This window comes from Streptomyces sp. BRA346, assembly GCF_052851135.1.
Window position 1 is genome coordinate 1 of record NZ_JAIWIH010000005.1, and the last position, 54,801, is coordinate 54,801.

Consider the following 54,801-nt stretch of genomic DNA (forward strand, 5'->3'; position numbering starts at 1 on the left):
AGCAACACCTGGCACCTCACCCCGGCCACCGCATAGCGAAAAGGGCCGCCCGGCCCGCAGCCGGACAGCCCCTCGACAAGATTTTCAGCAGCCTTCTAGGTCTCGTCCGCATAGCGGGCGGCCGCCTCGGCCGCCCTGCGGGCCAGGGCGCGGCGCAGCTCGACGGGTGCGAGGACTTCGGCGTCGGCGCCGAAGGCGAGGAGCGCCTGGGCCGCGCCCAGGGAGCGGAAACGCAGCTCGACGGTCACCCGGTGGTCTTCGGGGAGCGCGTCGGCGGGGAGGTGCGGCTCGGCCAGGTCCGCCTGGTGGACGCGGAGGAACCGGCCCAGGATCTCCCGCCGGACGCCGACGGTGACCGGCACCGGGGCGGGGATGTCGTCGATGCGGCGGCGCAGCACGTCCCACACGTCGCCCAGCTCCAGCCCGTCCCGCCGCTGGACGGGCTGGTCGAGGACACCGGCGGACAGCGCCCGGTCGGCCCGGAAGAGCCGTGGTTCGCCGCGGTGATCGGCGACGAGGTACCAGACGCCCGCCTTGTGGACCAGCCCGTACGGGTCCACCGTGTACGAGCGCACCCGGCCGTCCTCGCCGTGCTGGTAGCGCAGCCGCAGGCGCCGGTCGGTGAAGACGGCCCGCTGGAGCACTCCGAGGCCGTCGGCGGCCGGTCGCGACGGCCCGCCGCGCCAACGGACCGGGTCGATCAGGATGCGGCGGCTGGCCAGGTCCGCGTCCGGCCGGTACGGGGCGGGCAGCGCGGCCATGACCTTGCGCAGCGCGGAGCCGATCGCCCGCCCCAGACCCAGATCGGCGTAGGCGCGGTCGGAGAGCAGCACGAACAGGGCGCGGGCCTCGTCGGAGGTCAGCCCCGTCACGTCCGTACGGAAGCCGGGCAGCAGGGCGATGCCGCCGTGCGGGCCGCGCACGGTGTAGACGGGTACACCCGCCGCGGACAGCGCCTCCACGTCACGCATGACCGTGCGGACCGACACTTCCAGGCGCTCGGCCAGCGTGGCGGCGGGAAGCTGCCCGTGGGTCTGGAGCAGCAGCATGATCGAGAGCAACCGGTCGGATCTCATGGCTCCAAAAGTCCCTGCGGTATAAGACACAACGTGTCATATACCGGCCCGAGTATCCAGTGACAGATCCCCGGTGCGGGGATCACCACGAAGGGATACCGCCATGGCTGAGACCAACGCTTCCGCCGCTTCCGCCCGCACGATCGCCGAGACCTTCGGCCGCGCGTGGATGAGCGGGGACACCGAGAAGGCACTGGGTCTCGTCGCCGACGACGTCGTCTGCGACGCGCCCTCCGGCCGGATCGAGGGCCTCCCCGGGTACCGCAAGTTCCTGGAGGGCTTCCTGCCGATGCTCACCAGCGCGACCATCACCAAGGTCCTCGGTGACGAGACCAGCGCGGCGATCGTCTACACCACCGACACCACGTTCGTATCGGACCTGCGGGCCGCGGACTACCTGACGATCGAGAACGGCAGGATCACATACGTGCAGACCGTCTTCGACCGCCTCCCGATCACCGAGGCCCGGCGCGCCCAGCAGGGCTGACCCCCTCGCGTTATGCCCGCGCGCCGCCGCCGGCCCTGAGGACCGTGCCCGTCACATAGGAGGCGCGGTCGCTGAGGAGCCAGGCGGCGGCCTCGGCGATCTCCTCGGGGTCGGCCATGCGGCGCAGCGGGGTGTGCGCCGTGATCCGCTCCAGCAGACCGGGCTCGTGCGTCTCCCACGTACGGATCATCTCGGTCACCGTGCCGCCGGGGGCGATGGCGTTGACCCGGATGCCCTCGGGGCCGTACGTGACGGCGGCCGACTCGGTGAGGCTGTTCACCGCCCGCTTCATCGCCCCGTAGGCGGGCAGTTCGGGGTTGCTCCCCAGGCTGCCGATGCTGGAGTTGTTGACGATGGCGCCCGTCCCGGCGGTGGCCCGGATGGCGGCGATCTCTGCGGCCATGGCCAGCCACGGGCCCTTGAGGTTCACGGCGTAGAGGTGGTCGAAGTCGGCCTCCGGCACCTGGTCCACGGGGCCGGGCGGAGTGATCGTCGCGCCGTTGTTGAAGGCGACGTCGAGGCGGCCGTACCGCTCCACGGCGCGGTCCACGGCGGCGCGTACGCTCGCCGCGTCGGCCAGATCGCACACCACGTGGTCGGCGGTGCCACCCGCGGCCCGGATCTCCTCGGCCACCGCCTTCAGCTGGTCCTCCGTCCGGGCCGCGAGCAGCACCCGGGCGCCCTCCCGGGCGAAGAGCCGCGCCGCGGCGGCGCCGATGCCGCGCCCGGCGCCGGTGATGAAGGCGACCTTGTCGGCCAGCAGGCCGGGTGTTTCGGTGTTCGGTGTGTTGTCCATGGCAGCGAGCCTGCGTCCGGCAGCGGCGCCCATCCAGGCACCGGCGGTACCTGGATACGCCCCGCGGCCCCGCCCACACTGGGGGCGTGGACAAACGAGAACTGGCCGACTTCCTGCGCAGCAGGCGCGAGCGGATCACCCCCGCCGACGTGGGGCTCCCCGCCGGGCCCCGGCGGCGCACCCCGGGGCTGCGCCGCGAGGAGGCGGCGCAGCTCGCGTTCATCTCGACCGAGTACTACACGCGGCTGGAGCAGGCCCGCGGCCCGCGCCCGTCGCGCGAGGTGCTGACCGGGCTGGCCCGGGCCCTGCGCCTGTCGGACGCCGAACGCGCCCACCTCCACCACCTCGCGGGCGCCCCGCCGGCCCCGCCGCCCGGGCCCTCGCGCGAGGTGCGGCAGAGCATCCTCGACCTGCTGGACCGGCTCCCGCAGGCCGCCGCGATCGTCACCTCCGCGATCTACGAGGTGATCGCCTGGAACGACCTCGCGTGCGCCCTCATGGAGGACTTCTCCGCCCTGCCCCGGCGCGACCGCAACCTGGCGCGCCGCGCCTTCCTCGGCCCGCACCCGCAGGGGCGGCGGCTGTACGGAGTCTCCGACGCGGACGCGTTCGCCCGCACCACGGCCCGGACCCTGCGCGCCACCGCCGCCCGCTACCCCGACGATCCCGAGGTGGCCGAACTGATCGCCGAACTCCTCGACGGGAGCGAGGAGTTCGCCCGGCTGTGGGCCTCCCACGACGTGTGCGCCGCGCCGACCCTGTGCAAGACCTTCCACCACCCGATGGTCGGCCCCGTCACCGTCAACTGCGACGCCCTCGACATCACCGACCGGGACCAGCGCGTGGTGTTCTACACCGCGCCCCCCGGCTCCTCGTCCGAGGAGGCGCTGCGGCTGCTGTCGGTCGTCGGCACCCAGCGCATGGACGTGCCCCGCTGACACCCTCCTAGGGTGGGACCCCGATGTCCGGCCGTGCCGAGGAGCGAGTTGATGGGAACGGGAGCCGCCACCGGGGAGCTGAAACGGCACCTCGGAGTGTTCGACGCGGTGGTGATCGGGCTCGGGGCGATGATCGGCGCGGGGATCTTCGCCGCGCTCGGCCCGGCCGCCGCCGCTGCCGGGTCCGGGCTGCTGCCGGGGCTCGCGCTGGCTGCCGTCGTCGCGTACTGCAACGCCACCTCCTCCGCCCGGCTGGCCGCCCGCTATCCGCAGTCCGGCGGCACCTATGTCTACGGCCGCGAGCGGCTGGGGGAGTTCTGGGGCTATCTGGCCGGGTGGGGCTTCGTCGTCGGCAAGACCGCCTCCTGCGCGGCGATGGCCCTCACCGTGGGCTCCTACGTATGGCCCGGGCAGGCGCACGCGATCGCCGTCGCGGCCGTCGTGGCGCTGACCGCGGTGAACTACGCGGGCGTCCAGAAGGCCGCCTGGCTGACCCGGCTGATCGTCGCCCTGGTGCTGGCCGTGCTCGCCGCCGTGGTCATCGCCTGCCTGACCGGCGGCACCGCCGAGCCCGCCCGCCTCGACCTCGGTGCCGACGCCACGCCCGGCGGCACGCTTCAGGCCGCCGGGCTGCTGTTCTTCGCCTTCGCCGGGTACGCGCGCATCGCGACCCTCGGCGAGGAGGTGCGCGACCCGGAGCGCACCATCCCGCGCGCGATCCCGCTCGCCCTCGGCATCACGCTGGTCACGTACGCGGCCGTCGCCCTCGCGGTCCTCGCCGTCCTCGGCCCGGACCGCCTCGCCCACGCCACCGCCCCGCTCGCCGAGGCGGTCCGCGCCGCGGGCGCCCCCGGGCTCGCGCCCGTCGTCCGCACCGGCGCGGCGGTCGCCGCGCTCGGCTCCCTCCTCGCCCTCATCCTCGGCGTCTCGCGGACCACCCTCGCGATGGCCCGCGACCGCCATCTGCCGCCCGCCCTCGCCGCCGTCCACCCCCGCTTCCACGTCCCGCACCGCGCCGAACTCGCCGTCGGCGCGGTCGTCGCCGTCCTCGCCGCGACCACGGACGTCCGCGGGGCGATCGGCTTCTCCTCGTTCGGCGTGCTCGTCTACTACGCCGTCGCCAACGCCTCGGCCCGGACCCTCACCCCCGCGGAGGGCCGCCCGGCCCGCGCCGTCCCGATCGTGGGCCTGCTCGGCTGCGCGGCCCTGGCGTTCGCACTCCCGCTCACATCCGTCGCGGCGGGAGCCGCGGTGATCGCGGCGGGCGCGGCGGCATACGGCGCCCGGCGGCGCCTGCGGCGCGGCTGAGCGTGCAGCACCCCCGGGCCCCGCGAGAGGGGCCCGGGGGTGCGCCGCCGACTATCCGAACTGGCCGACCCGGTACTCACCGGCGGGCTGCTGGACGATGACGTTCAGGCGGTTGTAGGCGTTGATCAGGGCGATGAGGGACACCAGGGAGGCGAGCTGGTCCTCGTCGTAGTGCTTGGCGGCGTTCGCCCACGTCTCGTCCGTGACGCCACCGGCCGCGTCGGCGATGCGGGTGCCCTGCTCCGTCAGCTCCAGCGCGGCCCGCTCGGCGTCGGTGAAGACGGTGGCCTCGCGCCAGGCCGCGACCAGGTTGAGGCGCACCGAGGTCTCCCCGGCGTGCGCGGCCTCTTTGGTGTGCATGTCGGTGCAGAAGCCGCAGCCGTTGATCTGGCTGGCGCGGAGCTTGACCAGCTCCTGCGTGGTGGTCGGGAGTGTGGAGTCCGAGACCACCTTGCCCGCCGTGTTGATGTGCTTCAGGAACGTGGCCGCGGCCCGGTTGCCGAAGAGGTTCAAGCGAGCGTCCATGATGAGCTCCCCATGTCGTTTCCTGTGGTGACACCTCTCTGACCGGACAGCCCGGCGAAGTGTGACATGAGGGGATGTGAGCTGCGTCACCGGGTCACCGGCTGGTCGGCTCCGGCAGGCCGATCGGGTTCGGGAAGCGGAGCGCGGCGGCGCAGGCGCGGGAGACGGGGGCGAGGACGGTGGTGAGGTCCTGGACCGCGTCCGGGGCGAGGGCGCGCCAGGGGCGTTCCGCGGCGCGGTCGGTGGCGGACTCGACGGCGCGCAGCAGCTCGCGCCCGTTGCGGCTCGCGGTGCCGTCGGGGAGGAGCAGGCCGCGTTCGGTGAGGTGGAGGCGGGCCGCCTCCCACTCCTGGTCGGTCCAGCCGCGGTAGGGCTGGAGTTCGGCACGGGGGATGTCGGTGCCCGCGCGGAGGGCGAGGGCCTGGCAGCCGTCGAGCCCGGCGGCGACGAGGGCGGCGACATGGCCGTCGCCGCGGTGCTCGCGCAGCAGGGTGGCGGCGTGCCACAGGCGGTCCAGCGGCTGGTCGGGGAAGTCCAGCGAGGCGTGGGCGGCGGCCAGGACGCGCCCGGCGGTGTCGAGCCCGGCGGCCCGCGGGACCAGGGCCTCCGCCGCTCGTTCCGCCTCGGGTTCGTGGCCGGTGAGCAGGCGTCGCAGGGCGGCCACGGCGCCCGCGCGCCGTATCTCCAGGGCGCGTTCGGGGGCGGTCAGCTGCCAGACGTCGGGCAGGGCGCGGGCGACCATGGCGGGCGCGAACGAGAAGAACGCGGCGGCGACGGGCTCCGGCCCGACCGGGCCCAGCGGCGCGGCACGGCACGCGAAGTAACCGCGCCAGAAGCCGCGCAGGCCCGCGTCCTCGTACGCCGCCAGGGCCTCCGGGGCGAAGTAGGTGACGGCGTGGATCGGTTCGAACAGGGTCCACATCGTGCGGGCGGTCGACGCCGCGCGGTCCTCCATCGGTGGGCTCCCCTTCCGGGTGGTTACGGCGCTGCCTGGCTCCGTCGGCTCAGGCCGGTTCGTCGGGCTCCCGGACGATCGCCAGGAGGGTCAGCGCGGCACCGGCCAGCCGCTCGTCCCCGTGGATCGTCGCCCGGGCGCGGGCCGCCTCCGGGGTGATGCCGCGGGTGGCCAGGCGCCACAGCGCGTCCGCGTCGATGCCGACCTCGGCGGCGGGCGGTGCGTCGGTCGTGCCCAGGCGCCAGTGGTGCTCCGTACGTACGGCCGTCCACTGCCCGCCCGCCGGGCCGGGCACCCGGACCCGCAACGAGGCGCCGTCCGGGGCCGGATGGTCGCGGAGGGTGTGGGGGAGGGCGCGCAGGAACGTGTCGAGCACCGGGTGCAGCAGCTCCGGCCCGATGGCGCCCGGCCGGCCCACCGCGTCGCGCAGCTGCTGCTGGTGGACCCAGAACTCGGTGTATTCGCGGGCGGTGTCCAGCCAGTTCGGGGCCTGGACGCCGGGCGCGGCCCAGGACACGTCGAAACCGGCGGGCGCGTCCGGGTCGCAGCGCGCCCAGTACGCGTCCAGCTGCGGCCCCAGCGTGGCCAGCAGGTCGGTCAGCAGCCGGGGGCTGAGCTGCCGGGTGGTGCCGCGGACGAACTCCTCGTTGGTGCGGGTGATGTACGCGGGCAGCGTCTCGCCGGGGCCGAAGGGCGGCCCGGGGTGGCCGTCGCGGCCGCCGGACAGCCGGCGGACCTGGTCGTGGAGGAGGTGCCCGGCCACATCGTGGACGTCCCACCCGGGGCATGCGGTCGGGCGCCGCCAGTCGTCGGGACCGAGCCCGGCCAGCAGGTCCAACAGGGCGCCGCGCTCGACGGGGAAGAGGGGGCGTACGTCCAGCGGGGGGCCGAGGTGTGACCAGTCCATGCCCGGGGATTGTGCCATTCCCGCGCCACGCGGGAGCCCGGATTACTTGGAGGCGCCCAGGTAGAACAGCAGATAGAGGAAACCGGCGAAGACGTGCACGCCGACGACGTAGATGAAGACCCGGACGGAGACCGGGATCGGCGCCCGGTCCTGCTCCCGCGTCACCCTCGGGGCGGCAGGGTCCGGGTGGGGGTTCGGGGTCGGGGTCGCGTCGTTCATGGCGTTCCGGGCCTTCCTCCGCGGCGGGCGGCGTCGCCGAGGCACAGCTCTGCGGCCCCGCTCTGCAACAGGGTGTGGACGAAGAGCAGATCCGTACCGCCGGGGGAGGCGGCGGCGATGCGGTGCGGAGTGAGCGAGTCGAAGTGGGCCGCGTCGCCGGGGGCCAGTACGTGGACGGCGTCCCCGAGGGTCAGCCGCAGCCGTCCGCCGATGACGTACAGCCACTCCTCGCCCGCGTGGACGCGCACCAGTGCGTCCTGGGCGCCCGAGCCCTCCGGCACGTGCAGCCGCAGCGCCTGCATCGCCCTGCCGGAGCCACCGGCCCGCCGGTACGTCCAGCCGCCCGCCTCCTGCGCCTCCATCCGGTCGGCGCGCACGATGGGGTCCTGGCTCGGCGGCACCTCGCCGAGGAGGTCGGATACCGTGGTTCCGTAAGTACGGGCCAGGGCCAGCAGCATGGGCAGCGACGGCTGGCGGCGGCCCGTCTCCAGCCGGGACAGATGCGCGGGGGAGAGCCCGACGCGGTGGGCCGCCGCCTCCAGGGTCAGCCCGCTGCCGCGCCGCAGCTCGCGCAGGCGGGGAGCGACGACGGGCAGCTCGGCGGAGGGTTCCGCGGGCGGCTCGGCGGGGTCCCCCTCGGGGAACGGGTTCATGTCTCCGGTATAGCGAGCTCTTCGCCTCCCAGGCAAAAAGCTTGCCCAAGAGGCAAAATCACGGTTGGGTCACGCCCCCTCGTGCTTCGCCCGCATCATGTGAACTCACCGAAAACTTCCGCCACTTGGCATTGACATGTCACTGTCTACGCGCGTCATGCTAGAGCCATGAAAATCCCCCCACGGATGATCCGCATCGGCGCCCTCGGCGCCCTCGCCGCGTCGCTCCTCATCGGCGGCACGGCCGTCACGGCCACCGCGACCCCGGCCGCACCCGCGGCCGCCGTATCGGTACGGGCCGTCGCGGACGTCGGCGACATCTGCTACTCGAAGCTGCCGTCCCAGGCCCATGACACCCTCGACCTGATCGAGAAGGGGGGCCCGTACCCGTTCCCGCAGGACGGCACGGTCTTCCAGAACCGCGAGGGCATCCTTCCGGCCCAGTCCTCCGGCTACTACCACGAGTACACCGTCGTCACCCCCGGCTCCGACGACCGCGGCGCCCGTCGCATCGTCACCGGGGACAAGAAGGACGAGGACTACTACACCGCGGACCACTACGAGTCGTTCGACCTGGTGGACCACGGCTGCTGAGCCCCGTCCCCCGCCGCACGGCGCGCACGCAAGAGCCGCCACCCCCCACGCGCAACGGCCGCCGCCCGCCCGGGCAGCGGCCGTTGCGCTGCCCGGGTGCGAATGATCTCGGTCTCTTTACGAACGATCTCGTCACCCCGCCCCGCCGTTTGTCGGTGGTTGCCGATACCGTTCCCGTAGAACTGGACGTGCGGGGAGGCAGCGGTGGCGAACGGTCCGGAAGTGGTCACGTGCGGCGAGGCGATGCTGCTGCTGCTCGCGGAGCCGGGAGTCCCGCTCGACCGCGCCGTGCACTTCCGCCGCTCCGTGGCGGGCGCCGAGTCCAATGTGGCGGCCGGGCTGTCCCGGCTCGGCCACGCGGTGCGCTGGCTCGGCCGGGTCGGCGCGGACCCGGCGGGCGAGGCCGTGCTGCGCGAGCTGCGCGCCGACGGGGTGGACGTCTCGCAGGCCGTCGTGGACGAGCAGGCGCCCACCGGGCTGCTGCTGCGCGACAGCCATCCGCACCGCTCGATCGACGTGCAGTACTACCGCATGGGATCGGCCGCGTCCCGTCTCACCCCCGACGAGATCGGCCCCGACGCGCTGGACGGCGCCCGGATGCTGCACATCTCCGGGATCACGCCGATGCTCTCGCCGACCGCAGCGGCCGCCAGCCGCCGGCTGGTGGAGCTGGCCCGGGAGGCCGGGGCGAAGGTGTCCTTCGACCCCAACGTCCGGCGCAAGCTGGGCGGTGCCGCCCAGTGGGCGCAGACGGCGGGGCCGTTGCTGCGCGAGGCGGACCTCGTCCTCGCGGGAGAGGACGAGCTGGAGCTGCTCACCGCCCAGCCCGCCGACGAGGCCGCGCAGGAGCTGCTCGACGGCGGCACCCAGGAGGTCGTGATCAAGCGGGCCGACCACTCCGCCACCGTCATCACCGCGGACGGCCGCTGGCAGCAATCGCCGCACTCGGTGCCGCTGGTCGACCCGATCGGCGCGGGTGACGGCTTCGCGGCGGGGTATCTGTCGGCCAGGCTGCGCGGGCTCTCCGAGCCCCGGGCGCTGGCCGAGGCCGCGTGCGTCGCCTCGCTCGTCGTCCAGGCCCCCTCCGATACGGACGGGCTGCCCTCCGCGGTCGCGCGGGACCGGGCGCTCGCCGAGCGCGTCACCGGCGGCGACGGGGTCCACCGCTAGCCCTCCGCCGAGGGCGGCGCCCGTCGTACGGTACGGAAGAAGCACGATCATCAAGCGCACCACAGCACCGCACATCGTCAACCGCATACCGCTCAGCGCCGCATATCCCGGAGGCACAGGGGTGCGGCACGATCAGGCAGCAGACCCTAGGAGAGGAAAGGCGGCGACTGCCGTGTACCGCTGGGAGACCACCCGGGCCGCGTTCGCGCAGCGTGTCCTCGCCATCGTCCGCAGCGACAGCTACGACCACGCCACGGCGACGGCGGACACCCTGCTCTCCGCGGGCATCACCAGCCTGGAGATCTCGCTGACCACCCCCTTCGCGCTGGAGGCGGTCACCACCCTGATCCGGGAGGTCGGCGACGACGCGGTGATCGGCGCGGGCACGGTGCTCGACGGCGCCTCCGCGCGGATGGCCGTCGACGCGGGCGCCCGCTTCCTCGTCTCCCCGAGCCTGGACCCCGACGTCATCCGCACCGGCCACCGCTACGGCCTGCCGGTCTTCCCCGGCGTCTCCACGCCCACCGAGGCGGTGCGCGCGATGGAGCTGGGCGCGGACGCGCTGAAGCTGTTCCCCGCCGCGGCGTACGGGCCGCGCTGGGTCAAGGACGTACGGGCCGCCCTGCCGCAGGCCGCCTTCGTGCCGACCGGCGGGGTGACCGTGGCCGACGCGCCGGACTGGATCGCCGCCGGGGCGGTCGCCTGCGGGATGGCCTCGGCGCTCTCCGAGGGCGACCGCGACACGGTGGCCAAGCGCGCCTCCGAGCTGCTGGCCCGCCTCGCGGAGGTCAGCCCGCCGCTCGACCCGGGCCCGGAGCGGTACTGACGGGCCGTATTCCAGCAGGGATTCCAGCAGGGATTCCAGCAGGTGGTCGACGGGTTCTCCCGGACGGCGTCTTCTGCCACGCTGAGCGCGCCGTGATCACGCCGCTGCCGAGGAGTCCCCATGAGACGCGCCGTCACGCTCGCCACCGTCGCCGCCGTGCTCGCCGCCACCGTCGCGAGCTCGGCCCTGGCCGACGGCACGGCGGCCAAGCGCACCGCCGACTCCGCGGCCAACTCGACGCCGGGGCAGGGCACTTTGCTGGACCGGGTGCCCCGGCGCGGGGTGCTGCGCGTCTGCACCACGGGCGACTACCGGCCGTTCAGCCACCGCGACGCCAGGACCGGCGCCTACACCGGCATCGACATCTCGATGGCGGGCAACCTGGCCAAGAGCCTCGACGCCAAGCCGGAATTCACCGCCACGACCTGGGCGAAGCTGGTCGACGACCTCGCCGCCGGGCGCTGCGACATCGGCATGGGCGGGGTGTCGGTGACCCTGGCCCGGGCGCGTAAGGCGGCCTTCAGCGAGCCGTATCTCACCGACGGCAAGACGCCGATCGTGCGCTGCGAGGACGAGAAGAAGTACCAGACGCTGGACGACATCGACCGGCCGGGCGTGCGCGTGGTGGTCAACCCGGGCGGCACCAACGAGGAGTTCGCCCGCGCCCACATCAAGCGCGCCACCCTCACCGTCCACCCCGACAACACCACGATCTTCGACGAGATCATCGACGGCCGGGCCGATGTGATGATGACGGACGCCAGCGAGACGCGTTACCAGTCGAAGATCCACCCCGAACTGTGCGCGGTCCACCCGGACAAGCCGTTCTCGTTCTCGGAGAAGGCGTACGCGCTGCCCCGCGCCGATGCGCAGTTCAAGGAGTACGTCGACCAGTGGGTGCACCTGGCGACGCACGATGGGACGTACCGGAAGTACGCGGACGAGTGGCTGAAGCGCCCAGTTGAGTGAAAACGTGGGCCCGTCCGACCGAAAAGAGGATTTTCCGGGTAAGCCTTTTTCGCCAGGTTACGAACCGCTTTCTCCATAGAGGAGCGAATCGAATGAGGCAGAAGCGAAAGCTTGCCATAGCCATGGCCGTCGCGGCGCTCGCGACGGCCGTCGGGACCAGCGCGGCGGCGACCGAGCCGCAGCCCGAGCAGGACAGCACGACGCAGTCCGCCCACACCGGGCGTGACGCGCAGCACGAAGGGCAGCACGAAGGGCGCGACGGGCGCTCCGGGCACGAGAAGTCGAATGCCTGTACCGACGTCGACTCCGCGGGTAATGAAGGTGTCATCACGGCCGGAGTGGGCGCGAAGTACATCTCGACGGTGTGCAACGGCCAGGTCTACGTCCTGTCGGTCGACGAGTCGACGAATCCGGGCACCCCTGTCGGCGGGTGGGTGGCCGTGGGCGGCCCCCGCGACGTTCTCGAAGCCACGCTGGCATCCAACACCGACGATGTCCAAGGCGGCCCCCTGTTCGTCACCGTGCTGACCCGGTCGCAGGAGGTGTGGGAGGGCCGTTGCCCCAACACCCGGCCCGTCGGGACGTGCGTCTTCACCCAGCTGCCCGATCCGCCTCACTGAACCGGGAGGCATGCGCGAGCCCTTCCGGAGGCCTCGCGGAGGCGTAGTCCGGTGCCCGTGGCACCGTGACCCTCCTCGTCGTCAAGAACCCCGGCGCGCTCGCCGCGTGCCGGGGTTCGACGATCCCAGGAGGGGGCGAACCCCATAACCCCGTCACATACCCGACGGCGCGATCTATTCTGGCCTGGCTCACCGTCAACCCGGCCACAAGGATCCCGATCGATGACAGCGCAGCCCCGACCGTCCGAGAACGCCGCGGCCACCCCCGCCACAACGCCGCCCGGCTGCCCCGCCCACCGGGGCGCGCGGCCGCTGAGCGGGCCCGGCTTCCAGACCAACCCCTTCGGGGTGTACGGGGAGATGCGGGGCGAGCACGGACCGGTGGCCCCGGTGCTGCTCGACGGTGACATACCCGGCTGGCTGGTGCTCGGCTACCGCGAACTGCACCAGGTGACCAGCGACGCCGAGCTGTTCACCCGGGACGCGAACCAGTGGAACCAGTGGGACAACGTGCCCGAGAACTGGCCGCTCGCCCCCATGATCAGCCGCGACCAGACGTCCGTGGTGTACGCGACCGGCGAGGACCACCAGCGGCGCGCCGAGGCCATCGGGGAGGCCCTGGAGGCCGTCGATCCGTACGAACTGCGCAGCCAGGCCGAGTTGATCGCCGACCGGCTGGTGGACGAGTTCTGCTACGAGGGCGAGGCCGAACTGATCGCCGACTACGCCCGGCTGCTGCCGGAACTGGTCCTCGCCCGCATCTACGGCATCCCCGACGCCGAGGGCCCGGCCCTCGTACAGGCGATGAACGACGCGATCGACGGCAAGGAGAACGCCCTCGAGGCGTACCGGCACGTCTACCTGGTGATGCGTCAACTCGCCTCGGCCAAGCGGGCCACCCCCGCGCCCGACGTGGCCTCCCGGCTGGTCGCCGCGTACCGGGGCTATTCCGACGAACTGCTCGTCCAGGACTTCATCGTCATCATGACGGCGGGTCACCAGCCCACGGCCGACTGGATCGGCAACACCCTGCGGCTGCTCCTCACCGACGAGCGCTTCGCGCTCTCCCTCTCCGGCGGCCGCCACAGCGTCGGCCAGGCCATGAACGAAGTCCTGTGGGAGGACACCCCCGTCGCCAACCTCGCCGCCCGCTGGGCCACCCGCGACACCACCCTGGCGGGCCAGCACATCCGCAAGGGCGACCTGCTGATCCTCGGCTTCCACGGCGCCAACACCGACCCCCTGGTCCGCCCGGACTCCGATGCCTTCACCGAGGGCAACAGCGCGTTCCTCTCCTTCGGCCACGGCGAACACCGCTGCCCCCACCCGGCCCAGGAGATCGCCGAGACGATTGCCAAGACCGCCGTGGAAGTCCTCCTGGACCGCCTGCCCGACGTACGCCTCGCCGTCCCGAGCGACACCCTCCTCTGGCGCCCCTCAGCCTGGGTCCGCGGCCTCTCCGCCCTCCCCGTCACCTTCACCCCGGCCCCCAAGGGCGCCCGGTAGGCCCCGGGGCGGCGCCCGTTCTACGACGTCGGGACCTCGCGCACCGCGCACGGGGGTCTTTCCGCCCGCCTTCGGAGCGCTGAAGGTCCCCCTGGGCCCACCCGCACGCGCGGGGACCATCGTTCCACGACGCCGCGCCGACCGGCCGAGACCCCCGTGCCTTCCCGCACGTGGACGTGATCACGACGCTGCGCCGCGCCCTCAACCAGCCCTCACATCGCCTGCCGCGCCGCCGGGAAGCCGTGCACCCGCGCCGCGGCCACTACAACGAGCACCGGGCCCAGCAGCGCCAGCACGCTCCAGGGGAAGGACGTGGGGCCGAGGAGGTCGAGGAGGAGGCCGCCCGCGAGGCCGCCGCCGGCCATGGCCGCGTTCCAGAGGGTGACGAGCATGGCCTGTGCCGCGTCCGCCGCCTCGCCTCCCGCGTCGGCCACGGCCGTCTGGAGCAGGGTGGGGGCGCCGCCCCAGCCGAGGCCCCACAGGGTGACCGCCGCGTAGACGAGCGGCGGGCTGGCGGCCACCGCCGCCAGGGCGGTGGCGGCCACGGCGAAGAGTACGGTCGCGGCGAGGGTGAGGGCGCGCAGGCGGCGGTCGATGTGGACGCCGACGATCCAGATGGACGCCAGGGACGCGGCGCCGAACACCAGCAGCACCAGGTCGGTCGAGCCGTCCATGCCCACCTCGCCGAGGAAGGTGGCGATGTACGTGTACAGGATGGTGTGGGCCAGGACGAAGACCAGCGTGACGAAGAGGACCGGGGCCACCCCCGGGACGGTGAGGGTCCGCCGGACCGACGTCCGGCCCTCCGGCCGCTGCCCCGGGTAGTCCGGCACCAGTGCCACGATCCAGGCGATGAGGGCGACGGCGAGCGCGGTCATCACCGAGAACGTCACCCGCCAGCCGAGCGCCTGGCCGAGGAACGTCCCCGCGGGCACGCCCAGCGACAGGGCGACCGGGATCCCCGTCATCACGATCGCGATCGCCTTGCCCTGCAACGGCACCGGCGCCATCCGCCGCGCGTATCCGGCCAGCAGCGCCCACGCCAGCCCGGCCGCCACCCCGGCGACGAACCGGGCCACCATGGTGAGGGTGTAGTCCGACGAGGCCGCCGTCACCGTGTTGCCCACGGCGAAGCCCGCCATCGCCGTCAGCAGCAGCCGCTTGCGCCGCCACCCCGCCGTGGCGGCGGACAGCGGGATCGCCGTGAGCGCGGTCCCGAGCGCGTAGATCGTCACCGACTGCCCCATGGCGGACTCGCCCACCCCCAGATCCCCGCTCATCGCGGGCAGCACCCCGGCGGGCAGCGTCTCGGTCAGGCTGGTCAGGAATACGGCGGTGGCCAGCGCGAGCAGCGCCGGCAGAGGAAGTTTCTGCGTCATGTGCTTATGCTCAAACCATCACACTGATGTGAAGGTCAACCGGAGACCAGAGAGGCCCCCATGCGCATCGGAGAGCTGTCGGAGCGCACCGGCACGTCCCGCCGACTCCTGCGGTACTACGAGGAGCAGGGCCTGATCCTCCCCATGCGCTGTGCCAACGGCTACCGCGCCTACGACGAACGCAACGTCGACCGCGTCCTCCAGATCCGCGGCCTCCTCGACGCGGGCCTTCCCACCCGCATCATCAAGCAGATCCTGCCCTGCCTCGACAAGCCCCGCGTCATCCACTTCTCCGACGCCACCCCGGAGATGCTCGCCACCCTGGAACACGAACGCGACCGCATGACCGAGCGCATCGCCTTCCTGGTCCGCAACCGCGACGCGATCGCCGAATACCTCGCCGTGGTCCGCGACAACCGCGCCAACAACTCCCCGGAAGGGCCGTGATGGGGTTCTGGATGACGCTGACCCGGCAGACCCTCACACCGCTTCGGTCCAGGTGAGCCGCTTGGCGCGGTGGACCGAGACCGTGAGGGACCACCAGGGCCGCGGTCCCCCCCCGCCGAGGGTCATGACCGTCGCGGGGGAGGCGTGGTCCACGACGACGCCACCGGCGCCTGTACGCGGCGGCCGCCCGAGACGGAGGTGGCCCCGGGCCATCGCTCGCTGTGCTGGTTACGGACGGACACGAACGACACCGTTGTCGGTTCCTCTGCGTAGTTTGTCCGGACAACCGAACTTCACGACTTCCCGTCATCTGTTCATCCGGCTACGCTCGCCCCGTGGCAAAGCAGGAAGAAGACTCCTCCGGCGGGGCGGATGCGCTCCAGTTCAGCGTGGACCGCAGCAGCCCGGTCCCGCTCTACTTCCAGCTGTCCCAACAGCTCGAGTCGGCGATCGAAAAAGGGCGGCTGGCACCCGGGAGTCTGCTCGGCAACGAGATCGAGCTGGCCGGGCGGCTCGGGCTGTCCCGCCCCACGGTCCGCCAGGCGATCCAGTCCCTGGTCGACAAGGGACTGCTGGTGCGGCGCCGCGGCGTCGGCACCCAGGTGGTGCACAGTCAGGTCAAGCGGCCCCTGGAGCTGAGCAGCCTCTACGACGACTTGGAGGCCGCGGGCCAGCGCCCCGCGACCCGGGTGTTGCTGAACACCACCGAGCCCGCCACCGCCGAGGTGGCCGCGGCGCTCGGCATCGCCGAGGGCACCGAGGTGGTGGTGATCGAGCGGCTGCGGCTGGCGCACGGCGAGCCCATGGCACACCTGTCCAACCGGCTCCCGGCCGGGCTGCTCAAGCTGGACAGCGCGGAACTGGAGGACACCGGCCTCTACCGGCTGATGCGCGCCGCGGGGATCACCCTGCACAGCGCCCGCCAGGCGGTCGGCGCCCGCTCGGCCACCGCCGACGAGGGGAAGCAGCTCGGCGAGCCCGAGGGCGCACCGCTGCTGACCATGGAGCGGACGACGTTCGACGACACGGGCCGCGCCGTCGAGTTCGGCTCGCACACCTATCGCGCCTCGCGCTACGCGTTCGAGTTCCAGCTGCTCGTACGCCCCTGATCCCCTGGCACCGCCAGCCCCCCACCGCCCCGGTCGCGCCGCGTAACGGATACTTGGCGGCGGCCGGGGCCGATCATGTCGCTCCGGCCACCGACATGAAACGGGACAAGAGGGACGAGGCTTCTTCGTGGCCAGAGTTGGGACAGGGGCACGCGCGCTGACCGCCGCCGTGCTGGCGACACTGCTGGGCGCGGCCCTGGCGGGATGCAGCAGCACCGGCGGGCTGCGGGCCGAGAAGCGGGCCGCACAGGCGGCCTCGGGGCACGCGGCGGTCAACACCCCGCGGATGACGTTCGCCATGGTCACCCACTCCGGCGACGGCGACACCTTCTGGGACATCGTCCAGAACGGCGCGAAGCAGGCCGCCGCCAAGGACAACGTCAAATTCCTCTACGCCCACAACGAGGAGGGCAAGGAACAGGCCCAGCTGGTCCAGTCGTACATCGACCAGAAGGTCGACGGCCTGATCGTCACCCTCGCCAAGCCCGACGCCATGAAGTCCGTCGTGCGGCGCGCCGAGAAGGCCGGGATACCGGTGATCACGGTCAACTCCGGGTCGGCGGAGTCCAAGAAGTTCGGCGCGCTCACCCACGTCGGCCAGGACGAGACCATCGCGGGCGAGGCCGTCGGCGAGGAGCTGAACAAGCGCGGCCGGAAGAAGGCCCTGTGCGTCCTGCACGAGCAGGGCAACGTGGGCCACGAGCAGCGCTGCGACGGCGCGGCCGACACCTTCGACGGCAAGCTGGAGAAGATCTACGTCGAGGGCACCAACATGCCCGACGTGCAGTCCTCCATCGAGGCCAAGCTCCAGTCCGACCAGGACATCGACACCGTCCTCACGCTGGGCGCGCCGTTCGCCGACACCGCTTCCCAGGCCGCCGAGCAGGCGGGCAGCGAGGCGGAGATCGACACCTTCGACCTCAACGCGAAGGTCGCGGCCGGGCTGGAGGACGGCACGCTGGGCTTCGCCGTCGACCAGCAGCCGTACCTCCAGGGATACGAGGCGGTCGACCTGCTCTGGCTCCAGCGCTACAACGCGGACGTGCTCGGCGGCGGCAAGCCGGTCCTCACCGGCCCGCAGATCGTCACCAAGGACGACGCCAAGAAGCTGGCGGCGTTCACGAAGCGGGGCACCCGATGAGCGCCGCGGACACCACCGACACGCCGGACGCTACGGATACGGAGAAGGCCGACGCGCGCCCGGTGGCGCGGACCCCGCTGCTGCGCCGCCTGGCGGGCCGCCCGGAGCTGGGCGCGGTCGTCGGCGCCGCCGCCGTCTTCGTCTTCTTCTCGATCGCCGCCGACGCCTTCCTCCAGTGGTCGAGCTTCAGCACCGTGCTGTACGCCTCCTCGACCATCGGGATCATGGCGGTGCCGGTCGCGCTGCTGATGATCGGTGGTGAGTTCGACCTGTCGACCGGCGTCCTGGTCACCTCGTCCGCGCTGATCTCGTCGATGTTCTCGTACCAGATGACGGCGAACGTCTGGGTCGGCGCCGGGGTCTCCCTGCTGGTCACCCTCGCCATCGGCTTCTTCAACGGCTATCTGCTGGTGCGCACCAACCTGCCGAGCTTCATCATCACGCTCGGCACGTTCCTGATCCTCCAGGGCTGCAACCTCGGCTTCACCAAGCTGATCAGCGAGACCGTCTCCACCAAGACCATCGCCGACATGGAGGGCTTCCCCTCCGCCCGGCAGGTCTTCGCCTCCCACCTGACCATCGGGGACGTGGAGCTCCAGATCACCGTGGTGTGGTGGTTCGCCCTGATCGCGCTCGCCACCTGGATCCTGCTGCGCACCCGCGCCGGGAACTGGATCTTCGCGGTGGGCGGCGCCAAGGAGGCGGCCCGCGCGGTCGGCGTGCCCGTGAACGGCACCAAGATCGGGCTGTACATGGGGGTCGCCCTGGCGGCCTGGATCTCCGGGCAGCACCTGCTGTTCAAGTACGACACCGTCCAGTCCGGCGAGGGCGTCGGCAACGAACTGCTGTACATCATCGCGGCCGTCATCGGCGGCTGCCTGCTGACCGGCGGCTACGGTTCGGCGGTCGGCGCCGCCGTCGGCGCGTTCATCTTCGGCATGACCAACAAGGGCATCGTGTACGCGCAGTGGGGCGCGGACTGGTTCAAGTTCTTCCTCGGGGCGATGCTGCTGCTCGCCACGCTGCTCAACTGGTGGGTCCGCAAGCGGGCGGAGGCAAGCGCATGACCACATCCGGGACCATGACCACATCCGGGACCCCGTTGATCGCGCTGCGCGACATCGGCAAGCGCTACGGCAACGTCACGGCCCTGGAGGGCGTCACGCTCGACGTCCACGCCGGGCAGATCACCTGCGTCCTCGGTGACAACGGCGCGGGCAAGTCCACCCTCATCAAGATCGTCGCGGGGCTGCACCAGCACGACGGGGGCGCCTTCGCGATCGAGGGGGAGGAGACCCGGCTCGGCTCGCCGCGTGAGGCCCTGGACCGCGGCATCGCCACGGTCTACCAGGACCTCGCCGTCGTCCCGCTGATGCCGGTGTGGCGGAACTTCTTCCTCGGCTCCGAGATCCGCAAGGGCCGCGGCCCCTTCGCCCGCCTCGACGTGTCCGCCATGCGCGAGACCACCCACCGCGAGCTGCTGCGCATGGGCATCGACCTGCGCGACGTCGACCAGCCCATCGGCACCCTCTCCGGCGGGCAGCGCCAGTGCGTGGCGATCGCCCGCGCCGTCCACTTCGGCGCCAAGGTCCTCGTCCTGGACGAGCCGACGGCGGCGCTGGGCGTCAAGCAGTCCGGGGTGGTGCTGAAGTACGTCGCCGCCGCGCGCGACGCCGGGCTCGGAGTGGTCCTCATCACGCACAACCCCCACCACGCCTACCTGGTCGGCGACCGGTTCGTCCTCCTCAAGAGGGGCACGATGGCGGGTAGCCACGCCAAGGACGAGATCGCCCTGGACGACCTGACGCGGCAGATGGCGGGCGGCAGTGAGCTGGAACAACTCACCCACGAGCTGGCGCGCTGAGGCGGCCGGGACCGGTCGGGTGTCCGGCGGCTCACCATGCACCGTGAGGCGCGGTTGAGGCACAATCGCACGGCGGGCCCCACCCGCGTCATGACCACCGCACGCCGAGGCCCCGGCCTCCCGAGACACCCGCAGGGACGACGAACTCTTGCGAGCACGCACCCGCAGCGACCGCATCCCCCGCACCGGTGAAGGGGCCGGCCGATGAGCATCTACCGCGAAAGAGTGCACCGGGGCTCGGCCCGGGCCACCGTGCTGCGGACCGTCGGCACGCGTGAGCGCCGCTCGCACCTGAGCGCGCCCCGGGTCCCCACGGTCGGCATCGACATCGGCGGAACGAAGGTGATGGCCGGGGTCGTCGACGCCGACGGCAACATCCTGGAGAAGGTGCGCACCGAGACGCCCGACAAGTCCAAGAGCCCGAAGGTGGTCGAGGACACGATCACCGAACTCGTCCTGGACCTGTCCGACCGGCACGATGTGCACGCGGTCGGCATCGGGGCGGCGGGCTGGGTGGACGCGGACCGCAACCGGGTCCTGTTCGCACCGCATCTGTCCTGGCGCAACGAGCCGCTGCGCGACCGGCTCGCCGAGCGTCTCGCCGTCCCCGTCATGGTCGACAACGACGCGAACGCGGCCGCGTGGGCCGAGTGGCGGTTCGGCGCCGGGCGCGGCGAGGACCATCTCGTCATGATCACGCTCGGCACCGGCATCGGCGGCGCGATCCTGGAGGACGGCCAGGTCAAGCGCGGCAAGTACGGGGTCGCGGGGGAGTTCGGCCATATGCAGGTCGTGCCCGCCGGACACCGCTGCCCGTGCGGCAACCGGGGCTGCTGGGAGCAGTACAGCTCCGGCAACGCGCTGGTCCGGGAGGCCCGTGAGCTGGCGGCCGCCGAGTCGCCGGTGGCGTACGGGATCAACGACCGGGTCGGCGGCAACATCCAGGAGATCACCGGCCCGTTGATCACCGAGCTGGCCCGGGACGGCGATGCCATGTGCATCGAGCTCCTCCAGGACATCGGCCAGTGGCTCGGGGTCGGCATCGCCAACCTCGCCGCCGCCCTCGATCCCTCCTGCTTCGTGATCGGCGGTGGCGTCAGCGCCGCCGACGATCTGCTGATCGTCCCGGCCCGGGAGGCCTTCCGGCGCACCCTCACCGGGCGCGGCTACCGGCCGGAGGCCCGTATCGTCAAGGCCCAGCTGGGGCCCGAGGCGGGAATGGTCGGCGCCGCCGACCTCGCCCGGCTCGTCGCCCGCCGCTTCCGCCGCGCCACCCGCCGCCGGGTCGAGCGCTACGAACGCGCCGGATCCTCCCCGCTGCGGCTGGCGCCGCGGGGCCAGGCAGGAGGCCGCGAGTGACCACCGCAGAGCAGCATCCCGGAGCGCCCGTTTCCGGTACCAACGGAAGCCCCGCACCCGACCGGCCGGGCGGGTCCGGCGTGCCGGGTGCGCCCGGTTCGTCCGGCGGGTCCGGTGGCGACGGCGGTCGTCCGCCGCGCCGCTGGCTCAAGGCCGTGATCGTCTTCCTGCTGATCGTGATCCCGGCGGGCTATCTGGCGATCTCCGCCATGCAGAGCCGCGACGGCGGCTCGGAGAAGGTCCAGGCGGCCAAGGCCAAGGGTCTGTCCGCGGGCTATCCGTCCCGGGTGCAGCGGCGCATCTACGACATTCCGGTTCCGCCGAACTCGCTCAAGGTCGCCTCCTACGAGACCAACTCGTGGAAGGTCAGCTCGCTGTACGTGCAGTTCGTCACCTCCCGCGACGGGCTGGACCGCTTCCTGGCCAAGCTCGGCACCGGTCCCTCCGCGCTGAAGAAGGACGCGGTGACCATCACGGACGACCAGGCGAAGAAGGTCGGCTGGCAGGTCGGAGCCGCCGGACACGACTGGTCGGGCATGGTCATCAAACAGAAGGAACCGCAGCCCAAGCTGAGGATCACGGTCAGAAACGACAACCCGGCCCATCCGAAGGTCTACGTGGTCTCCACCATCAGGCCGTAGGGTCCCCCGCGACGTTCGGGATACCGTTTCCGGGTGAGCGAGACCAAGACACTTCAGTACCGGACCGACGGCCCCGAGGACGGGCCCGTACTCGTCCTCGGCCCGTCGCTGGGCACCACCTGGCATATGTGGGACCGCCAGATACCCGAGCTGTCCCGCCACTGGCGCGTCCTCCGCTTCGACCTGCCGGGCCACGGCGGCGCACCCGCCCACCCCGCCCCCTCCGTCGCGGAACTCGCCGCCCGGCTGCTGGCCACCCTCGACATGCTGGGCATCGACCGCTTCGGCTACGCGGGTTGCTCGATCGGCGGGGCCATCGGCGCCGAACTCGCGCTACGACATCCCCTGAGAGTGGGCTCACTCGCCCTCGTCTCCGCCTCCCCGCGCTTCGGCACCGCCGACTCCTTCCGGCAGCGCGGCGTCGTGGTCCGCACCAACGGCCTCGACCCGATCGCCCGCGCCACCCCCGAGCGCTGGTTCACCCCCACCTTCGCCGCCGCCCAGCCCGCCATCGTCGACTGGGCCGTCCAGATGGTCCGCACCACCGACCCCGGCTGCTACATCGCCGCGTGCGAGGCGCTGGCCGCCTTCGACATCCGCCCCGAGCTGGGCCGGATCGGCATCCCCACGCTCGTCCTCGCCGGGGCCGAGGACCAGGTCACCCCGGCCGCCGACGCCCGCGTCCTGGTCGCGGGCATACCCGACGCCCGGCTCGCGCTCGTCCCCGGCACCTCGCACCTGGCGCCCGTCGAGCAGCCCGCCGCCGTCACCGACCTGCTGGTACGCCACTTCTCCAGCTCGTGGCAGTCCTCGGACCACCCGACCGGGATGACCGCGGTCTCCGCCCCGTCCGCCAAGCCCGTGCTGACGCCGGTGCCGCCGCCGGTCACCGCCCCGGCCCCGCCGCGTACCGCCCCCGCCTCCGCGCCCAGCGGCCCGCCCGTCGAGATCGGCTACACCCAGCCGCCCGAGCCCGTGCCGGACGGCCGCGCCGACACCTACGACCAGGGCATGAAGGTCCGGCGCGAGGTGCTGGGCGACGCCCATGTGGACCGCGCGGAGTCGCAGGTCGACGAGTTCACCGGCGACTTCCAGGACTTCATCACCCGCTACGTGTGGGGCGAGGTGTGGAACCGGCCCGGCATCGACCGCCGCACCCGCAGCGTGATCACCCTCACCGCCATGGCCGCCCGCGGCCACCTCGACGAACTCGCCTTCCACACCCGGGCCGCGCTGCGCAACGGGCTGACGCCGACCGAGATCAAGGAAGTGCTGCTGCACACCGGCGTCTACTGCGGGGTGCCCGCCGCGAACTCCGCCTTCGCGGTCGCCCAGCGGGTCATCCGCGAGGAGACCAGTCCCGAAGAGTGAAGTGGGCGGTGGGGGCGGACAATGATCCCCATGAAGCTCACCAAGAAGGGCCACGCCTGCGTACGGCTGGAAAAGGACGGGCAGCGGCTCGTCATCGACCCCGGAGCCTTCACGGAACAGGACGCGGCGGTCGGCGCGGACGCGATCCTCGTCACCCACGAGCACCCCGACCACTTCAGCGAGGAGCAGCTGCGGGCGGCGCTCGACGCCAACCCCGCCGCCCGGATCTGGACCCTCGCCAGCGTCGCCGGACAGATCTCCGCGGCGTTCCCCGGGCGAGTGCACACGGTCGGCGAGGGCGACACGTTCACCGCGGCCGGGTTCGAGGTCGAGGTGCACGGCCAGATGCACGCCGTCATCCACCCCGACATCCCCCGGATCACCAACGTCGGCTACGTCGTCGACGGCGCGGTCTTCCACCCGGGCGACGCGCTCACCGTGCCGGACCGCCCCGTGGAGACGCTGCTGCTGCCGCTGCACGCCCCCTGGAACAAGTTCTCCGAGATCCTCGACTATGTGCGTGAGGCCGCGCCGCGGCGCGCGATCGACATCCACGACGCGCTGCTGTCCGACCTGGCGCCGATGGTGTACGGGCGGATGCTGGGCCCGGACGGGCCGGGCACGGGTGGTGCGGAGCACATCCGCCTGACCCCGGGCGAGGGCCTGACGCTCTGAGTCCTGTCAGACCCGGGATGTAGGTTGTCCCCCATGCGCATTGCGACCTGGAACGTCAATTCGATCACTGCCCGGCTGCCCCGGCTGCTCGCCTGGCTGGAGAGCAGCGGCACGGACGTGCTGTGCGTCCAGGAGACCAAGTGCGCCGAGGCCGCGTTCCCCTTCGAGCCGCTGCGGGAGCTGGGCTACGAGGCCGCGGTCAACGCCACCGGCCGGTGGAACGGGGTGGCAGTCCTCTCCCGGGTCGGCCTCGACGACGTGGTCTCCGGCCTCCCCGGCGGCCCCGACTACGACGGCGGCCAGGAGCCCCGCGCCATAGCCGCCACGTGCGGTCCGGTGCGGGTCTGGTCGGTCTACGTGCCCAATGGGCGCGAGATCGGGCACCCGCACTACGACTACAAGCTGCGCTGGCTGGACACCCTGCGGGAGGCCGTGGGCGAGGACGCGAAGGGCCCGCGGCCCTTCGCCGTCCTCGGCGACTTCAACGTGGCTCCCACCGATGACGACGTCTGGGACCGCACCCGCTTCGACGGCCTCACCCACGTCACCGACAAGGAGCGCGAGGCCCTGGCCGCCCTGCGGGGTGCCGGTCTGTCGGACGTCGTCCCCCGCCCCCTGAAGTACGACCACCCCTTCACGTACTGGGACTACCGGGAGCTGTGCTTCCCGAAGAACCGCGGTATGCGGATCGACTTGGTGTACGGCAACGAGCCGTTTGCCGGGGCGGTCGGGGACGCGTACGTGGACCGCGAGGAGCGCAAGGGCAAGGGCGCCTCGGATCACGCCCCGGTGGTGGTGGACGTCCAGGTCTGACCTGCCGCCCGGCCCGGGGCGCCCGTCGGGGTTTCGCGCCCGGGTGCCGGTGCGCCTGGCGGCGGTGCTCCCGGGGGTTTCGTGCGCGGGTGTGGCCCGGTGGCCGGTGCGCCCGGGTGCGGCCCGGTGGCCGGTGTGCCTGATGGCGGTGCTCCCGGGGGGTTTCGTGCGCGGGTGCGGCCCGGTGGCCGGTGCGCCCGGGTGCGGCCCGGGTGCCGGTGTGCCTGGCGGCGGTGCTCCCGGGGGGTTTCGTGCGCGGGTGTGGCCCGGTGGCCGGTGCGCCCGGGTGCGGCCCGGTGGCCGGTGCGCCTGGCGGCGGTGCTCCCGGGGGTTTCGTGCGCGGGTGCGGCCCGGTGGCCGGGCACAACCGGGTGCGGCCCGGTGGCCGGTGTGCCTGGCGGCGGTGCTTCCGGGGGTTTCGTGCGCGGGTGCGGCCCGGTGGCCGGGTTGTGCCCACCCGTTCCTCCCCCAGCTACCGCTGGGAGGTGCCCCCTCCGCGGAACGATTGCCCACAACCAGGTGTGTTCCCGGCCGGGCCCAGGGGGGCGAGCCCGAGCTGGCGCCCAGGGGCGAAGCCCCGGTGGGGGTTTGGGGGCGCAAGCCTCTGCGGGGTCCGGGCGCGCCTCCCGGAGGTGGGCGCGACCCCGCGCCGTGCCCAGGGGCGGAGCCCCGGGCCGGGACTCGGGGCCGAGTCCTGAGCTGGGGTCCAGGGGCGGAGCCCCGGTGGGGGCGGGAGGGTTTCCCGGGCCGGTCCCGGGCGCGATCCCGCGTTGGGGTCCTGGGGCGGAGCCCCGGTGGGGGTTTGGGGGCGGAGCCCCCGCGGGGTCCAGGGGCGGAGCCCCGTGGGGGCCGGGGGCTTGCCCCCGGTTTCGGGAAGGGGCGGGGTGGGGGACTCAGCCTGCTGCCAGCGAGCGGAGCGGGATCGCGTCCGCCATCGCCTGCAACCCCGCGTCCCCCGGGTGCAGATGGTCGCCGCTGTCGTACGCCGGGAGGATGCGCGACGGGTGGGCGGGGTCGCGTACGACCGCGTCGAAGTCCAGGACCGCGTCGAACACCCCGCCGCCTGCGCGGATGAAGGCGTTCACCACGGAACGCCGCGCATCCGCGTCGGCGGTGCACAGCGCCTCGCCCTCGCAGGGCGTGATCGTCCCGCCCACCACCCGCAGCCCCCGCGCGTGCGCCCGGGCGGCCAGGCCCTTCAGCCCCGCGATGACGGACTCGGCAGACGTGCCCCAGCGCAGGTCGTTGATGCCCTGGAAGACGACGACGGTACGGGCGGAGGTCTGGGCGAGGACGTCCCGCTCCAGGCGGCTGCCCGCGCTCACCCCGCTGGTGACCGTGCTGACCCCGTCGCCGGAGTAGACGTCCGTGACGACCCGGTTGGCGGAGATGCCGCTGTTGACGACGCCGTACGCGGGCACGCCCGCCCCCGGCGCGCGCAGCCGCCGGGCGAGGACGTCGGGCCAGCGCCGGTTGGCGTCCATCGTGGACTTGGTGCCGTCGGTGATGGAGTCGCCGAGGGCCACCACCGAGCCCGGGCCGCCCCGGACGTCGACGCCGGTGAGGAACGGCCAGGTGGTGAGGGTGCCGGTGTACGCGTCGGCGCCCGCCTCACCCGTACGGTCACCACTCCCCGGCGCGCTCAGGAACGAGCGCTGCGTGGCCTGCGTGTGCACCGGCACCGCCGCGACCGGCCCGGGAAGGTGAATGCTGACCAAAAGGTTCGCGTCGGCCGGTACGGGGAAGTTCACGGGATCGCTGAAGACCTGGGCGCCCGCCGGGATCGACGTACCGGCCCGGCCCCGGAAGGTGAGCGGCACCGGGGTGTCGCTCGCCGCCGCGCCGCCCGCCTGGAGGGCGACCGTGGCGTGGCCGATGTCGACGGGGGCGGCGGCGAAGGTGTTCTCCAGCCGGATCCGGGCGCCCGGCCCGCCCGCGCTGGTGTGCACGACGAGCCGTAGCGTCTGGTCGGTCCACGGCCCGACCTTGGTGTATCCGGCGGTGCTCGCGGCCCAGCTGCCGGTCCAGCCCCGCGCGGGCTGCCGCAGCGAGACGGCGAAGACGTGCAGATCGGCGCCCGGCCCCGGATCCCTCGGCAGGGTCACCGACGCGACCTGCCGGTCGCCGCGCAGGGGTACCGTCACCGCGTACAGCCGGGCCGCCTCCGGCCGCTGCCCGTCGGCGGTGTTGACGTGCGGGAGGCCGACCGCCTTGGTGGCGGCGGGGCCCGCGCGCCAGTCGGGGGCGCTCAGGGTGTACGTACCGGACGAACCGTCCCGGTAGCGGACCCGGCCGGTGCCGCTCGCCCCGGCGCCGGGGCCGCCGGGGGTGCTGCTCGCGACCAGGAAGGTGAGCGCGTCGCCGCGCCCCCGCACCTGCACCGACTGGCCGTCGGCGATCACGTTGTCGGGCCGGGCGGACCCCGCGCTCCGCGGCCAGGTGAGCCGCGCCGCGTCGAGGGCGATGGTGCGCCCGGGGGCCCAGCCCGCGGCGCGCAGGTCCTGTGCGGAGAGGGAGTTGCCCGCCCCGTCGAAGTCCGCGGTGCCCGGCGCGGTGTCGTCACCGACCGCCCGGTTGTCGAAAAGCCGCTCCAGAGGGAGCGGCTTGGTGGTGGTGGGGCCTTGCGCCACCGAGGGTGCGGCCGGTGCGAGGAGTACGAGGACGGCACCTCCCGCGACGATCCCGGCCGCTGACCATGGTCTGCCGACGCGCATATGTGTCCCCTCTCGTAACCGACCCGACCGGCGATTCGACAGGTGCATGGCGAACGTAGAAAGACGGACGGGTGTCGTCAAGACGAGCAACGGGTCACGGAGCCCACCGCGCGCCCTGTGGTGCGCCCGTGCGCTTGGTGCGACGCTGAGCAGTATGAACATCCCCTTCCTGGACAACTGGCGCAAGCGGCACGGTGCGGCCTCCGGTACGGCTCTGATGAGCGCCCAGGAGGCGGACCCCCAAGGCGTGGCACAACTCCTCTCCGAATGCGAACTGCTGCGCGCCCGGGCGGCGCAGGCGGGCATCGGACTCGACGACTCGGCCGAGTCCCTGGAGGCGCTGGATCAACTGGTGCCGCGCTGGCGCGACGACCCGGAGGAGTTGCCCTGGCTCGGTAACGACGCCGGGCTGTATCTGGGCACGGTCATCGTCCGCACCGTGCCGGGCGCCGTCTGGCAGGTGTGGCCCAACGGCCGCCCCGTGGTCCGGCTCGCATCCGGCCGGGAGGTCGACGTGGTCGAGGCGGGCCACCAGTGGGCCGCCGACGGCGCCCCCGAGCTGTCCCGGCTGTACGCGGAGGTCTCGGAGACCTGAGGTCGACCACTATCGGGCGTTATCCACCCCTCGGTGCGTGTCCTGACCGAAGTGCCGCTTTCATGTGGATAGTTTGCGCGGTATGGCCGTGGGTGAACCGCTGATCGAGCTGCGCAACGTCAACAAGTACTTCGGCGCGCTCCACGTCCTCCAGGACATCGACCTCACCGTCGGCCGCGGGGAAGTGGTGGTGGTCATCGGGCCCTCCGGGTCCGGGAAGTCGACGCTGTGCCGGACGATCAACCGACTGGAGACCATCCAGTCCGGTTCCATCGTGGTGGACGGGCGGCCGCTGCCGGAGGAGGGCCGGGAGTTGGCGCGGCTGCGGGCCGAAGTGGGGATGGTCTTCCAGTCGTTCAATCTGTTCGCCCATCGGACCGTGCTGGACAACCTGATGCTCGCCCAGGTGAAGGTCCGCAGGCGCGGCAAGGCGGAGGCCCAGCGGCGGGCCCGGGAGCTGCTGGACCGGGTGGGGCTCGCGGACCAGGCGGACAAGTACCCCGCGCAGCTCTCCGGCGGTCAGCAGCAGCGGGTGGCGATCGCCCGGGCGCTGGCCATGGACCCGAAGGTGATGCTCTTCGACGAGCCGACCTCGGCCCTCGACCCGGAGATGATCAACGAGGTGCTGGAGGTCATGCGGCAGCTCGCCCGGGACGGGATGACGATGGCCGTCGTCACCCACGAGATGGGCTTCGCCCGGTACGCCGCGAACCGCGTGGTCTTCATGGACGACGGCCGCATCGTGGAGGACCGCAGCCCGGAGGAGTTCTTCAAGGCGCCGGAGTCCGCCCGGGCCCGGGACTTCCTGTCCAAGATCCTCAAGCACTGAGCCGGGCGATGACGCACATGACGCACATGAGGCGCGCCCTGACCGTGATCCTCGCGCTGCTCCTGGCCCTCACCGGCACCGGGTGCGGCAAGGAGGGCAGCCCGCCCGCCAAGGGCCCCGCGCCCGAGCAGCTGCCGCGCTACCGGGTGGCCACCGACTTCCGACTGCCCTCCTCGCCCACCTGGCGGAAGGCGAAGCAGCGCGGCTACCTGGTCGTCGGGGTCAAGGAGGACCAGCCCTATCTGGGCGAGAAGGACCCGGCCACCGGCCGCTACTCCGGCTTCGACATCGAGATCGCGAAGATGATGTCGGCCTCCCTCGGCTTCCCTCCCCGGACCATCCGCTTCCGGAGCATCGCCTCCGCCAACCGGGAAACCGCCCTCCAGAACGGCCAGATCGACTACTACGTCGGCACCTACACCATCAATCCGCTGCGCAAGCGGCTGGTCGGCTTCGCCGGTCCGTACTACCTGGCCGGGCAGTCGCTGCTGGTGCGCACCGATACGGACGACATCCACGGCCCCGCCGACCTGGCGGGCAAGACGGTCTGCTCGGCGGCCGGTTCCACCCCGCTCCAGCGCATCCAGCACGACTACCCCAAGGCGCACGCGGTCGCGTACGACAACTACTCGGTGTGCGTGGACAACCTGCTCAGCTACCAGGTCGACGCGGTCACCACGGACAACGTCATCCTGCTCGGCTACGCGGCCAAGGCCCCGAAGGAGCTGAAGCTCGTCGGCAAGCCCTTCTCCAAGGAGCCGTACGGCATCGGCGTGCCCAAGCGGGACGACGCGCTGCGCTTCGCGCTGGACGACGCCATCGAGGCCCATGAGCGCAACGGCGACTGGAAGAAGGCGTACGCCGTGACCCTCGGCCTGTCCGGTGTGCCCGCCCCGAAACCGCCCGCCGTCGACCGCTACCACTGAGAGCCCGAACCATGGACGTGCTCACCCAGAACTTCTCGCTCTACGGCCGCGGTCTGCTCGGCACCGTCCAGCTGACCGTCTACGCCTCGCTGCTCGCCCTCGCGCTCGGTGTCCTGATGGCCGCCTTCCGGGTCGCGCCGGTCGCGAGCCTGCGCGCCTTCGGCACCGCCTGGGTGACGGTGCTCCGCAACACCCCGCTGACGCTGCTGTTCTTCGCGGTGATGCTGGGCCTGCCGCGCTTCGGGCTGATCCTGCCGTTCACGGCCTTCGCGGTGCTCACCCTCGGCTGCTACACCTCGGCGTTCATCTGCGAGGCGGTGCGCTCGGGCATCAACACGGTGCCGGTCGGGCAGGGCGAGGCCGCCCGCAGCCTGGGCATGACCTTCGAGCAGACGCTGGGGGCGGTGGTGCTGCCGCAGGCGTTCCGCGCGGTCATCCCGCCGGTCGGCTCGACGCTGATCGCGCTCGCCAAGAACTCGGCCATCGCCGGGTCGTTCAGCGTCACCGAACTGCTCGGCACCTACAAGCCGCTCAACGAGATGGGCTACAGCATCATCTGGTCCTTCGTCTGGATCGCCGTCGGCTATCTGCTCGTGACCCTGACCATCAGCGCGCTCTTCACCGTGCTGGAGAAGCGCTGGGGAGTGCCGCGTTGACCACCACCGCCGTTCTCTACGACGTCCCCGGGCCGCGCACCGTCCGCCGCCACCGCCTCTACGGGGTGCTCGCCACGCTGGTGCTGCTGGCCCTCATCGCCTGGGTGATCTATCTCCTTGTCGACACGGGTCAGTTCGCGTACCGGAAGTGGATGCCCTTCGAGTACGCGGGCATCCAGGAGCTGCTGCTGCGCGGGCTCGCCAACACGCTCAAGGCGTTCGGGCTCGCCGCCGTCCTCTCGCTGGCGCTGGGCGCGGTGCTGGCCGCCGGGCGGCTGTCCGACCACCGCCCGGTGCGCTGGCTGGCCACGCTGGTCGTGGAGTTCTTCCGGGCGATGCCCGTCCTGGTGATGATCTTCTTCGTCTTCGTGGCGCTGAAGGCGCAGCCGCTGACCGCCCTGGTCACCGGGCTGACCCTGTACAATGGCTCGGTCCTCGCCGAGGTGTTCCGCGCGGGCGTGGCGGCGGTGGACCGGGGGCAGCGGGAGGCGGCGTACTCCCTCGGCATGCGCAAGACGCAGGTCATGACGTACGTCCTGGTGCCCCAGGGGGTACGGGCGATGCTGCCCGCGATCATCAGTCAGCTGGTGGTGGCCCTGAAGGACACCTCGCTCGGCTTCCTCATCACCTACGAGGAGTTCCTGCACGCGGGCAAGCTCATCGCGTCCAACCTGGACTACGACCTGCCCTTCATCCCCGTCGTGATGGTCATCTCGCCGGTCTACATCGGGATGTGCATGCTGCTGTCGTGGTGCGCGAACTGGGTGGCGAAGCGGCAGCGGCGCAGCGTGAAGACGGCAGAGGTGCGGGTGGCGCCGCCCGGCCCCGGTGCCCCGTTGCCGGGCGACACCCGCTAGTCGGCCGCTCGGCTAGTCGCGGACCGGGACCGACAGATACGAGGGGTCGGCGTCCGGCGAGGAGAACGTGAGGTGGGCGCCGTCCGGGTTGTGCTCGATGTAGAGCGGGTCGACGGTGTCGACCACCAGCGCGAGCCGGTGCCCGGCCGGGACGTCGTACGCCGTCGAGAACAGGTCCAGGTCGACCGGGAAGGGCGTGCCGGGCGTGCGGTCGTGGAAGGTGACGGGCGCGTTGGAGATGAGCTTGCCGACGCCGAGCGGGCCCACGTCGTAGAGGTAGGCGACCGCCGTGCCGTCGGCCTTGTCGCTGGTGACGGTGGTGTGCAGGGACACCGTGCCGCGGATGCGCTGCCCGGCCGCGTACGCCCCGGTCTGCCAGACGGCGGCGTACGAGCGCGGCAGCAGCGGGATCGAGGCGAGCGGTGGGAGCTTGAGGAACTGGTCGAGCGCACCGGTCAGCATGACGGTCCCGGCGTTGGCGCCCGAGTCGCGGTTCGCGGTGACCGTCTCGGCCCGGTCGAGCGCGATCCGGCGCCGCTCCGACGGCACGGCGGACCAGCTGCCGTAGCCCTCGTAGCCGCCGCCGGTACGGGACATGAGCTGCACCGGCTGCTCGCGGTCGATGCCGTTGCGCTCGCCCTTGAGGTAGCGGTCGAGCCAGCGCCTGCTGTGCTCCCAGGTGTCGTTGGGCAGCCCGAAGAGCCCGCCGAACTCGGCGGTCGCGTGGTCGCCGGGCCGGAACTCCAGCCGCTTGGGGCCGGTCAGCTTCTCGTAGAAGTCGGCGTAGCTGTTGGGCGGGAAGATGGAGTCGCCCCAGGCGTTGCCCAGCAAGATGGCCGCGCCATTGGCGTTGATCTTGTCGAGGTAGGTGGCCGCCGAGCGCTTGCGGCCCCACTCGATCATGTCCTGTTCCTTGGCCAGGTTGGAGCCGAGGAAGTCCGCGAGGATCTGGTTGAGTTCGTCGCTGGGGCGGCCGGTGAGCGCGCCCGCGCCGCCGAGCAGCCCGACGGCCTGGGCGTGCTGGGTGCGGCCGCTGTAGATGGACCCGATGAGATCCGACCAGCCGCTCATCGAGACGACCGCCTTGATGCGCTTGTCGAACCCGGCGGCGAGCAGGCTGATCCCGGCGCCGTACGACACGCCCGCCATGCCGATGTGGTCGGGGTCGGCGGCGGTGTTGGCCAGCGCCCAGTCGATGACCTTGGAGGCGTCGGCGACATCGGGTGGCCCGGCCGTCTCGATCCGGCCGCCGGACTGCCAGAAGCCGCGGGTGTTGTAACTGACCACGACGTAGCCGGAGTCGGCGAGCTTCTTGGCCTGCGCGAGGTATTCGATCTGCGGCATGGACCAGCTGGTGGGCAGCACGACGAGGGGGTGGCGGCGCGAGGTGTCCGCCGGGGCGACGACGTTGGCGGCGAGCCGGGTGCCGCCGTCGCCGGGGATGTCGACGAACCGTACGGAGGTGTCGGCGGCGGTGGCGGACGTAGTTGTGGCGTGGGCGGCGTGGGCGGCGTGGGCGGCGGGGGCGAGGACGGAGGTCGCACCGGCCAGGACGGTCGCCGAAAGGGCGGCGGCGGTGGTGGTACGCAGCGCTCGGCGGGCAGGGGTCACTGTCGGCTCCAGACGTGGGGATGCCGTGGGGGCGGGGGAGCACCGGTGCAGGCCCGTGGGGAGGGCCTAAGTAACCTGACGGTAACCTCGCCGACTTACCGCTGGTAATAGCGCGGTAAGTTACGCCTGGGTAACGATGCGGCCGTAGCGATCCCGTGGACCGTCCGCGATGCGATATCCCCCCGGCTCAGCCCTCCTTGAGGAGCGTCTTGGCCGACGCCCGGCCGCCCGACGTGGTCGCGGCCTTGGTGACGTCCGCGACCAGTTCGACCACATCCGGGCCGTACGCCTGCGAGTTGACCACCTTCAGCAGCAGACAGAACGAGCCCTGCGCCCCGTACTTGCGGGCCAGCTTGGCGCGGTTGCGCACCAGGTGGCGTACGGCGGCGCGGTGCGTGACCGGGCGCTGCCCGGCGGCCAGGAAGACGGGACGGCCGCCGTCGCCCGCCGTCAGCCGCGCCACCAGCACGTGTTCCAGCGTGCCGGGATCCGGCCGGTACTCGGTGCCGCCGATGGTGAAGGTGCCGCGCTCGCCGCCGGACTCGTCGGCCTGGGTGACGGTCACGCCCGGCAACAGGTTCGTCATGTGCGCGGACAGCCGGCGGTGCGCGGTCGGGTCGCCGACGCAGAACTCGGTGCGCGCCCCGAAGCCCTGGAGCCCCGTGTCGTGCGGGGCCACCTCGGCGTGCGCCCCGCAGTTCTCCACGACGGAAGCGAGGCCGAGCAGCGCGAGGGCGTCATGGCGCGGGATGGACCAGTGTGCCGAGGTGCTGTCCCGGTGGGTGACCAGGACGCATTCCGAGCCGTCCGGCAGGCCGAAGAAGCGCTGCTCGCGGGTGCGTCCCCGGCGTCCGGCCGCCGAGTGCACGGCCCAGCCGAGCGCCAGTCCCACGATCAGGGCCGCTCCGGAAGCGATCAGGTCCTGCACGGTGTCAGTCATGGCCGCGCATCGTAGCCGCCATCCGAGTGGTGTTCGAGCGAATCTCTATGGGGCACTCAAGGGTCACTCGCCCCCTGTCGTGAGCATGAGCGTCGCCGGTAGGCTCCGCTCTCTCTGTCGTCCGCTTGGAGGTCCGGATGGGGCACGCCGCACGACCAGCCGCAGCAACCAGACCCACGGCGCGAGCCGCACGGCGCGCGCTGCCCGCGCTCGCCGCCGCGGCCGGGATGGTCGCCGTGCTCGGCGTCGCCCCGGCCGGTGCGGACACCGCCACGCAGGGTTCCGCCGCCGGTACGCCCGCCAAGACACCGGTCGCCACCGGCTACGGCGGCGCGGTCTCCAGCGTGGACCCGGACGCCTCGGCGGCCGGGATCGACGTGCTGCGGCGCGGTGGCAACGCGGTGGACGCGGCGGTGGCGACGGCGGCCGCGCTCGGGGTCACCGAGCCGTACTCGGCGGGCGTCGGCGGCGGCGGATACTTCGTCTACTACAACGCCAAGCGGCACTCCGTCTCCACCCTCGACGGCCGCGAGACCGCCCCGCTGAGCGCGAACAAGGACCTCTTCCTGGATGACAACGGCAAGCCGCTGCCGTTCGGCGACGCCGTCACCAGCGGGCTCAGCGTCGGCACCCCCGGCACCGCGGCCACTTGGAGCGACGCGCTCCACAGCTGGGGCACCCGGTCGCTCGCCCAGGTGCTGAAGCCCGCCGAGCGGCTGGCCCGGGACGGCTTCACCGTCGACAAGACCTTCCGAGAGCAGACAGCCGACAACGAGGACCGCTTCAAGGACTTCCCGGCCTCCGCCGAGCTGTTCCTGCCCGGCGGGAAGCTCCCGGCCGTCGGCTCGACCCTCCGCAACCCGGACCTCGCCCGCACCTACGCCCTGCTCGCCAAGAAGGGCGTCGGCGCGATCTACAAGGGCGAGCTGGGCCGCGACATCGTCTCCACGGTGCGCAAGCCCCCCGTCGACCCCAAGGCGCAGCGCACCGTGCACCCCGGCGATCTGCGGGCCGAGGACCTGCGGGCGTACGCGACGAAGCGGCAGGCCCCGACCCGCACCTCCTACCGCGGGCTGGACGTGTACGGCATGGCGCCCTCGTCCTCCGGCGGCACCAGCGTCGCCGAAGCGCTCAACATCCTGGAGCGCACCGACCTCACCAAGCTCAGCGAGCGCGACTACCTGCACCGCTACATCGAGGCCAGCCGGATAGCGTTCGCCGACCGCGGCCGCTGGGTCGGCGACCCGGCCGCCGAGGACGTGCCGACCAAGGCGCTCACCTCCCAGCGGTACGCCGACTCCCGGGCCTGCCTCATCAAGCCCGACAAGGTGCTGAAGAGCCCGCTCGCCCCCGGCGATCCCACGAACCCGGGCGCCCCCGGCTCCTGCGACACCCGCGGACACGCCGCCCCCACCCCGTACGAGGGCCAGAGCACCACGCACCTGACGACCGCCGACAAGTGGGGCAACGTCGTCGCGTACACCCTCACCATCGAGCAGACCGGCGGCAGCGGCATCACCGTCCCCGGCCGGGGCTTCCTGCTCAACAACGAGCTGACCGACTTCTCCTTCGCCCCCGCCGACCCCGCCGTCCACGACCCGAACCTGCCCGGTCCGGGCAAGCGGCCGCGCTCGTCCATGTCGCCGACGATCGTGCTCGACGGCCACAAGCCGGTGCTGGCGCTCGGCTCACCCGGCGGCGCCACGATCATCACCACCGTGCTCCAGACCCTGCTGAACCACCTCGACCGGGGCATGCCGCTGGTCGACGCGATCGCCGCACCGCGCGCCAGCCAGCGCAACGCCGCCCAGACGGAGCTGGAGCCCGGGCTGTGGAACAGCCCGGAGCGGGCCCGGCTGGAGACGCTGGGCCACGCCTTCAAACAGAACCCCGAGATCGGGGCCGCGACCGGCGTCCAGCGGCTCGCCGACGGCCGGTGGCTGGCCGCGGCCGAGACCAAGCGGCGCGGCGGCGGCGCGGCGATGGTGGTCCGGCCCGCGGACTGACCCGCGGCGCCGCGTCATGTGGCGGCCGGGCACTGTCCCGGCCGCCACCGTAAAATCCCCGCAGGAACCCGCTGCAACCGTGCCGGTCGTGTGCGAATCCGGAAATGTGCCCGTAGCGCGCCGGTAACCGGGTCCGTAACATGCGGGGTGTCGAATGCGGGGGTGGCGATGGCGGGCAGACAACTCCCGGCGGCGATCGAGGAGTTCGCGAGCTATCTGCGTGCGCTGACACGGCGGATCGACTCGGACAAGGGCTGGTACGCCGTTTTCGCGCAACGCGACCCCGACGGGCTTCGCGCCTGTCTCGACGGCCAGGAGATCCCGCCCTGGGACGTCGTCCAGGCCCTCCTCCAGGACCTCTCCGCCCAGCGCGGCCCCCAGACCGCCAACGTGGCCGCGACCCGCGCCGCCGCGCTGTACCGCGCCTCGATCACCGCCCACGACGCGGCCCCCGGCACCCGCGAGGCGCTCCGCGCCCGCCTGGCCGCGATGCAGCGCCAACGGCTCGCCGCGGCCGACCGCGAACGCGACCTCCACGCGGCGCGACGGGCCGGTGCCGAAACCACCCCCGACGGCGACCCCGTCGACGCCGCCCTGGCCTGGGCCCAGGACGACCACCACCGCGCCACGGCCCGCTGCGAAGAACTCACCGCCCGCCTGGCCGCCCTCCCCGCGGACCCGGCGGGGTCCGCGCCGCCTGGCGCCCCACCGGGGCCCGGCGGCCCGCCGGGTGGGCGGCCCCAGCCAGGTGGTGCACGGCCCGCCCCGGCGGGCGGGGGCGGGCAGGCCGCCGAGCCGGGCGCGGGGCCCGCGGGTGCTCCGGCCGCGGCGGCGCAATGGCCGGTGGCGGGCCCGGGCGGCCCGGATCGTTCGCCGGGCGTCGCGGGGTGGGCGGAGGCCGGACCGCAGGGTGCGCAGCTTGGTGCTCCGGGGGCGCAGGCGCCCGGGGCCCCTCAGGCGCGCGGCGGCGGGCCTTCGCCGTGGGGCGAGGGCGGTTCGCAGGCCGAGTCGGGCGGCGGGCAGGCCGCCGGCTCCGGCGCGGGGGCCGCGGGTGGTCCGCCCGGGCCTGCGCGCGGTTCGTCGTGGGGGGCGGGTGGGTTGCAGGATCCGGCGATCGCGGGCCCGGCCGGGCGTCCCCCGTCGGACGACGCGCCCTCCGCCCCGCCCCGGCCGCGGGGGGCGCGGTTCGCCGCTGCGTACGACGACGCGCCGGACCCCGCCCCCGTACCGCCCGCGGAGCCGACGGCCCGGCCGCGGGGGGCCCGGTTCGCGGGGGCGGGGCAGCAGGCGCCCGCGCCGCGCGGGGCCCGGTTCCCCGGGGTGCGGGGCGGGGCGCGCAAGCGGGAGCGGGAGGCCGAGCAGCGGGCCCGGGCCAGTGAGCAGCAGGAGCTGGCCGAGGCCCGGCGGGCGGCCGGTGGCGCCGTCGCGCGGCTGGGGCGGCTGCGGGCGGAGGGGCGCAGCGGGGAGGCGCACGCCGTGCTGTGCGAGACGGCCGTGTGGCCCGCCGGGCGGCTGCCGGTGCTGGCGGCCGAGCTGGAGCGCGCGGGGCTCGGCGCGGACGTGGCGACGCTGCTGTGGGAGATGGCCTGTCTGCCGCCCGAGCCGCTCGCCGCCGCCGCGGAGGCGCTGATCGCGGCGGGCCGCGAGTCCGACGGGGAGCGGCTGCTGCGGCAGAGCGTCGCGCGGCCCGTCGCCGAGGTGGCGCACACCGCGCTCGCGCTGCTGGAGAGCGCCGCGCACCCGGAGGTGGCGCTGCTGCTGACGGCGTTCATACGGGCCCGTACGCCCGCCGAGGTGGCCGAGGCGGCGGCCGAGGACCCCGGGGCGCTGGTACCGCCGCTGCTGGACGCGGCGAGCGCGGTGTCGCCGGGCAGCCAGCACGATCTCGCCCACGCCCTCCGCGTGGCGGGCATACAGGGCGCCACCTGATCCTTGTCAGGCCCGACATCACACGAAACGTGATGGTCTTCGTTGAGTAACGGCGGCGGTATTGCCAGAGTGGTGAGTGCGCTTCTACGTTCTTCACCACAGCCAAAATCTACGTGCGTAGACACAGGTTGACGACGGGGGCAAGCCCCCGGAGCCCTGCTGTGAAGGAGCTGATCATGGCCAACGTCGTACGTGCCGCGCTCGTCCAGTGCACCTGGACCGGCGACACCGAATCAATGATCGCGAAGCATGAGGAGTACGCCCGGCAGGCCGCCGCCCAGGGGGCCAAGGTGATCGGCTTCCAGGAGGTGTTCAACGCCCCGTACTTCTGCCAGGTGCAGGAGGCGGAGCACTACCGGTGGGCGGAGCCGGTCCCGGACGGGCCGACGGTGCGGCGGATGCGGGAGCTGGCCCGGGAGACCGGGATGGTCATGGTGGTCCCGGTGTACGAGGTCGAGCAGTCCGGCTTCTACTACAACACCGCGGCCGTGATCGACGCCGACGGCAGCTACCTCGGCAAGTACCGCAAGCACCACATCCCCCAGCTCAAGGGGTTCTGGGAGAAGTACTACTTCAAGCCGGGCAACCTGGGCTGGCCGGTGTTCGACACCGCCGTCGGCAAGGTCGGCGTCTACATCTGCTACGACCGCCACTTCCCGGAGGGCTGGCGCGCCCTGGGGCTGGCCGGCGCGCAGCTCGTCTACAACCCGTCGGCCACCTCCCGCGGGCTGTCGTCGCACCTGTGGCAGCTGGAGCAGCCCGCGTCGGCGGTCGCGAACGCGTACTACATCGCGGCGATCAACCGCGTCGGCACCGAGGAGTACGGCGACAACGACTTCTACGGCACCAGCTACTTCGTGGACCCGCGCGGCCAGTTCGTCGGGGACGTGGCCAGCGACAGGAAGGAGGAGCTGGTCGTCCGCGACCTCGACTTCGGCCTCATCGACGAGGTGCGGCAGCAATGGGCCTTCTACCGGGACCGCCGCCCCGACGCCTACGGCGAGCTGGTGAAGCCATGACCGGCGAGCCCAGCGCCGGCGACCAGCTGTACGCACGCCACCGGGCCGTCCTCCCGGACTGGCTGGCGCTGTACTACCAGCGCCCCATCGAGATCACCCACGGCGAGGGACGCCACGTCTGGGACGCGGACGGCAACCGCTACCTCGACTTCTTCGGCGGCATCCTCACCACCATGACCGCCCACGCGCTGCCCGAGGTCACCAAGGCCATCACCGAGCAGGCGGGCCGGATCCTGCACAGCTCGACGCTGTACCTCGACCGCCCGATGGTCGACCTTGCCGAGCGCGTCGCGCATCTGTCCGGCATCCCCGACGCCCGGGTCTTCTTCACCACCTCCGGCACCGAGGCCAACGACACGGCCCTGCTGCTCGCCACCACGTACCGCCGCTCCAACCAGGTGCTGGCGATGCGCAACAGCTACCACGGCAGGTCGTTCTCGACGGTCGGCATCACGGGCAACACCTCGTGGTCGCCGACCAGCATCTCCCCGCTCCAGACGCTGTACGTGCACGGCGGGGTGCGCGGCCGGGGCCCGTTCGCCGGGCTGTCGGACGCCGAGTTCATCGACGCGTGCGTGGCCGACCTCGAGGACATCCTCGGCCAGGCGCACGGCAACGTCGCCGCGCTGATCGCCGAACCCGTCCAGGGCGTGGGCGGCTTCACCTCCCCGCCCGACGGGCTGTTCGCCGCCTTCCGGGAGGTGCTGGACCGGCACGGGATCCTGTGGATCACCGACGAGGTGCAGACCGGCTGGGGCCGTACCGGCGACCACTTCTGGGGCTGGCAGGCCCATGATGCCGCGGGCCCGCCGGACGTCCTCACCTTCGCCAAGGGCATCGGCAACGGCATGTCGATCGGCGGGGTCGTGGCGCGCGCGGAGGTCATGAACTGCCTGGGCGCCAACTCCATCTCCACCTTCGGCGGCAGCCCGGTCACCATGGCCGCCGGTCTCGCCAACCTCAACCACCTCGTCGAGCACGACCTCCAGGGCAACGCCCGCCGCGTCGGCGGACTGCTCATCGAGCGGCTGCGCGCGGCCTGCGCCGGGCTCGACGGCGTACGCGAAGTCCGCGGCCGGGGGCTGATGATCGGCGTCGAGCTGGTCGAGCCGGGCACCGGCGACCCGGCGCCCGAGGCCGCCTCGGCCGTCCTGGAGGCCGCCCGCGAGGGCGGGCTGCTCATCGGCAAGGGCGGCGGCCACAACAGCAGCGTCCTGCGCATCGCCCCGCCGCTGAGCCTCACCGTGGCGGAGGCGGAGGAGGGCGCGGACATCCTCGAAGCCGCCCTGAAAACTACCCAGTCCGGTCAGTCGGGAAGGAGCGCGGGCTGATGCCTCGTACCGTGATCCGCGGCGGGCTCGTCATCACCGCCGCCGAGGAGACCCACGCCGACGTCCTGGTCGAGGACGAGCGGGTGGTGGCGCTGGCCGCGTCCGACAGCGACGTCGCGCGCGGCTGGACCGCCGACCGTACGATCGACGCGACCGGCAAGTACGTCATCCCGGGCGGTGTCGATCCCCACACCCACATGGAGATGCCGTTCGGCGGCACGTTCGCCGCCGACACCTTCGAGACCGGCACCCGGGCCGCGGCCTGGGGCGGCACCACCACCATCGTGGACTTCGCCATCCAGACCAAGGGGCACGCCCTGCGGGAGGGTCTGGACGCCTGGCATCTGAAGTCGGGCGGCAACTGCGCGATCGACTATGCCTTCCACATGATCCTGTCCGATGTCGACGAGGGCTCCCTGAAGGAGATGGACCTCCTCGTGGACGAGGGCGTGACCTCGTTCAAATTGTTCATGGCCTACCCGGGCGTGTTCTACAGCGACGACGGGCAGATCCTGCGCGCCATGCAGCGCGGCGCCGCCAACGGCGGGCTCATCATGATGCACGCCGAGAACGGCATCGCCATCGACGTCCTGGTCGAACAGGCCCTCGCCGAGGGCAGGACCGACCCCCGCTACCACGGCGAGGTCCGCAAGGCGCTGCTGGAGTCCGAGGCCACCCACCGCGCCATCCAGCTGGCGCGGGTGGCCGGGGCGCCGCTGTACGTCGTCCACGTGTCGGCCGAGGAGGCCGTCGCGGAGCTGACGCAGGCGCGCGACAAGGGGCTTCCGGTCTTCGGCGAGACCTGTCCGCAGTATCTGTTCCTGTCCACCGACAACCTCGCCGAACCGGACTTCGAGGGCGCCAAGTACGTCTGCTCGACACCGCTGCGCCCCCGGGAACACCAGGCGGCGCTGTGGCGGGGGCTGCGGACCAACGACCTCCAGGTCGTCTCCACCGACCACTGCCCGTTCTGCTTCACCGGCCAGAAGGAGATGGGCCGCGGCGACTTCTCCAAGATCCCCAACGGGATGCCGGGCGTGGAGAACCGCATGGACCTGCTCCACCAGGGCGTCGTGGACGGCCACATCACCCGCCGCCGCTGGATCGAGATCGCCTGCGCCACCCCGGCCCGGATGTTCGGCCTCTACCCCAAGAAGGGCACCATCGCCCCGGGTTCGGACGCCGACATCGTCATCTACGACCCGGCCGCCCAGCAGACCATCTCCGCCGAGACCCACCACATGAACGTCGACTACTCGGCCTACGAGGGCAAGCAGATCACCGGGCAGGTCGAGACCGTGCTCTCGCGCGGCCTCCCGGTCATCGACGGGCGCGCCTACACCGGGCGCGCCGGGCACGGCCGCTACGTCCGCCGCTCGACCTGTCAGTACCTCTAGGAGGCCAGGCCATGGACTTCGGACTCGTACTCCAGACCGATCCGCCCGCGTCGGACGTCGTCGACCTCATGCGCCGCGCCGAACGCAACGGCTTCGGCTACGGCTGGACCTTCGACTCCGCCGTGCTCTGGCAGGAGCCGTTCGTCATCTACAGCCGCATCCTGGAACACACCGAGCGGCTCACGGTCGGCCCCATGGTCACCAACCCCGGCACCCGCACCTGGGAGGTGACGGCCTCCACCTTCGCCACCCTCAACGACATGTACGGCAACCGCACCGTGTGCGGCATCGGCCGCGGCGACTCCGCCATGCGGGTCGCGGGCCGCACGCCGAACACCCTCGCCCGGCTCGGCGACGCCATCGACGCCATCCGCGACCTGGCGGAGGGGCGGGAGGCCGTGGTGGACGGCAGCCGGATGCGCATCCCCTGGATCAAGGACGGCGGTCGGCTGCCGGTCTGGATGGCGGCGTACGGGCCGAAGGCGCTCGCCCTCGCCGGGCAGAAGGCGGACGGCTTCATCCTCCAGCTCGCCGACCCGTTCCTGACGGAGTGGATGGTCCACGCGGTCCGCACCGCCGCCACCGAGGCGGGCCGCGATCCGGACGCGATCACCATCTGCGTCGCCGCGCCCGCGTACATCGGGGACGACCTCGCCCACGCCCGGGAGCAGTGCCGCTGGTTCGGCGGCATGGTCGGCAACCACGTCGCGGACCTGGTCTCCCGCTACGGCGATCACTCCGGTGCCATCCCCGAATCTCTGACCGCGTACATCGCCCAGCGCCAGGGCTACGACTACAGCCACCACGGCCGCGCCGGAAACCCGGACACGGCCTTCGTCCCGGACGGCATCGTCGACCGCTTCTGCCTGCTGGGACCGGCGGAGGCCCATGTGGAAAAGCTGCGCGCGCTGCGGGGGCTGGGCGTGGACCAGTTCGCGGTGTACGCGATGCACGACGCGAAGGAGAGAACGATCGACGCGTACGGCACCGAGGTCATCCCGGCCCTGAACGGATAGTCATCGGGGTAGTCATCGGATCTATCCATGCACGCTTCTTGATTGTTGCGGCGGCCACTCCCATCATTCGGCCATGAAGAGACGTCAGATACTCACAGTGCTCGGAGGTCTCGGCTTAGCCGGGCCTCTCGCCGCGATCACTCCCTCCGGCCGGGCGGCCGCCGCCGACCTGCCGGAGGGCGTGTTCTTCCAGAACCGGGGCAGCGTGGCGGGCTGGGACAAGGGCTACGCCCAGAAGCAGGGCACCATCACCACCATCGACAACCCCACCTACAAGGGCGCCAACGCCGTCGCGGCGACCCAGACCTATATCAACGAAACCGGCGGCTACCACAGCGAAGTCATCCGGCGGGGAGCGCAGAGTGTCGGCCAGGACCGCTACTACGGCCAGGCCATTTACCTGGGCTCCGACTGGCGGTTCCACGACCAGAACGTCACCTTCCAGCAGTTCTCCCCCGAGGACCCGGAGGGCCCCTGGCTGCTGATGTTCGTCATGGGCAACAAGATCCAGTACGGCGGCCGCGCGGTTTCCGGCACCGTCGGCTCCATCGCCGACCTGCGCGGAACCTGGATCCGGCTCGTCGTACGCCTCAAGCTCGCCGACAACGGCCGGGGCGCCTTCGAGGTCTGGCTGAACGGCAAGAAGACGGTCAGCTCGACGGACATCACCCTGCTCCCGTCCACCTCGCGGACCATCCGCTGGTCAAGCGGCATCTACTGCACGGCCTGGCGGGGCGGCACCCCCGCGGGCCCCTCGACGCTGACGATCCTTCACGACCAGCACCGCATCGCCTCGTCGTACGCCCTCGCCGAACCGGCGAACTGGACGTGACCATCGGAGAGCGGGGCGGCGCGGTGCGCCGTCCCGCTCAGCTCTCCCAGTCGTCGGTGCGCAGCGTGAAACCGAAGGGGGCCGGAATGCGAATCTCCTCACCGAACTTGATCTGCGAACGCTGCCGGTAGCCGAGATCCGGCGTCGGGTCGTGGAACACCGTGACGGTGCCCTCCTGCATGTCGAGGAGGACGTAGACCGGCACCTCCGCCTTGCCGTACACCTCCACCTTCTCGCCCCAGTCCACTTCCCGGGTGGAGACGGACGTCTGCTCCGCGGCCAGGGTGAGCGCCGACCCGGGCAGGTGAATGCTGCGGACCCGGGTGGCTGCGCGGTCCGCGACGTGCAGATCCGGGCCGTACGCGCGGGCGGACTCGGGGAAGAGGTACAGATTCGGTGTGGTGCGCGCCCGGTGGCCCGCCGGGACGTGCGGCGTCAGCTGGTCGAGCAGGGAGTCCAGCACATCGTTGTACACGCCCTGGGACCACGGCGACATGACGATCTTTCCCCCGATGATCTCCGCGCGATAGCCGTCCGGGAGGGCGGCGCTGGCCCGCTCCAGGTCGCGGCACAGTCGCTCGAACGCCTCCGGACCCTCGTCGGTGGTCACGGTCGCCGGATGCTCGATCATCGCTGTCATGATGCGCCTCCTGTCCCGATCACGCGACTCATGACGGAGTGTAGCGAAGTCGATACGGTTCCGTCCGCCGCAAGTCTGAGTCCGAGGCCGGCCCGGGCCGGGCGCAGGAATCCTCGCCGCCCCCCCTCTGACGGCCGCTACGGCCGCACGCTCGCCACTCCCACAGAATCCGGTCGTCTACGACGCCGTACACCGGCGGCATGCACGCGCATCCGGCGCACGCGATGCCTGCCTCGGCGTCGGGAACGCATTGTGTGGTGGCCGCCTGTCTTCCGGAGGTCCTGATTCACAGGATGGCGCCGTGCAGCAGAGGCGGTCAGCCTTCGGGGAGGCGCGGTGCCAGGAACGGGAGGCATCCGGTGGCGCGTTCGACGCCAGCAAATGGGGCTGTGGGTGTCGGCGGTTATGGAGGTCGTGTTGCTGGAGAGTCGCATCAGTCACACGTACCTTGAGCAGCCCAAGGATGTCGATTTTTACGCGGATGTCTTCAACTATCTGCGCGCCGCGGCGCTTGGGGAGTTGGAGAGTCAGGCTCTTATCCGGGATATTGCACGAGAAGTTGCCGCATAGAGAGAAGCGATGAAAAATGCAGGTAAATCGGCCTGGATGGTCGAAGAGTAGCTATAGCGCCCAGAACGGCGACTGTGTCGAGGTGCAGAGGCGTGCTGCCGACAGGGTGGGCCTTCGGGATTCCAAAACCCCGTCTGGTCCTGTGCTCGAATTCGCCGGGGTGGAGTGGGTCAATTTCATACGAGGCATACGGAATAAGAAGTTCGAGTTCGGCGAATAGTGTCCTGTGGTCCGAAGATCTCCGGTCTTGTGCAGGGAGGTTGGGGGCTCTCTGGGGCAACCTGCGCCCGCCTGTGCGGGCGCGGTAAAAAGAACTTGCCTTCAGGTGGCGGGGGTTGACTCGGCGCTGACCTTCCCCGAACGCGGATGTGAACCGCGCGGTGTCGGACGCGCGTGGGAACGGCGGGGCGGGACCGTTTTCGTTCCCGCCCCGACGGGCATCAGCTCGCGCTCGGCGGAGTCTGGGCCGCCGCCTTCTTCGCGGGGCGGCCGCGCTTCTTGGGGGTGGACTCCTCCGCGGGCCTGGACACCACCGCGAAGGGCTGGAGTGCCTCCTGAAGGGCCTTCAGCGAATCCGGCCCCAGGTCCACGACCCGGCGCTCCGTCTTCAGGGCCTGCCGCACGGCGATGGTGTTGCTGCCGTCCTCGTTCTGCTCCCCGGTTTCGTATTCCTCGTCGGCCCAGACGGGAACCACGATCTCCACCGAATGCACATCCGCGGTGACATCGGGCTCGATATCGCAGTGAATTACGGTGCGTCCGTAGATTCGCGTCTCGACCGTCTGTCCGTTCACGACGACCGGCGTGACGGTTTCCTGAACTCCTTCCTCGTCCTTCTGGGTTTCCGGAACCTGAACAAAGCGAACTGCCACTGCTTCCCCTTTTCTTGGTGCTGACTCAAATTCTAGCGGGGCAGCCGCTGTTGGCGCCAATCCGGAAATGCGGAAAGCCCCTTCTGGTCGGAAGGGGCTTTTCGGCTCGGGTGGCGGGAAATGCGTGCTCAGTGCGGTGGTTTGTGCCAGACGATGCTGTAGCGGAACAGGACGTGACGGCGGTACCGGGCGCCGGGCAGCACCTCGGCGGCCAGCGCCCGCATCTGCCGGTACGTCACCGGCGGCGGCCACACGATGGGGGACGGGTGCTGCCACTGGCCCTTCACCGCGCGGTGGGCGGTGCCGACGACGACCCCGGCGACGACGTGCGGCAGGTCGCGCGGGGTGTCGCGGGCGAGGCCGACGACGGCGAGGACGCCGCCCGGGCGCAGCAGGTCGCGCATGCGGGCCAGCCCGGTGGCGGCGTCCATGTGGTGCAGGGTGGCCACCGACGTGATGACGTCGAACGAGGCCGGTGCGAAGGGATGGGTGAGGAAGTCCCCGAGCACATAGTCGATGTCGCCCGGGTGGGCACGGGCCTGGTCGATGCTCGGCCCGTGGAGGTCGATGCCGGTGACGTGCGGCACGGTCCGCCTCAGCTCACGGGCGAGCATGCCCTCGCCGCAGCCGACGTCGAGGGCGTGCCGGGCGCCGTCGGGGACCGCGCGGAGGATATGGGAGTGGTAGTGGATGTTGTGGTTCCATCGCCTGCCGTTCTTCGCTGTCATGCGGTCATTCTGCGGGGACGTGGCCGCGGGTCACCGTGCGCCGCGGATCAGCCGGATGGCGAACGCGCCCGCGACGCAGAAGACCGCCGCGGCGATGTAGAGGGCGCTGTAGTTGGCGTCGCCTCCGATGGCGAGGAAGAGCGGGGCGAGGACGGGGGAGATGGTCTGGGGGATCGTGGTGGACAGGTTGAACACGCCCATGCCCTTGGCGGCCTCGGTGTCCTTGTTGGGCAGGACCGAGGCCACGAGGGCGTAGTCGACGCCCATGTACATGCCCTGGCCGAGGCCGGAGATCCCCACGCCGACCAGGAACATCTCGGTCGACTGGGCCGTCGCCACCACCACCATCGCGCAGGCGAAGACGACGGACGCCGCGGCGACGAAGACCTTGCGGCGCCGTATGCGGTCGGAGAGCCATCCGGCGGTGAAGCTGCTGACGGTGGTGGCGGTGGCCAGGATCAGCATCGACCAGAACAGCACGGGGCTGGCCTCCTCGGCGGTGTAGCCGAGCCGGTCCATCAGGAAGTACGCCTTGTAGGTGGTCAGGAAGCTCAGGCCGGTCCAGGTCAGGAACCGTCCGCACCAGGCCCAGGCGAAGTCGGGGTGGCGCACCGGGTTGATCCACATGCTCCGGGGGATGTCGGCCCAGCGGAGCCGGGGGAGTTCGGCCCGGGAGCGGGGGACTTCCCTGAGGTAGCGGACGAAGATCCCGACCATGACCAGGCCGAGCAGCCCCGGCGCGACGAACATCCACAGGTTGTCCGTCCCGGTGAACTGGACGAGGAACGTGCCGCTGACGATGCCGATCTGGGTGGTCATGCCCATCAGGCCGGAGACGCGTCCCCGGTACCGGTCCGTCACCCGCTCGGGGAGGAGCGCGGTCGCGGCGGCGAGGGCCGCGTTGAACAGCATCTGGGCCAGACACCAACCCAGCCCCAGCACGAACAGGTTGGGCGCTGTGCCCATCACCAGCAGCGCCCCGAAGCCCAGGACCATGCCGCCGAGGATGTACGGCCTGCGCTGGCCCCAGCGGGACGTGGACAGGTCGCTGAGCCTGCCGAAGACGGGGTTGGCGACCAGCGCGCAGAAGGCGCCGGCGCCCGCGATGGTCGACAGGCTCCCGGCCTTGCCCTCCGGGTCGAGGTCGGCGACCCGGAGGGACAGGGTGACCGAGGCGGGGGTGCACAGGGCGATCCACAGGCCGATGTAGGCGAGGATGAACAGGGTGATGAACACCCCGTTCACCTCCTGGCCGGTGGCCTTCGCGATCCGTTCAGGGCCGTGCGGCGGCACCGGGGTTTCGGAGCTTTCGGGACTTGAGGGGGTGTGGGGGGTGGCGGCGCCGGGCTTCCGGGCAGACAGCATCGTCCGCTCCTTTGCGGATGAGGTCCCGTGGGGGAGAGGGGGGAGAGGGGGAGGGAGCGGACTAGCGGGTCAGGGGGCCGGCGTCGATGCCGAGGAGGGGCGCGGGACGCTTCACCGTGCTGGTGATCTCGACGGCGCCGTCCTCCGGTGCGATGCGCTCCAGCCGCTCCAGGACCTCCAGCACGTGGAACGCGAAGTCGGCGGAGGCCCGGTGGAGGTCTCCGCCGAGGTGGCGTACGAGGTCCAGCACCCCGGGACCGCGGATGGCGCGGGCGCCCGCGGGGGTGAGCGGGTCCATCACGGCGGGGAGTTCGGTCCACTCCGCGTCACCGCGCCGCTTCACCAGGACGGGGTCGTCGAAGCGGTTGGGGTTGGGCACCTGAAGGGTGCCCTCGGTGCCGTAGACCTCCAGGTGGGGGAGGGTGGTGTCCCAGACGTCGAAGCTGTACATGGCCGTGGCCAGGGCGCCGGAGGCGAACTGGAGGATCGCGGTCGCGTGGGTGTCGACGGTGACGCCGACGCGTTCGACGCGGCGCTCGGGGGCCGTCACGGTCAGCTCGTCGGCGGCACGGGTGGTCGCCCCGACCACCCGGCTGACCGGTCCGAGCAGATTGACCAGCGCGGCGATGTGGTACGGACCCCAGTCCAGCACCGGGCCGCCGCCCTCGGTGAACAGGAACGTGGGGTCCGGGTGCCAGGTCTCGGCGCGCGAGGAGCGGACGAAGGAGGACGCGGCGAACGGACGCCCGATCAGCCCGGCGTCGACGGCGGCGCGGGCCGTCTGCCCGGAGGGGCCGAGGAAGGTGTCGGGCGCGCCGCCGAGCAGCTTGCCGGTCTCCCGGGCGGTCTCGATGTTCCGCCGGGCCTCCTCGGCGGTGGCGGCGAGCGGCTTCTCGACGTACACGTGCTTTCCGGCGCGCAGGGCCGCGTCGGTCAGCGCCGCATGGGCCCTGGGCGGGGTGATGTTGACGACGACCTGCACCTCGGGGTCGGCGAGGAGCTCCTCGGTCGTGCCCCACGCCGGGATGTTCCACTCCTCGGCGGCGGCGCGGGCGCGCTCTCCGTCGAGGTCGGCGACGCGCACGATGGGCAGTTCGGGGATGGTCGAGAGGCCGAGCGCGTAGGCGTTGAAGATCGAGCCGGTACCGATGATGCCGACGGGTACGCGCCGCGTGGTTTCGTCCATGGTTCTCTCCCGGTCTTACACAGGGTGCTGTCCGCTGCGGCGGCGGTGGACCGCGCGCGGCAGAACGGCACTTGGAGGCAACGGAGTTGGACGAAACCGCTGTCGGTGAGACGGGCACATGCAAGCACCGGCTTCCCGGCGGGTCAAGGGTTCGGGCAGGCCGAATGCGTTCAGCCGGGCCGATTGCGCTCGGTCAGGCCGAATGCGCCAGCAGGTCGCCGATGCCCTCGGGGGAGAGGACGTGTTCCACGCCGACGACCGTCCCGCCGACGACACCGGCGGACATCCCCAGCACGCTCCCGGTCAGCGACAGCCGGCGGGTGGCCAGGGGCAGTGCCCGCCGGTAGACGACGCCGCGGATCCGGGCCAGCAGGTCGTCGCTGGCGGCGGCGATCGCCCCGCCGATGACGATCCGCGCCGGGTTGTAGACGTGCACGAGCAGCGCCACCACCTCGCCGATCGTCACCGCGGCCTCGCGGACGACGCGCACGGCCCCGGGGTGGCCGTCGCGGACGAGCCGGGCCAGGTCGGCGGCGCCGCGCGGGCCGTCCTGCCCGGCGAGGCCCGGGTCCTCCCGGCCGAGCCGGGCCGCCATCGCGGCGGCCGATGCCACGGCCTCGACGCAGCCGATGTTCCCGCAGCTGCACACGGTGTCGTCGGCGCCGGGCACCCGCAGATGCCCGATGTCGCCCGCGGCGCCCTCCGCCCCGCGGTGCAGTTCCCCGGAGGCCGAGATGAGGCCGCCGCCGATACCGGTGCCGATCTTGATGAAGAGCAGCGGAGCCTCGCCCTCCGGCAGGGCGCGGGCCTCGCCGAGGGCCATGAGGTTCACGTCGTTGTCGACGAACGTCCGGCAGCCGAACCGCTCGGTCAGGGTCCGGCCGACCGGGAAGCCGTCCCAGCCGGGCATGATGGGCGGCCGCACCGGCGTACCGGCGCGCGCGTCGACGGGCCCGGGGAGCCCGACGACGAGGGCGGAGGGCCGGTCGGCCCCTCCTGACGCCGCGGATTCGGCCAGCATGCCGCGCAGCCGCTCGGTCAGCACGTCGAGGGTCGCTTCGGGGCCCTGCGCCACGTCCAGCGCGACCTCCTCCTGCGCCACGAGGTTCTGCGACAGGTCGGCGAGGGCCAGGCGGGCGCTGTGGGCGCCGACGTCGGCCACCGCGACCACCCCGGCCCGGGGGTTGAGCGCCAGCCGGAGCGGCGGGCGGCCGCGGCCGGGCCGGGCGACGGTTCCGCCCTCGGTGACCACCCCGGCGTCGATCATGGTGTCGAGGTGCCGGGCCACCGTGGACCGTGCCAGGCCGGTGGCCTTGACCAGGTCGGCGCGGCTGTCGGCGAGGCCCGACGCGATGAGCCGGGCCAGCGAGCTGTGGACCGGGCCGCCGGTGTTCTGCGGCCGCAGCCCGGCGACCGACAGCCGGGGTATCGGGCGGGGGTCCGTCGTCTGCGCTCCCATGGCCGGTCACGGTACCGCAATTCTGGCGGCTTTTATGACTCACAAGATGCATAATTCAATGTCTTGTGAGCCTCTAATGGCTGTCTTAGGCTCACCGCCGGACGAAACCGCCCCGCAGACGTTCCTCCTGGGAGGGCTGTCATCACACCCCCACCGCACGGCACAGCAATCGGCACCGCCATCGTCGGCGCCGGGATGATCGGCGCGATCCACCGCAGGGCCGCGGCGCTGGCGGGCGCCCGCATCACCGGCGTCCTGGCCTCCTCGCCCCCACGGTCCGCCCAGGTGGCCGCGGAGTGGCAGGTCCCCGCCTATCCGTCCCTGGACGCGCTCCTGGACGACACTTCCGTGGACGTGGTCCACATCTGCTCGCCCAACGCCACCCACGCGCCCTTCGCGCTGCGCGCCCTCGCCGCCGGGAAGCACGTGGTGTGCGAGAAACCCCTCGCGGTCTCCGTCGCCGACGCGGAGCGCATGGCGGAGACGGCCCGCAGCAGCGGGCTGGTGGCCGCCGTCCCGTTCGTCTACCGCTACCACCCCCTGGTCCGGGAGATCCGGGCGCGCCGGATCGACGGCGAGTTCGGCGGCTGGCACCTGATCCACGGCAGCTACCTCCAGGACTGGATGCTCTCGCCGCAGGCCTCCGGCTGGCGCGTGGACCCGGTGGCCGGGGGCCCGTCCCGCGCCTTCGCGGACATCGGCTCCCACTGGTGCGACCTGGTCGAGTGGGTGTCGGGCGAACGGTTCGCCGAGGTCACCGCCTCGACGTCGATCGCCGTGAACAAGCGGCCCGCCGCCGGGGCCGGTACCTTCGAGGCCGCCTCGGAGCCTTCCGCGTCCGACGCGTACATGGACGTCCGTACCGAGGACTGCGCCGCGCTGCTGCTGCGCACCGCCTCCGGAGTCCTGGCGTCCACCACCGTCTCCCAGGTCTCCGCCGGGCGGAAGAACCGGCTGTGGTTCGAGCTGGACGGCGCGCGGGCCAGCGCGGTCTTCGACCAGGAGAACCCGGAGACCATCTGGCTGGGCGGCGAGGACGGCGCCCGGGTCATCAGCCGCGACCCCGGCCACGGCTCGGCGGAACAGCGGCGGTTGTCGGTCCTGCCCCCGGGCCACGCCCAGGGGTACGCGGAATGCTTCGAGGCGTTCGTCGCCGACACGTACGCCGCGATCGGCGGCGACCGGCCCGAGGGCCTGCCGACCTTCGACGACGGACTGCGCGCCGCCCGCATCACCGAGGCGGTTCTCCGATCCTCCCGTAACGGCTCGTGGACAGAGGTGTGAAGAGTTGAAACTCGGCTTCCTGACGGCATGTCTCCCCGGCTGGTCCCTCCCGCGCATCGCGGAGTGGGCGAGCGGCAACGGCTACGAGGCGCTCGAAGTCGCCGTCTGGCCGCGGACCGGAGGACGCGACTTCGAGGCGAGCCATCTGCCCGTCGCCGACTTCCCCGCGGCGCGCGCGGAGGAGACGCTCGCGCTGTTCGCCAAGCACGACCTCGAACTGTCCGCGCTCGCCTACTACGAGAACCACCTGCACCCCGACCCGAAGCGCCGGGCGGAGATCCGTACCCACTTCGAGCACGCGGTGGACGCGGCCGCGGCGCTCGGCGTCCCGTACGTCGGCACTTTCATCGGCCGGGACTGGACCAAGCCCGTCGCGGACAACCTCAAGGAAGCCGAGCGCGTCTTCCCCGAACTCGTCGACTACGCGGGCGAGCGCGGTGTGAAGGTCATCATCGAGAACTGCGTCATGGAGGGCTGGCACCCCGACGGCTATCCGGGCAACCTGGCCTACTCCCCGGAGCTGTGGGAGTGGATGTTCTCCCTCGACCTCTACCTCAACTGGGACCCCTCGCACCTCACCTGGATCGGCATCGATCCGGTGAAGACCATCGCGCCCTACATCGACCGCATCGTGCACGCCCAGGCCAAGGACGTCGAGCTGGGCAGCGGGGACATCGACCGGTACGGCTTCTTCGGCAAGGCCGTCGACCGCCCGGACCCCTGGGACAACGGCTGGTGGCGCTACCGGGTGCCGGGGCTCGGCCAGGTCGACTGGGCGCGCGTCGTCGACCGCCTCTACGAGCACGGTTTCACCGGAACGCTCTCCGTCGAGCACGAGGACCCGGTCTGGGGCGGCACGGAGGAGAAGGTCGTCCAGGGGCTGCGGATCGCCCACCGCACCCTGCGTCCCCTGGTCATCGGCTGACGACACCACACCACACCGCCCTACGCGCCACATGCCATACGAGAGGGGAATCACCATGGAGCGGCAAGGTCTGCTGTCCGTGCAGCTGTACAGCGTCCGTGACGCGCTGGCCGAGAACCAGGACCGTACGCTGGCCCGCCTGGCGGAGCTCGGCTTCCGCTACGTCGAGCCCTTCGGCCTGGGGTCCGCGGACAAGAGCGCCGCGGAGCGGCTGGTGGCCGCCAAGGCCCTGCGGCGCGGGCTGGACGCCGCGGGCCTGCGCGTCTCGGCCACCCACGCCGGGCTGCCCGACGACGTGGGCTCGCTGGCCGAGGAGTGCGCCGAGATCGGCGCGGACACGGTGTTCGTGCCCCATCCCCGCATGGTCAGTGGCTTCGACGCGGACGTCTTCGGCGACCCCGGGCGGCTGGCGGCGTTCGCGGACGCCGTGAACGCCGCCGGGCAGGCCCTGGCCGGTGCCGGGCTGCGGCTGGGCTACCACAACCACGACTTCGAATGGGCGACGCTGCCCGACGGACGCAGCGGCTACGACGCCTTCTGGGCGTCGGCGGACGACGCGATCCTCGCCGAACTCGACGTCTACTGGGCGACCGTGGCCGGGGCCGACCCCGCCGAGGCGCTGACCCGGCTCGGCGCCCGCGCCGTGTCCGTCCACCTCAAGGACGGCCCGGCGCGGCGCGGCGAGCCGCAGACCCCGCTCGGCACCGGCGACGTGGACGCCGCGGCCGCCGTCCGGGCCGCCGGGCCCGCGCTGCGCTGGCACGTGGCGGAGATCGACATCACCGATCACGACCCGTTCGAGCTGCTGGCGGGCAACGCCGCCCAGCTCGCCGAATCGGGCCTGTCGCGCTGGTCCTGACTCCTGTCCCGTGGGGTCACCAGCAGGTGACCCCACCGTCCACCAGCAGGTCAGCGCCGGTGACGAAGCTCGCCGCGTCGCTCAGCAGGAACACGGTGGGGCCGACCATCTCGTCCACCGTCGCCATCCGGCCCAGCGGGGTGTCCGCCTCGAACTGGGCGACGCGTTCGGCCACTTCCGGGCGCAGGTTCATCGGTGTGGCCGTATAGCCCGGGCTCACGCTGTTGACGCGGATGCCGCGGGTGCACCACTCCGTGGCCAGGCTCTTCGTCAGGTGCATCACGGCGGCCTTGGAGGCGTTGTAGTGGGCCTGGGTCAGCCCCCGGTTGGCGATGGTGCCCGACATGGAGGCGATGTTGACGATGGCACCGCCACCGTTGCGCAGCAGCGCCCGGCCCTCCGCCTGGCAGGAGAGGAACACACCGGTGAGGTTGACGTCCACGACCCGCTGCCACTGCTCCGGCGGCATGTCCTCGGCCGGGGCGGCGTTGGCGATGCCCGCGGCGTTGACCGCCAGCCGGAGGGCGCCCAGGTCGCGTTCGACCGTGGCCACCGCCTCCGCCAGGTCCTCCGCCCGGGTCACATCGGCGGGGAGGGCGACCGCGCGCCGCCCCGCGTTCCCGATCGCCTCGACCGTACCGGCCAGATCGCTGCCCGGCAGGTCCAGGCAGCCGACATCGGCTCCCGTCTCGGCGAGCCCGATCGCCAGCCGTCGGCCGATGCCGCTGCCGGCTCCGGTCACCAGGGCCACGCTGTCGTCGAGGCGGAAGGAGGGGACGGGCATGAGTGCTCCTTGAGGGATGCTGCCGCTAGGGCGCTTGTCGTTCGGTTCGGTCGGGGCGGCCCGCCAGCCGACGGGCCACTCCCAGGTCGGTGATCAGGACATCGACCCAGCCGCCCAGCACCGCGGCCCGTATCGCCGCGTACTTGCGGTCGCCTCCGGCCACCGCGACGCGGCGTGGCACGGCGCGGTAGACCTCGGGGGTGATGCCGATGACGCGGTCGTTCAACTCGGTGTCGAGCAGGGTGCCGTGCTCGTCGAAGAAGTGCAGGCAGATGTCGCCCACCGCGCCGAGCCCGCGCAGCTGTTCCTGGTCGTCGTCGGAGAAGATGTTGCCGCTGCGGCGCAGCAGCGGCGACGGTTCGAGGCTGCCGATGCCCACGATGGCGATGGTGAGGTTCTTCCACGCCGCGGCCACGCTGGTCACCTTGGGGTCGGCGAGGATGGCGTCCCGCACGGTGGCCCCGGCGACCAGCCCGGGGGCCGACATGAAGACCGGTTCCGCACCGGTCAGCTCGGCGAGCCGCCCCATCAGCCGGGTCGCCTGGACCTGGACCTGCGGATCGCCCACCCCGCCCATCAGCTGGACGACCTCCTCCAGGAACCGCCCGCCCGGCCGGGAGCGCATGGCCTCGACCGCCGCGAGCAGAGTGGCGCTCCACGAGGAGATGCCCAGCCGGTCGCCCTCCATGAGCGTGGTCTCCAGGTAGACCGCGGTCGCCGCGCCGAGCGCCGGGATGACGGAGTCGGCCTCGCCCTCGACGTCGACGACCACCACGTCGCGCAGCCCGTACCGGGCCGCGATCTCCTCCTCCAGCTCGGCGAAGACCCCCTCGGGCGGCACCACGATGGTGCGGACGATGCCGAGCTTGGCGGCCTGGGTGAGCAGCCGGGAGACGCGCGCCTGGGAGATGTGCAGCTCCTCCGCGATGCGCGGCTGCCGCATGCCCTGCTCGTGGTAGAGCCGGGCGATCCGGGTCATCAGCCGCAGCTGCTCGTCGCTGGTCGCCATGCGCGTGGTGCGGGTCACGGGGGTGCCGGTCCGGTTGTGGGGATGCATAACGGCATCATGCCGTGGCCAGGTGCATGACCGCGGCGTCGGTCGCCTCGGCCGCCGGGAGGATGC

Annotated in this window: 56 protein-coding genes (1 of these 56 only partly in view); 36 read left to right on the forward strand and 20 right to left on the reverse strand. The window is 72.2% G+C overall.

Features of this window, described 5'->3' with window-relative positions; genetic code table 11:
* Positions 1-95: 95 nt before the first annotated feature.
* Positions 96-1,076, reverse strand: a complete 981-nt coding sequence (locus LCH29_RS06835; RefSeq protein WP_446460791.1) for a helix-turn-helix transcriptional regulator — start codon at positions 1,074-1,076, stop codon at positions 96-98.
* 103 nt (positions 1,077-1,179) lie between these two features.
* On the opposite strand from LCH29_RS06835, the gene LCH29_RS06840 reads away from it, so the two are divergent.
* Complete coding sequence (locus LCH29_RS06840) at positions 1,180-1,563, forward strand: nuclear transport factor 2 family protein (RefSeq protein WP_446460792.1); 384 nt, start codon at positions 1,180-1,182, stop codon at positions 1,561-1,563.
* Positions 1,564-1,573: 10 nt separating this feature from the next.
* On the opposite strand, the gene LCH29_RS06845 is transcribed toward LCH29_RS06840, so the two are convergent.
* The gene (locus LCH29_RS06845) at positions 1,574-2,359 is read right to left on the reverse strand and encodes an SDR family NAD(P)-dependent oxidoreductase (protein WP_446460793.1); all 786 of its coding nucleotides are present in this window, start codon (positions 2,357-2,359) and stop codon (positions 1,574-1,576) included.
* 86 nt (positions 2,360-2,445) lie between these two features.
* Between LCH29_RS06845 and LCH29_RS06850 the strand changes: the two genes are divergently transcribed.
* Together LCH29_RS06850 and LCH29_RS06855 are read left to right on the forward strand one after the other, a co-directional pair.
* The gene (locus tag LCH29_RS06850; protein WP_446460794.1) at positions 2,446-3,297 is read left to right on the forward strand and encodes a helix-turn-helix transcriptional regulator; all 852 of its coding nucleotides are present in this window, start codon (positions 2,446-2,448) and stop codon (positions 3,295-3,297) included.
* A 51-nt stretch (positions 3,298-3,348) separates the two neighbouring features.
* On the forward strand, positions 3,349-4,605 hold the full coding sequence (locus tag LCH29_RS06855) for an APC family permease (RefSeq protein WP_446460795.1): 1,257 nt from the start codon (positions 3,349-3,351) through the stop codon (positions 4,603-4,605).
* A 51-nt stretch (positions 4,606-4,656) separates the two neighbouring features.
* On the opposite strand, the gene LCH29_RS06860 is transcribed toward LCH29_RS06855, so the two are convergent.
* The 5 genes from LCH29_RS06860 to LCH29_RS06880 all read right to left on the reverse strand — a co-directional run bounded on the left by LCH29_RS06860 (position 4,657) and on the right by LCH29_RS06880 (position 7,864).
* Positions 4,657-5,130: a carboxymuconolactone decarboxylase family protein gene (locus tag LCH29_RS06860; protein WP_446460796.1), complete on the reverse strand. Its 474-nt coding sequence runs from the start codon at positions 5,128-5,130 to the stop codon at positions 4,657-4,659.
* Positions 5,131-5,224: 94 nt separating this feature from the next.
* Positions 5,225-6,085, reverse strand: coding sequence for an SCO6745 family protein (locus LCH29_RS06865; RefSeq protein ID WP_446460797.1), 861 nt, complete (start codon positions 6,083-6,085; stop codon positions 5,225-5,227).
* Positions 6,086-6,134: 49 nt separating this feature from the next.
* Complete coding sequence (locus LCH29_RS06870) at positions 6,135-6,992, reverse strand: maleylpyruvate isomerase family mycothiol-dependent enzyme (protein WP_446460798.1); 858 nt, start codon at positions 6,990-6,992, stop codon at positions 6,135-6,137.
* Between the two features lie 42 nt (positions 6,993-7,034).
* On the reverse strand, positions 7,035-7,211 hold the full coding sequence (locus LCH29_RS06875) for a DUF6126 family protein (RefSeq protein ID WP_154685920.1): 177 nt from the start codon (positions 7,209-7,211) through the stop codon (positions 7,035-7,037).
* Positions 7,208-7,864: a helix-turn-helix domain-containing protein gene (locus LCH29_RS06880; RefSeq protein WP_446460799.1), complete on the reverse strand. Its 657-nt coding sequence runs from the start codon at positions 7,862-7,864 to the stop codon at positions 7,208-7,210. The genes LCH29_RS06875 and LCH29_RS06880 overlap by 4 nt, the downstream gene beginning before the upstream one ends.
* A gap of 168 nt (positions 7,865-8,032) precedes the next feature.
* Here LCH29_RS06880 and LCH29_RS06885 point away from each other — a divergent pair, with 168 nt between their 5' ends.
* The 6 genes from LCH29_RS06885 (at position 8,033) to LCH29_RS06910 (ending at position 13,549) form a co-directional block, all read left to right on the forward strand.
* Complete coding sequence (locus LCH29_RS06885; protein WP_446460800.1) at positions 8,033-8,458, forward strand: ribonuclease; 426 nt, start codon at positions 8,033-8,035, stop codon at positions 8,456-8,458.
* Positions 8,459-8,662: 204 nt separating this feature from the next.
* Positions 8,663-9,628, forward strand: coding sequence for a sugar kinase (locus tag LCH29_RS06890; protein WP_446460801.1), 966 nt, complete (start codon positions 8,663-8,665; stop codon positions 9,626-9,628).
* 172 nt (positions 9,629-9,800) lie between these two features.
* Positions 9,801-10,454, forward strand: a complete 654-nt coding sequence (locus LCH29_RS06895; RefSeq protein ID WP_446460802.1) for a bifunctional 4-hydroxy-2-oxoglutarate aldolase/2-dehydro-3-deoxy-phosphogluconate aldolase — start codon at positions 9,801-9,803, stop codon at positions 10,452-10,454.
* 120 nt (positions 10,455-10,574) lie between these two features.
* On the forward strand, positions 10,575-11,423 hold the full coding sequence (locus LCH29_RS06900; RefSeq protein WP_446460803.1) for a transporter substrate-binding domain-containing protein: 849 nt from the start codon (positions 10,575-10,577) through the stop codon (positions 11,421-11,423).
* 92 nt (positions 11,424-11,515) lie between these two features.
* A complete protein-coding gene (locus LCH29_RS06905; protein WP_446460804.1) occupies positions 11,516-12,043 on the forward strand; it encodes a hypothetical protein in 528 nt (175 codons plus the stop codon).
* 222 nt (positions 12,044-12,265) lie between these two features.
* Entirely contained in the window at positions 12,266-13,549 is a 1,284-nt protein-coding gene (locus LCH29_RS06910; RefSeq protein WP_446460805.1) for a cytochrome P450, read from the forward strand.
* Between the two features lie 212 nt (positions 13,550-13,761).
* On the opposite strand, the gene LCH29_RS06915 is transcribed toward LCH29_RS06910, so the two are convergent.
* A complete protein-coding gene (locus LCH29_RS06915) occupies positions 13,762-14,928 on the reverse strand; it encodes an MFS transporter (RefSeq protein ID WP_446460806.1) in 1,167 nt (388 codons plus the stop codon).
* Positions 14,929-14,988: 60 nt separating this feature from the next.
* On the opposite strand from LCH29_RS06915, the gene LCH29_RS06920 reads away from it, so the two are divergent.
* The 10 genes from LCH29_RS06920 (at position 14,989) to LCH29_RS06965 (ending at position 24,348) form a co-directional block, all read left to right on the forward strand.
* Complete coding sequence (locus LCH29_RS06920; protein WP_446460807.1) at positions 14,989-15,375, forward strand: MerR family transcriptional regulator; 387 nt, start codon at positions 14,989-14,991, stop codon at positions 15,373-15,375.
* A gap of 389 nt (positions 15,376-15,764) precedes the next feature.
* Positions 15,765-16,484, forward strand: coding sequence for a GntR family transcriptional regulator (locus LCH29_RS06925; RefSeq protein WP_446461269.1), 720 nt, complete (start codon positions 15,765-15,767; stop codon positions 16,482-16,484).
* Positions 16,485-16,641: 157 nt separating this feature from the next.
* Entirely contained in the window at positions 16,642-17,625 is a 984-nt protein-coding gene (locus tag LCH29_RS06930) for a sugar ABC transporter substrate-binding protein (protein WP_446461270.1), read from the forward strand.
* The gene (locus LCH29_RS06935; protein ID WP_446460808.1) at positions 17,622-18,692 is read left to right on the forward strand and encodes an ABC transporter permease; all 1,071 of its coding nucleotides are present in this window, start codon (positions 17,622-17,624) and stop codon (positions 18,690-18,692) included. The genes LCH29_RS06930 and LCH29_RS06935 overlap by 4 nt, the downstream gene beginning before the upstream one ends.
* On the forward strand, positions 18,689-19,489 hold the full coding sequence (locus LCH29_RS06940) for an ATP-binding cassette domain-containing protein (protein ID WP_446460809.1): 801 nt from the start codon (positions 18,689-18,691) through the stop codon (positions 19,487-19,489). Before LCH29_RS06935 ends, LCH29_RS06940 begins: the two co-directional genes overlap by 4 nt.
* Before the next feature lie 204 nt (positions 19,490-19,693).
* Positions 19,694-20,848 carry an ROK family glucokinase gene (locus LCH29_RS06945; RefSeq protein ID WP_123107751.1) on the forward strand — a complete coding sequence of 385 codons (1,155 nt, stop codon included), beginning with the start codon at positions 19,694-19,696 and terminating at the stop codon, positions 20,846-20,848.
* Positions 20,845-21,489 carry a hypothetical protein gene (locus LCH29_RS06950; RefSeq protein ID WP_446460810.1) on the forward strand — a complete coding sequence of 215 codons (645 nt, stop codon included), beginning with the start codon at positions 20,845-20,847 and terminating at the stop codon, positions 21,487-21,489. Before LCH29_RS06945 ends, LCH29_RS06950 begins: the two co-directional genes overlap by 4 nt.
* Before the next feature lie 33 nt (positions 21,490-21,522).
* The gene (gene pcaDC / locus LCH29_RS06955; protein WP_446460811.1) at positions 21,523-22,860 is read left to right on the forward strand and encodes a bifunctional 3-oxoadipate enol-lactonase/4-carboxymuconolactone decarboxylase PcaDC; all 1,338 of its coding nucleotides are present in this window, start codon (positions 21,523-21,525) and stop codon (positions 22,858-22,860) included.
* Positions 22,861-22,890: 30 nt separating this feature from the next.
* Positions 22,891-23,535, forward strand: coding sequence for an MBL fold metallo-hydrolase (locus LCH29_RS06960; RefSeq protein ID WP_446460812.1), 645 nt, complete (start codon positions 22,891-22,893; stop codon positions 23,533-23,535).
* 33 nt (positions 23,536-23,568) lie between these two features.
* A complete protein-coding gene (locus LCH29_RS06965) occupies positions 23,569-24,348 on the forward strand; it encodes an exodeoxyribonuclease III (RefSeq protein WP_446460813.1) in 780 nt (259 codons plus the stop codon).
* Between the two features lie 893 nt (positions 24,349-25,241).
* Here LCH29_RS06965 and LCH29_RS06970 read toward each other — a convergent pair.
* Entirely contained in the window at positions 25,242-27,062 is a 1,821-nt protein-coding gene (locus tag LCH29_RS06970; RefSeq protein WP_446460814.1) for an SGNH/GDSL hydrolase family protein, read from the reverse strand.
* A gap of 154 nt (positions 27,063-27,216) precedes the next feature.
* On the opposite strand from LCH29_RS06970, the gene LCH29_RS06975 reads away from it, so the two are divergent.
* The 5 genes from LCH29_RS06975 to LCH29_RS06995 all read left to right on the forward strand — a co-directional run bounded on the left by LCH29_RS06975 (position 27,217) and on the right by LCH29_RS06995 (position 30,925).
* A complete protein-coding gene (locus LCH29_RS06975; protein ID WP_446460815.1) occupies positions 27,217-27,657 on the forward strand; it encodes a DUF6278 family protein in 441 nt (146 codons plus the stop codon).
* An 82-nt stretch (positions 27,658-27,739) separates the two neighbouring features.
* Positions 27,740-28,486 carry an amino acid ABC transporter ATP-binding protein gene (locus tag LCH29_RS06980; protein ID WP_123107759.1) on the forward strand — a complete coding sequence of 249 codons (747 nt, stop codon included), beginning with the start codon at positions 27,740-27,742 and terminating at the stop codon, positions 28,484-28,486.
* Positions 28,487-28,494: 8 nt separating this feature from the next.
* Positions 28,495-29,412: a glutamate ABC transporter substrate-binding protein gene (locus LCH29_RS06985; RefSeq protein ID WP_446460816.1), complete on the forward strand. Its 918-nt coding sequence runs from the start codon at positions 28,495-28,497 to the stop codon at positions 29,410-29,412.
* 11 nt (positions 29,413-29,423) lie between these two features.
* On the forward strand, positions 29,424-30,068 hold the full coding sequence (locus LCH29_RS06990; protein ID WP_446460817.1) for an amino acid ABC transporter permease: 645 nt from the start codon (positions 29,424-29,426) through the stop codon (positions 30,066-30,068).
* A complete protein-coding gene (locus LCH29_RS06995) occupies positions 30,065-30,925 on the forward strand; it encodes an amino acid ABC transporter permease (RefSeq protein WP_446460818.1) in 861 nt (286 codons plus the stop codon). The genes LCH29_RS06990 and LCH29_RS06995 overlap by 4 nt, the downstream gene beginning before the upstream one ends.
* Before the next feature lie 12 nt (positions 30,926-30,937).
* Here LCH29_RS06995 and LCH29_RS07000 read toward each other — a convergent pair whose 3' ends face one another.
* Positions 30,938-32,536 (reverse strand): alpha/beta fold hydrolase, encoded by a 1,599-nt coding sequence (locus LCH29_RS07000; RefSeq protein ID WP_446460819.1) that lies wholly within the window; start codon positions 32,534-32,536, stop codon positions 30,938-30,940.
* 187 nt (positions 32,537-32,723) lie between these two features.
* Entirely contained in the window at positions 32,724-33,476 is a 753-nt protein-coding gene (locus LCH29_RS07005) for a hypothetical protein (RefSeq protein WP_446460820.1), read from the reverse strand.
* Between the two features lie 137 nt (positions 33,477-33,613).
* Here LCH29_RS07005 and ggt point away from each other — a divergent pair, with 137 nt between their 5' ends.
* The 7 genes from ggt to LCH29_RS07040 all read left to right on the forward strand — a co-directional run bounded on the left by ggt (position 33,614) and on the right by LCH29_RS07040 (position 43,006).
* The gene (gene ggt, locus LCH29_RS07010; protein ID WP_446460821.1) at positions 33,614-35,482 is read left to right on the forward strand and encodes a gamma-glutamyltransferase; all 1,869 of its coding nucleotides are present in this window, start codon (positions 33,614-33,616) and stop codon (positions 35,480-35,482) included.
* A 147-nt stretch (positions 35,483-35,629) separates the two neighbouring features.
* Entirely contained in the window at positions 35,630-37,411 is a 1,782-nt protein-coding gene (locus tag LCH29_RS07015; protein ID WP_446460822.1) for a hypothetical protein, read from the forward strand.
* A gap of 176 nt (positions 37,412-37,587) precedes the next feature.
* The gene (locus LCH29_RS07020) at positions 37,588-38,430 is read left to right on the forward strand and encodes a nitrilase-related carbon-nitrogen hydrolase (RefSeq protein ID WP_446460823.1); all 843 of its coding nucleotides are present in this window, start codon (positions 37,588-37,590) and stop codon (positions 38,428-38,430) included.
* Complete coding sequence (locus LCH29_RS07025; protein WP_446460824.1) at positions 38,427-39,761, forward strand: aspartate aminotransferase family protein; 1,335 nt, start codon at positions 38,427-38,429, stop codon at positions 39,759-39,761. Before LCH29_RS07020 ends, LCH29_RS07025 begins: the two co-directional genes overlap by 4 nt.
* Positions 39,761-41,158: a dihydropyrimidinase gene (gene hydA / locus LCH29_RS07030; RefSeq protein ID WP_446460825.1), complete on the forward strand. Its 1,398-nt coding sequence runs from the start codon at positions 39,761-39,763 to the stop codon at positions 41,156-41,158. Before LCH29_RS07025 ends, hydA begins: the two co-directional genes overlap by 1 nt.
* Before the next feature lie 11 nt (positions 41,159-41,169).
* A complete protein-coding gene (locus LCH29_RS07035; protein WP_446460826.1) occupies positions 41,170-42,174 on the forward strand; it encodes a TIGR03842 family LLM class F420-dependent oxidoreductase in 1,005 nt (334 codons plus the stop codon).
* A gap of 73 nt (positions 42,175-42,247) precedes the next feature.
* Positions 42,248-43,006 carry a polysaccharide lyase gene (locus LCH29_RS07040; protein ID WP_446460827.1) on the forward strand — a complete coding sequence of 253 codons (759 nt, stop codon included), beginning with the start codon at positions 42,248-42,250 and terminating at the stop codon, positions 43,004-43,006.
* A 37-nt stretch (positions 43,007-43,043) separates the two neighbouring features.
* Here the strand turns inward: LCH29_RS07040 and LCH29_RS07045 are convergent, their stop codons facing one another.
* Positions 43,044-43,646: a Uma2 family endonuclease gene (locus tag LCH29_RS07045; protein ID WP_446460828.1), complete on the reverse strand. Its 603-nt coding sequence runs from the start codon at positions 43,644-43,646 to the stop codon at positions 43,044-43,046.
* A 405-nt stretch (positions 43,647-44,051) separates the two neighbouring features.
* Between LCH29_RS07045 and LCH29_RS07050 the strand changes: the two genes are divergently transcribed.
* Positions 44,052-44,216: a Scr1 family TA system antitoxin-like transcriptional regulator gene (locus tag LCH29_RS07050; RefSeq protein WP_446461271.1), complete on the forward strand. Its 165-nt coding sequence runs from the start codon at positions 44,052-44,054 to the stop codon at positions 44,214-44,216.
* A 16-nt stretch (positions 44,217-44,232) separates the two neighbouring features.
* A complete protein-coding gene (locus LCH29_RS07055) occupies positions 44,233-44,436 on the forward strand; it encodes a DUF397 domain-containing protein (protein WP_446460829.1) in 204 nt (67 codons plus the stop codon).
* Positions 44,437-44,656: 220 nt separating this feature from the next.
* Here LCH29_RS07055 and LCH29_RS07060 read toward each other — a convergent pair whose 3' ends face one another.
* The 5 genes from LCH29_RS07060 to LCH29_RS07080 form a co-directional block, all read right to left on the reverse strand.
* Positions 44,657-45,010, reverse strand: a complete 354-nt coding sequence (locus LCH29_RS07060; protein ID WP_446460830.1) for a hypothetical protein — start codon at positions 45,008-45,010, stop codon at positions 44,657-44,659.
* A gap of 206 nt (positions 45,011-45,216) precedes the next feature.
* Complete coding sequence (locus LCH29_RS07065; RefSeq protein WP_446460831.1) at positions 45,217-45,816, reverse strand: class I SAM-dependent methyltransferase; 600 nt, start codon at positions 45,814-45,816, stop codon at positions 45,217-45,219.
* A 30-nt stretch (positions 45,817-45,846) separates the two neighbouring features.
* Positions 45,847-47,181, reverse strand: coding sequence for an MFS transporter (locus LCH29_RS07070; RefSeq protein WP_446460832.1), 1,335 nt, complete (start codon positions 47,179-47,181; stop codon positions 45,847-45,849).
* A gap of 61 nt (positions 47,182-47,242) precedes the next feature.
* On the reverse strand, positions 47,243-48,367 hold the full coding sequence (locus LCH29_RS07075) for a Gfo/Idh/MocA family protein (protein WP_446460833.1): 1,125 nt from the start codon (positions 48,365-48,367) through the stop codon (positions 47,243-47,245).
* Positions 48,368-48,560: 193 nt separating this feature from the next.
* Positions 48,561-49,826 carry an ROK family protein gene (locus tag LCH29_RS07080; RefSeq protein ID WP_446460834.1) on the reverse strand — a complete coding sequence of 422 codons (1,266 nt, stop codon included), beginning with the start codon at positions 49,824-49,826 and terminating at the stop codon, positions 48,561-48,563.
* A gap of 180 nt (positions 49,827-50,006) precedes the next feature.
* Here LCH29_RS07080 and LCH29_RS07085 point away from each other — a divergent pair, with 180 nt between their 5' ends.
* Genes LCH29_RS07085 through LCH29_RS07095 form a run of 3 tightly spaced genes read left to right on the forward strand, consistent with a single transcriptional unit; the run spans position 50,007 to position 52,894 of the window.
* Positions 50,007-51,110: a Gfo/Idh/MocA family protein gene (locus LCH29_RS07085; RefSeq protein ID WP_446461272.1), complete on the forward strand. Its 1,104-nt coding sequence runs from the start codon at positions 50,007-50,009 to the stop codon at positions 51,108-51,110.
* Positions 51,111-51,114: 4 nt separating this feature from the next.
* Entirely contained in the window at positions 51,115-52,035 is a 921-nt protein-coding gene (locus LCH29_RS07090; RefSeq protein ID WP_446460835.1) for a sugar phosphate isomerase/epimerase family protein, read from the forward strand.
* Positions 52,036-52,090: 55 nt separating this feature from the next.
* Positions 52,091-52,894 carry a sugar phosphate isomerase/epimerase family protein gene (locus LCH29_RS07095; RefSeq protein ID WP_446460836.1) on the forward strand — a complete coding sequence of 268 codons (804 nt, stop codon included), beginning with the start codon at positions 52,091-52,093 and terminating at the stop codon, positions 52,892-52,894.
* Positions 52,895-52,910: 16 nt separating this feature from the next.
* On the opposite strand, the gene LCH29_RS07100 is transcribed toward LCH29_RS07095, so the two are convergent.
* The 3 genes in view from LCH29_RS07100 to LCH29_RS07110 are tightly spaced (at most 25 nt apart) and all read right to left on the reverse strand, a layout consistent with a single transcriptional unit that may run on beyond the window.
* Positions 52,911-53,678, reverse strand: a complete 768-nt coding sequence (locus LCH29_RS07100; RefSeq protein WP_446460837.1) for an SDR family oxidoreductase — start codon at positions 53,676-53,678, stop codon at positions 52,911-52,913.
* Positions 53,679-53,703: 25 nt separating this feature from the next.
* Positions 53,704-54,735 carry a sugar-binding transcriptional regulator gene (locus LCH29_RS07105; protein WP_446460838.1) on the reverse strand — a complete coding sequence of 344 codons (1,032 nt, stop codon included), beginning with the start codon at positions 54,733-54,735 and terminating at the stop codon, positions 53,704-53,706.
* Positions 54,736-54,742: 7 nt separating this feature from the next.
* Positions 54,743-54,801, reverse strand: the end of a protein-coding gene (locus LCH29_RS07110; RefSeq protein WP_446460839.1) for a sugar ABC transporter ATP-binding protein. Its footprint extends 1,429 nt past the window's final position; the window shows 59 of its 1,488 coding nt (coding positions 1,430-1,488); the start codon falls outside the window, past its right edge — the gene reads right to left on this strand; its stop codon occupies positions 54,743-54,745.

What these genes read in the sequence shown, in the direction of transcription:
- LCH29_RS06855 (WP_446460795.1), top strand. Translation starts at nt 3,349, where the DNA reads ATGGGAACGGGAGCCGCCACCGGGGAGCTGAAACGGCACCTCGGAGTG.
- LCH29_RS06965 (WP_446460813.1), top strand. Translation starts at nt 23,569, where the DNA reads ATGCGCATTGCGACCTGGAACGTCAATTCGATCACTGCCCGGCTGCCC.
- LCH29_RS06885 (WP_446460800.1), top strand. Translation starts at nt 8,033, where the DNA reads ATGAAAATCCCCCCACGGATGATCCGCATCGGCGCCCTCGGCGCCCTC.
- LCH29_RS06910 (WP_446460805.1), top strand. Translation starts at nt 12,266, where the DNA reads ATGACAGCGCAGCCCCGACCGTCCGAGAACGCCGCGGCCACCCCCGCC.
- LCH29_RS06985 (WP_446460816.1), top strand. Translation starts at nt 28,495, where the DNA reads ATGACGCACATGACGCACATGAGGCGCGCCCTGACCGTGATCCTCGCG.
- LCH29_RS06875 (WP_154685920.1), bottom strand. Translation starts at nt 7,211, where the DNA reads ATGAACGACGCGACCCCGACCCCGAACCCCCACCCGGACCCTGCCGCC.
- LCH29_RS06900 (WP_446460803.1), top strand. Translation starts at nt 10,575, where the DNA reads ATGAGACGCGCCGTCACGCTCGCCACCGTCGCCGCCGTGCTCGCCGCC.
- LCH29_RS07080 (WP_446460834.1), bottom strand. Translation starts at nt 49,826, where the DNA reads ATGGGAGCGCAGACGACGGACCCCCGCCCGATACCCCGGCTGTCGGTC.
- LCH29_RS06940 (WP_446460809.1), top strand. Translation starts at nt 18,689, where the DNA reads ATGACCACATCCGGGACCATGACCACATCCGGGACCCCGTTGATCGCG.
- LCH29_RS07050 (WP_446461271.1), top strand. Translation starts at nt 44,052, where the DNA reads ATGGAGGTCGTGTTGCTGGAGAGTCGCATCAGTCACACGTACCTTGAG.
- LCH29_RS06975 (WP_446460815.1), top strand. Translation starts at nt 27,217, where the DNA reads ATGAACATCCCCTTCCTGGACAACTGGCGCAAGCGGCACGGTGCGGCC.
- LCH29_RS06980 (WP_123107759.1), top strand. Translation starts at nt 27,740, where the DNA reads ATGGCCGTGGGTGAACCGCTGATCGAGCTGCGCAACGTCAACAAGTAC.
- LCH29_RS06935 (WP_446460808.1), top strand. Translation starts at nt 17,622, where the DNA reads ATGAGCGCCGCGGACACCACCGACACGCCGGACGCTACGGATACGGAG.
- LCH29_RS07095 (WP_446460836.1), top strand. Translation starts at nt 52,091, where the DNA reads ATGGAGCGGCAAGGTCTGCTGTCCGTGCAGCTGTACAGCGTCCGTGAC.
- LCH29_RS07035 (WP_446460826.1), top strand. Translation starts at nt 41,170, where the DNA reads ATGGACTTCGGACTCGTACTCCAGACCGATCCGCCCGCGTCGGACGTC.
- LCH29_RS07020 (WP_446460823.1), top strand. Translation starts at nt 37,588, where the DNA reads ATGGCCAACGTCGTACGTGCCGCGCTCGTCCAGTGCACCTGGACCGGC.
- LCH29_RS07045 (WP_446460828.1), bottom strand. Translation starts at nt 43,646, where the DNA reads ATGACAGCGATGATCGAGCATCCGGCGACCGTGACCACCGACGAGGGT.
- LCH29_RS07065 (WP_446460831.1), bottom strand. Translation starts at nt 45,816, where the DNA reads ATGACAGCGAAGAACGGCAGGCGATGGAACCACAACATCCACTACCAC.
- LCH29_RS07005 (WP_446460820.1), bottom strand. Translation starts at nt 33,476, where the DNA reads ATGACTGACACCGTGCAGGACCTGATCGCTTCCGGAGCGGCCCTGATC.
- ggt (WP_446460821.1), top strand. Translation starts at nt 33,614, where the DNA reads ATGGGGCACGCCGCACGACCAGCCGCAGCAACCAGACCCACGGCGCGA.
- LCH29_RS06860 (WP_446460796.1), bottom strand. Translation starts at nt 5,130, where the DNA reads ATGGACGCTCGCTTGAACCTCTTCGGCAACCGGGCCGCGGCCACGTTC.
- LCH29_RS07105 (WP_446460838.1), bottom strand. Translation starts at nt 54,735, where the DNA reads ATGCATCCCCACAACCGGACCGGCACCCCCGTGACCCGCACCACGCGC.
- hydA (WP_446460825.1), top strand. Translation starts at nt 39,761, where the DNA reads ATGCCTCGTACCGTGATCCGCGGCGGGCTCGTCATCACCGCCGCCGAG.
- LCH29_RS06865 (WP_446460797.1), bottom strand. Translation starts at nt 6,085, where the DNA reads ATGGAGGACCGCGCGGCGTCGACCGCCCGCACGATGTGGACCCTGTTC.
- LCH29_RS06960 (WP_446460812.1), top strand. Translation starts at nt 22,891, where the DNA reads ATGAAGCTCACCAAGAAGGGCCACGCCTGCGTACGGCTGGAAAAGGAC.
- LCH29_RS06990 (WP_446460817.1), top strand. Translation starts at nt 29,424, where the DNA reads ATGGACGTGCTCACCCAGAACTTCTCGCTCTACGGCCGCGGTCTGCTC.
- LCH29_RS07025 (WP_446460824.1), top strand. Translation starts at nt 38,427, where the DNA reads ATGACCGGCGAGCCCAGCGCCGGCGACCAGCTGTACGCACGCCACCGG.
- LCH29_RS06840 (WP_446460792.1), top strand. Translation starts at nt 1,180, where the DNA reads ATGGCTGAGACCAACGCTTCCGCCGCTTCCGCCCGCACGATCGCCGAG.
- LCH29_RS07055 (WP_446460829.1), top strand. Translation starts at nt 44,233, where the DNA reads ATGCAGGTAAATCGGCCTGGATGGTCGAAGAGTAGCTATAGCGCCCAG.
- LCH29_RS07075 (WP_446460833.1), bottom strand. Translation starts at nt 48,367, where the DNA reads ATGGACGAAACCACGCGGCGCGTACCCGTCGGCATCATCGGTACCGGC.
- LCH29_RS06970 (WP_446460814.1), bottom strand. Translation starts at nt 27,062, where the DNA reads ATGCGCGTCGGCAGACCATGGTCAGCGGCCGGGATCGTCGCGGGAGGT.
- LCH29_RS07040 (WP_446460827.1), top strand. Translation starts at nt 42,248, where the DNA reads ATGAAGAGACGTCAGATACTCACAGTGCTCGGAGGTCTCGGCTTAGCC.
- LCH29_RS07070 (WP_446460832.1), bottom strand. Translation starts at nt 47,181, where the DNA reads ATGCTGTCTGCCCGGAAGCCCGGCGCCGCCACCCCCCACACCCCCTCA.
- LCH29_RS06870 (WP_446460798.1), bottom strand. Translation starts at nt 6,992, where the DNA reads ATGGACTGGTCACACCTCGGCCCCCCGCTGGACGTACGCCCCCTCTTC.
- LCH29_RS06920 (WP_446460807.1), top strand. Translation starts at nt 14,989, where the DNA reads ATGCGCATCGGAGAGCTGTCGGAGCGCACCGGCACGTCCCGCCGACTC.
- LCH29_RS06835 (WP_446460791.1), bottom strand. Translation starts at nt 1,076, where the DNA reads ATGAGATCCGACCGGTTGCTCTCGATCATGCTGCTGCTCCAGACCCAC.
- LCH29_RS06945 (WP_123107751.1), top strand. Translation starts at nt 19,694, where the DNA reads ATGAGCATCTACCGCGAAAGAGTGCACCGGGGCTCGGCCCGGGCCACC.
- LCH29_RS07100 (WP_446460837.1), bottom strand. Translation starts at nt 53,678, where the DNA reads ATGCCCGTCCCCTCCTTCCGCCTCGACGACAGCGTGGCCCTGGTGACC.
- LCH29_RS06880 (WP_446460799.1), bottom strand. Translation starts at nt 7,864, where the DNA reads ATGAACCCGTTCCCCGAGGGGGACCCCGCCGAGCCGCCCGCGGAACCC.
- LCH29_RS06915 (WP_446460806.1), bottom strand. Translation starts at nt 14,928, where the DNA reads ATGACGCAGAAACTTCCTCTGCCGGCGCTGCTCGCGCTGGCCACCGCC.
- LCH29_RS06845 (WP_446460793.1), bottom strand. Translation starts at nt 2,359, where the DNA reads ATGGACAACACACCGAACACCGAAACACCCGGCCTGCTGGCCGACAAG.
- LCH29_RS06905 (WP_446460804.1), top strand. Translation starts at nt 11,516, where the DNA reads ATGAGGCAGAAGCGAAAGCTTGCCATAGCCATGGCCGTCGCGGCGCTC.